The sequence below is a fragment of the Plantactinospora sp. ZYX-F-223 genome, from assembly GCF_039649625.1.
Lineage (GTDB): Bacteria > Actinomycetota > Actinomycetes > Mycobacteriales > Micromonosporaceae > Plantactinospora.
This window is the reverse complement of the sequence record NZ_JBDJAV010000030.1, coordinates 1-57,671: the sequence shown is the minus strand read 5'-3', so window position 1 is coordinate 57,671 and position 57,671 is coordinate 1. Positions and strand designations below refer to the sequence as shown.

The window sequence follows — 57,671 nt, the reverse complement described above, 5'->3', positions numbered from 1 at the left end:
GGGTCGGTGCGGAACTCGTCGGCGATCCGGGGGAAGGCCGGTAGGTACATGTCGATGCCCATCGGCGGCACGAAGGCCAGCAGCACGAGGGCGGGGAGCAGCAGCCGGCGCGGCCGGGCGGGCGGACCGGCGGGCGGCTCGGGCGGCGAGGGCGGGGTGGACTCGTCGGTCCGGGAGGGGGCGGAAGTCACCACGGCAAGTTACTATAGTTATATAAGTATGTCTAGCGTTATCCTCGTGAAGTGAAACGAGTGACCATGGCGGACGAGACGGTGCTCCGGCAGGCGAGGACACTCGTACCGGTTCTGTACCAACTGAGCCGGGTGATGCGGCTACAGGGCGTCGACGCGGCCGGGCTGGGCCAATTGCCGCCGTCCGAGCTGGAGGTGCTCCGGTACGTCGCCGACGCCCCCGGCGTCTCGGTGAGCACCCTCGCCCGCGACCTCGGCCTGCACGCCAGCAACGTCAGCGCGACCGTCCGCGCCCTGGTGGCCCGCAACCTGGTACGCCGCGAGCCCGACCCGAACGACCGGCGGGCCGTACGGCTGCACGCGACCGTGGACGCGGCGCACGGCTCGGCCCGGATCGAGGACGCCTGGGCCCGGATCTTCGCCGACGCCATGGCCGAGATCAGCGACGAGCAGCGGGCCGAGCTGGCCAGCGCCGCTCCGGCACTCGGCGCGCTCGCCGAACGCCTGCGGGCCCGCCGCGCCACCGAACGCGGCTGATCCGTTACCTGATCGCCGCAGCTCCCGGCCTTGACCCGGGACACCGGAGCCTCGACCCGGCACACCGGACAGTCAGTTCTGACCGGATAGCGGCTGACGCCTGGCTGCTCAGGGTGTTTGCATGTGCGCCGAGGGCGACGAGCGGGCGTCGCTCCAGGGGAGGTTCGAAGCATGTTCGCTGCGTTCGGACGGTCGCTGTGGCGGTGGCGCTGGCCGGTACTGGTCGGCTGGCTGGGACTGGTGCTGGCCGGAGCCACCCTCGGCGGGCAAGTCTTCGACCGGCTGGTCGACACCGACAACCTCCGCCCGGACGCCGAGTCGCAGCGGGCCGACCGCCGGGTCGCCGAACTCCTCCCCGAGGGCCCGATCGTGGTCGCGATCGTCCGGGACCGGGACCCGTACGACCCGGCACTGGTGGCCTGCGTCAACCGGGTACGCGCCGAGGTGCAGGCCGTACCGGGGGTCAGGGAGGTCGAGGACCTCTACAGCGCGGCGGGTGGCCGGATCGGCGCCGACAACCGCAGCACCCTGGTCCGGGTCGAGTTGGCCGACGGGCTGCCGACCGCCGAGCGGGAGGCGGCCGAGGACCGGGTGGCCGCCCTGCTGCGCGGCATCGACGCGCCGCAGGTGCTGGTCGGCGGCGAGGAGTTGGCCGAGCGGGCCTTCGCCGAGCAGGCGATCGACGACGCGGCCGTCGGTGAGTCGATCGCGCTCGGCGTACTCCTGGTGGCGCTGGTGGTGATCCTCGGCGGCCTGCTCGCCGGGGTGCTTCCGCTGCTCGCCGCGCTCGCCGCCGTCGCGGTGACCCTGCTCGGCCTCTACGGCCTGACCGCCGTCACCGGGGTCGGCGAGTTCACCGTCAACGTGGTCACGCTGCTCGGCATCGGCCTGACCGTGGACTACGCGCTGCTGCTGATCGCCCGGTTCCGCGAGGAACGCGGCGACGGGCGGGGGAGCGAGGACGGGCCGGGAAGCGGCGACGGGCCGGGGAATGACGACGGGCCGGGGAGCGGCGATCCCGCCGAGGCGCTGGCCCGGACGATGGCGACCGCCGGCCGTACCGTGCTGATCTCCGGCCTGGCGGTCGCGGCCGCGATGGTCGGCCTCTGCGCCTTCGCCTCACCACTGCTCGCCGCGATGGCGCTCGGCGGCGCGCTCGCGGTGGCGCTGGCCACCCTCGCCGGCCTGACCCTGCTGCCGGCGCTGCTCGCCGTCGCGCACCGGCACATCCCGGCCCCCGGCGCCCGGACCTGGGTGCGCCGGGTCCTGGCCGGCGCCGCGAGCCCGGCCCGCCGGATCGTCCCGGCCCGACCCGCCACCACCCCCCGATCGGGTACGCCCGGCGCCGACCCCGGCCTGCTCGGCCGGCTCGCCGGGCACGCACAGCGCAAGCCCGGCCCGGTGGCGTTCGGCGTCTCCGCCGGCCTGCTGCTGCTCGCCCTACCGTTCCTGGCCGGCGCCAACCTGGCCAACTCCGACGCCCGGGCGCTGCCCCGGTCGATGGAGGCCCGGCAGGTGCACGACGTGCTGCTGCGCGACTTCGAGGCGGGCCGGGCCGCTCCGGTCACCGTCGTCGTCGAGGCGGATCCGGCCAGCGCCGAGGTGCGGGACCTGATGAACCAGCTCAACACCCTGCCCCAGGTGATCCGGATGCAGCCCCGCCCCGACGTGCCGGGCCCGGCGGTGGTGATCGACCTGACGCCGAGGGGCGCGACCGGCGGCCCCGAGTCCCGTGAGCTGGTACGCGCGGTGCGCGCCCTCGACCAGCCACTGCCGCTGCTGGTCGGCGGGCCCGCCGCCGAGCTGGTCGACTACCGGTCCTCGGTCACGCAACGGCTGCCGTACGCCGTACTCGTGCTGCTGCTGGTCACCACCGGGCTGCTCTTCGTACTCACCGGCTCGCTGGTCATCCCGGTCAAGGCGCTGGTGATGAACGTGCTGACCCTGCTCGCCACCCTCGGCGTACTGGTGGTGGTCTTCCAGTGGGGCGTGGGTGCCGCCCTGATCGGGGTGGAGTCCTGGGGGGCGATCGACCTCACCACCCCGGTCCTGCTCTTCGTCTTCGTCTTCGGACTGTCGATGGACTACGAGGTCTTCCTGCTGGCCCGGATCCGTGAGGAGTGGCGTCGCTGGTCGGGTCTGCGTACCCCGGCGGCCCGCACCCGGGCCGGGCAGCGGGCGGTGCTGGCCGGGATCACCCGGACCGGTCCGGTGGTGACCTCGGCGGCGGTCTGCATCACCATCGTCTTCCTGGGTTTCCTGCTCGGCGACCTGACCGCGGTCAAGGAGATCGGCTTCGGCATGGCGGTGGCCGTACTGCTCGACGTCACGGTGGTCCGCGGGCTGCTGATGCCGGCGTTGATGAGCCTGCTCGGCGAGTGGAACTGGTGGGCGCCGACCCCGCTGCGCCGGCTGCATCAGCGGTTCTCCGGCGACCGGGACCTGCCGGTCGGTACGCCGGTTCCGCCCGTTCCGGTGCCGGTTTCCGCCGAACCGTGAGGGCTTGGTTACCGGCCGGAACCGGTCATCGGTGATCTGTCGGATATCTATGTCCTCTTCCGTCGGTAGCGCGACGTATCTCTGCCGAGCCCCTACCGGGCTGCGTAGTCTTCCTGCCCATGACTCCGGATCATGGCTCCGACCGGGTTCCGGGTGGCTTTGCCGAGGTGCTCCGCCGGTGCCGGCGGGCGGCCGGACTGACCCAGGCCGAACTCGCTGAACGGGCCGCCGTCGGGATCCGTACGGTCCGTGACCTCGAACGGGGCCGGGCCTCCCGTCCACAGCGGACGACCGTGGAACTGCTCGCCGCCGCGCTCGGTCTGGCCGAGCAGGACCGGTCCGACTTCGTCGCGCTGGCCCGGGGCCAGGCCGGGCCGATGCCGGAGGTGGGCGGTCTCGCGTCCGCGGCGTCCCGGCGGCTGCCGACGCGCGGCTTCGGGCTGCCGGATCCGGGTGAGCTGATCGGTCGGGACCGGGATGTGGCCGACCTGGCCGCGATGCTGACCGAGCAGCCCCGGGTGGCGCGCGGGGTGGTCAGCCTGGTCGGCCTTGCCGGAGTCGGCAAGACCGGGCTGGCCCTCAAGGTCGCCCGGGAGGTGGCCGACGACTTTCCCGGTGGTACCAGCGGGATCGTCATGATCGAGGGTTCCACCGAGGGTGACGTGCTGTCGGTCGTCGCCACGGTCTTCGGCGTCGGCCGGGCCAGTGACCTCGCCGGCCGGTTCTCGGACGCGCCGTCGCTGCTGCTGGTGGACGCCGTCGAACGCGCCCCCGGAGCGGCCGCCGAGGCGCTCGACCGGCTCGCCGAGATCGCGCCGACGCTGCGGGTGCTGACCACCGGACGGCACCCGGTCGGGCTCTCCGGGGAACGGGTCCGCCCGGTCACCCCGCTGGAGGTGCCGCCCGCCGACGTACCGGCCGACCTCGCGGTGGTGGCCGGCTATCCGGCCGTCGCGCTGCTGCTCGCCCGGCTGCGCCAGATCGGCCGCGAGCCACCGCAACCCGACGAGGTGGCCGCGCTGGTCGAGCTGGTACGCCGGCTCGGCGGGCTGCCGCTGGCCATCGAACTGGCCGCGGCGCACGGCCGGGTACTCAACCTCAACGAGCTGCTCGACCGGTACGGCAACCGCCTGCTCGACCTCGGCACGGCACCGGTGGGCCGGGCGGCGGCGGTGACCCTGCGGGACGCGGTGGCGGCCAGCTACCGGCTGCTCGACGCCGACGAGCGGGCCGCCCTGCGCCGCCTCTCGGTAATGCGCAACCGCTGGTCGGTGGAGCTGGCCGAGGCGATGCTCGCCCCCGACCCGTTCCCGGCCGACGGTGCGAGCCCGCCCGGCGACCTGCGGTTCACCGATGGCGATGCGCCGCCCGGGGACGGGAGTGCCGGCGACGAGCCGGCCGGACCGGTCGATCCCGTCCGGTCGCTGGACCGGCTGCTGGCACACGGGCTGATCGGCGCCCGGGGCACCGGACCGCTCCGGTTCCGGGTACTGGACGTGGTGCGGGACTTCGCCGCCGAACGGGCCACCGCCAACGGCGAACTCGCCGCGATCCGCCGACGGCACGCGTCGGTCTTCGCCGGGCTGGCCGCCCGGGTCGCGCCGGACCTGGCGGGTGCCCGGTTCGTCGAGGCGGTCGGCCGGCTCGACGAGGTGGCCGGCGACCTGTGGACCGCACTGGCGTACTCGGCGAACGACGATCCGCACACCGCGCTGCGGCTGGCCGGGAACCTCGCCCGATGGTGGCGGTACCGGGGGCGGGACGTGGCGGGTCGGCAGTGGCTGCGCCGGCTGCTGGACGACCCGCGTACCGGTGACGCCGATCCGGCGGCCCGGGCCTGGGCCCAGGTCGGCGTCGCACAGCTCGCCCAGGAGCACGGTGCCGGGCCGCAGGAACTGCCGTCCGCCGAGGCGGCGGTGGCGGCGTTCCAACGGCTGTCCGACGTACCGGGAGAGCTGGCGGCCCGGAACGTGCTCTGTGGACTGTGGACCGCGATCGGCGGCCACGACGAGGCGCGGCAGCACGGCGAGGCGGCGCTGGAGCTGGCCACCCGTACCGGCCGGATCCGGGACATGGCGGTGGCGCAGAACAATCTGACCTGGCACGAGATCCGGGTCGGCGACCTCGCCGCCGCCCGGCGCCGGCTGGCGGCGGTGGACCGGCTCGCCGGAGAGTGCGGCGAGGAGCGGCTCCGGGTGCTGGCCCGGGCCAACCTGGCCGAGGTGGCCCGGCTGGAGGGCCGGTACCCGGACGCGGTCCGGCACGGTCGCCGGGCGGTGTCGGCGCTGGCCGACCTCGGCGACCCCGGGCACCGCCGGCGGGTGCTCGGCACGGTCGGCCTGGCGCTCGCCGAGGACGGGCGGATCGACGAGGCGACGGCGGTACTCGCCGAGTTGCGTGCCCGGAAGGTGGGCGACGGCGCGGGCCCGGTCGAGCTGGAGCCCGGGCGTGCCCGGACCGACGAGATCCCTCCCCGGGACGACGGGATCTGCGCCCTGATCGAGGCGAGCCTGGCGATGCAGCGGGGCGACCGGGAGTGGGCGGCCGAGTGGTACGCGGCGGCCGTGCGGGCCTGTGAAGGGTCCCGTGACCTGCGGGACGTTGCCGAGGCACTGGTCGGCCTGGTGGCGAGTACCGACGATCCGGGTGCCCGGACCGCGGCGGTCAAGCGTCTTGCTCAGGTGTGCCGGGAGGGCGGGATCGTCCTGCTGCCGCGGGAGCGGGCGCTGATCGGTGCGGCGGACCTGGACCGGACCGACACGGACGAGGACCGGGCCGAGAGCTGACCGACCCGTCGGCTTCTCTGCCACCTCGGGGTGTCGGCACCGCTGTCACTTCCGGGCGTCGGCTCTCACCCTGGGGCGCGTCGGCTCTCACCTTGGGGCCGTGGCGCGAGCGGGACAGCCCCCCGACAGAGCCCTCACTGATCCCCGCCCGCGCCACGTCCCCAGAGCCCCCCGGCTGCCTGAAGATTAACCAGCATCAGACGCCCGTTTTTTCTGATTGATGGGTGACATGGCGATATGTGCGTGACTTCTGCCGGTCTTTCTGCCGGTGGTCTTTCGGGGTGTCCGGATCCCGTCCTGAGGTGGTAATCAGGATCCGTGGCGAATGTCGGCACTCCGTGTGCGGAGATCAACAGGCAGTGGTCGCTCCGGCGCTGGCGCTGCTGCTGCCGGCGGTGGCGCCGGGATGGACCGCGTCCCGGACGATCCGCAACGAGTCGAGCAGGCTCTCCAGCCTGGCCGGTTCGAGCTGACCGATGAACCAGTCCTGGATCAGCTCGATGTGGCCGGGCAGCGTCTCCACGAGTCGCGCCATGCCGGACTCCGTCACCACCGCGTACGCGCTGCGCCGGTCGGAGGGGCAGGCGCGGCGGCAGAGCAGGCCGTCCCGTTCCATCCGGTCGACGACCCGGGTCACGCCGCTGGTGGAGAGCGAGGTCTGCGCGGCGAGGTCGGTCATCCGGAGTTGGTGCTCGGGCGAGCGGGCCAGCCGCATCAGGACCTCGAACTCCACCGTCGACAGCCCGTGCTCCTCGAACTGGGCGGCAAATCTGGCGGCGAGCCCGGCGTACACCTCCATGACCAGGCCCACGGCCGTGATCCGGGCGTCGTCGTACAGGTTCTTGGTCACACCGGCATCGTAGCAGTCGTTGACACCGGGAATATTGCTGTGTCTATAGTTGCTCGGTCAGTCATTGGTCACACAACCTATCTCCTGGGAAGGCACATCATGACCAGCAGCGCCGAGTCCGCCACCACCCGTACGTGGGAAGGGCTGACGATCCCCACCGCCGGCACCTACCTGCTCGACCAGGCGCACAAGCGCGTCGGGTTCGTGGCCCGGCACATGATGGTGAGCAAGGTCCGCGGCCAGTTCCGCGAGGCGGAGGCGACGATCACCGTCGCGGAGAACCCGCTGGAGTCCGCGGTGACCGCGACCATCCAGGCCGGCAGCATCGACACCGGCGCCGACGACCGGGACAACCACCTGCGCAGCGGCGACTTCCTGGAGGCGGAGAAGTACCCGACCCTGGAGTTCCGCAGCACCGGCGTCAAGTCGCACAGCGGCAACGAGTTCGTGCTCACCGGTGATCTCACGATCAAGGGCGTCACCAAGCAGGTCGACCTGGAGGTCGAGTTCGAGGGCGCCGGCCGCAGCCCGTTCGGCCAGGACATCTTCGGCTTCACCGCGACCACCGAGATCGACCGCGAGGAGTTCGGGCTGACCTGGAACGTCGCGCTGGAGACCGGCGGCGTACTGGTCGGCAAGAAGATCAAGATTGAGATCGAGGGCGAGGCCATCCGCCAGGCCTGACCCCCGCCGCCCGACCACACCGTCGGGATTGACACCAGGATGCCCCGGTCACCGCTGCGATGGTGACCGGGGCGCCTCGTTGGGTAATGCGCCCGATGGAAAACGAAGCTCGTTCGTGTGCGATGGTGGACGCAGCGCCGCTGTTCGCTCACGCTGGGCCGGCGGGCGCCGTGGCTGTCGTCACGTGTGCGCGGCGCTCCTACGGTAAGGATTCGTACGCGCCTCCGCTGGACAAGGCCCTGCGGAACTGCGCAGACAGCGCTCGCGGCGGGAGGGTCGATGGGCCAGGACGTGTCAGAGGTCCCCTTCACCCGGGAGGACCGGATCCGATACCGGCAGAAGGTACGCCGGTGTCTGGACGTCTTCGCGCTCATGCTCGACGACTTCGGCTTCGACGCCGACCGGCCGACCACCGGCCTGGAGATCGAACTGAACCTGGTGGACGCGAACGCCGAACCGGCGATGCGCAACGCGGAGGTGCTGGACAACCTCGCCGACCCGAGCTTCCAGACCGAGCTGGGCCAGTTCAACCTCGAACTCAACGCCCGACCCCGGCTGATCGAGGGAGCCGGCTTCGCCGACTACGAGCAGGATCTGCGGGCCAGTCTCGGCCGGGCGGAGGAGCTGGCGGTCAAGTCCGACGCCACCATCATCCTGATCGGCATCCTGCCCACGCTCACCCCCCGGCACCTGGTCCGCGACAACCTCTCCACCAACGAGCGCTACCAGGTGCTCAACGACCAGATCGTCGCTGCCCGGGGCGAGGACATCGAGCTGGACATCCGGGGCGTCGAGCGGTTGCAGACGCATACCGACTCGATCGTCTCCGAGGCCGCCTGCACCAGTCTCCAGTTCCACCTCCAGGTGGCGCCGGACAGTTTCGCCGACTACTGGAACGCCTCGCAGGCGATCGCCGGGGTACAGGTCGCGCTCGGCGCCAACTCTCCGTTCCTGCACGGCCGGCAGCTCTGGGCCGAGACCCGGGTCGCCCTCTTCGAGCAGGCCACCGACACCCGGCCCGACGAACTCAAGGCCCAGGGCGTACGCCCCCGGGTCTGGTTCGGCGAGCGGTGGATCACCTCGATCTTCGACCTCTTCGAGGAGAACGTCCGCTACTTCCCGCCGCTGCTGCCGATCTGCGACGACGAGGACCCGGTCGAGGTGCTGCACAACGGCGGCATTCCCCGCCTTCCCGAGTTGCGGCTGCACAACGGCACCGTCTACCGGTGGAACCGGCCGGTCTACGACATCATGAACGGCCGTCCCCACCTGCGGGTGGAGAACCGGGTACTCCCGGCCGGGCCGACCGTGGTCGACATGCTGGCGAACGCCGCCTTCTACTTCGGACTGGCCCGGGACCTGGCCGAGGGCGACCGGCCGATCTGGAGCCAACTGACGTTCAGCGCGGCCGAGGAGAACTTCCACGCGGCCGCGCGGCGGGGCATCGACGCCGCCGTCTCGTGGCCCCGGCTCGGCGAGGTGAAGGTGACCGAGCTGGTGCTGGACGTACTGCTGCCGAGGGCGGCCGCCGGGCTGGACCGGTTCGGGGTCGGCGCGGAGCATCGGGACCGGCTGCTCGGCATCATCGAGCAGCGCTGCCGTACCGGCCGCAACGGCGCGGTGTGGCAGGTGGAGGCGATGCAGGCGGCCCAACGCGGCCGGGGGATGGACCGGTCCGAGGCCCTGCACCACATGCTGCGCCGGTACGGCGAACTCCAGCGGACCGACGAGCCCGTGCACACCTGGCCGGTCGACTGACCCGGGTCAGCGGGAGCGGCGACCGAACCTGCCCAGCCTGCCCTTGGCACCGCCCTCGGTGACCTCGGCGGACTCCTCCGACCCTGCCGCCCCACCGGCGACACCGCCCGGCTCGGCGGCGACCGGAGCGGGTTCGCCGCCGGACCCGGCGTCCTGGGAGCCGGCGGGGGCGGCGCTTGACGGTACCCGGTTGGTGTCGGCCTGGTCGGCGCCGCGCCGTGCCCTGCGGCCGGGCTGACCGGGCACCCGGGCCGATCGGCCGGCACCGCCCGACGGGCCGGCCCCGGGGGCGTCGGTGCGATCGGTCTGCTCATCCGGGTCGGCGTCGGCGGACGGGGCGGTGGCGTCGCTCGACCGGGTCTTCCGGCCAGCCTCGCCGGTCCGCGTCTCCCCGGTCGGCGGTGACGCCGGGCTGCCGTCGGTGGGCGGTGGCGCGTCCGGCCCGGTCCCGGACGGGCGCGGTTCGGAGCGGGAGTCGAGGGAGTCCGCCTGCCGGGCCATCGTCTCCGAGCGCTGTGCCAGCGCCGCGACCAGCGCGGACCCGGCGAGACCGGCGACCACCGCGTACGGTGCCAGCAAATGTGCCGACACCTGCTCGGGACGGATGCCCACCAGCCGGGGCGCGGCGACGAAGTAGGCGACCGCCACCAGCAGCGGCCCGCTGATGCCCGAGATCGCGGCACCGACCCGGGTCGCCGGCCGGCGGGCCGCCGAGCGGGCGGCGAGCGCCCCGATCAGCAGCGCGGAACCGAGCGAGAGGGCGGCACCGGGCCAGTAGAAGTACTCGCGGAACCAGAAGCGTTCGCCGTCGGAGGTCAACTGCCAGACTCCGAGCTGCGCGGCGGCCAGCCCGCGCCCGGAGAGTACGCCGTCGACGACCGAGATCACCGCGAGCGCCCAGAGCCAGCAGACCGTACCGAGCACGTTGCTGGCGACGGCCGGCGACGAGATCGCCCAGATCGCCGCCACCAGCCCGAGCAGGATGCCGAGGATGGCGTAGCCGGCCGCGACGGTCTGCGGAGCGGAGGTGTCGGCCCGCACCACCGCCCGGGCGGGTACGGCGACCAGCACCACGGTGACCAGCGCGCCGATCCCACTGGAGACGGCGAGCGAGGCCCGCCACAGGAAGGTGGCCAGGGTCGGCGGCGGATCCCCGGCGCGCCCGGCGGAGCCTCGGCCACCAGCGCCGAGCCGGTGCGCGCAGACCGCCCCGGCAACGGTCGAGGTGGCGGCTATCCAGGCGGCCCAGGTGAGGCTGGCGACCCAGGCCGCCTCGCTGCTGCCGCCGCTCGACGGCAGCCAGGCGATGATGCCGAGCCCGTAGCCGAAGCCCAGTTGAGCGGCGCCGGCGCCGGCGGCAACGCCGACCGCCGTCGCGACGGATCCTCCCCAGCCTCGTGCGGCCATGCGGGGCAGCGTAGCGTCCATCCGACGCCGGGGGCGAGCCGTGAACCGGGGGCAGCCGTCCTGACACGAACCGTGGCCGGTTGCGTTCCGAGGGCCGGGCCACCGATGCTGTCGGGCAGCACACTTCCAGCGGGCGGACGGAAACGGCGTGGCTTACGTACGCCGGATGGTGAGGCAGGGTCGGCATGACGGATGAGGCTGTAGCGGGACACCCGGAGCTGGGCGGCGGTCCCTCGAACCGGACCGGCCTGTTCGCGGGCGCGGCGGTCGGGCTGGTCATCTGTGCTGTCGTCGGCGCCATCGGCGGCTACCTGCTGGCCGGCGGCGGCGACCGGGAGGGGCCGTACGATGCCGGATCCACCACCCCGACGGCGCAGACGACGAGCAAGCCACCACGGAGTACGCCGAGCCGGACCCCCAGCCGCCGGGCGAGCAGCACGCCGCCGCCGATCGGCCAGATGATCCTGCCCGACCTGGTCGGCGAGGACTTCCAGAAAGCCCGGGCGGAGTTGCGCGAGCTCGGCCTCGGGGTGCAGTTCATCTTCGGCAGTGCGGGCGACGACCCCAGTGTCGCCAGTACCAACCCGAGGGGTGGCACCGCGGTGAAGCGGGGCATCACCGTCCGGGTCACCGTGGTGGGTGAGGCACCCGAGGTGGTGGTACCCGCGCTGGTGGGCGAGTCCTGCAAGCAGGCGGCGCGGCGACTGGTCGACGACGGCCTCTATCCGAACTATCCGACCGGGGACCGGGGCGAGGTGCGCCACCAGGATCCCCCCGGCGGCACAGTGCTGCGCTGGAACCAGCGGGTCGGGCTGCACTGTTCCGACGGTCCGGCACCCGGCGGAACGCCGACGCCGTAGCCCGGGTACGCAGCGTCGAACGGGCGGACACGCCCGGACTCGCGACGATGGTGGGCAGCACGTCTGGTCGGATAGGTTTGACGTGGTTCGCCCGGTCCACCCGATGGCGAGAGGACGTGGCATGGCCGACGATCCGCGGCAGCCTCCGGACGACCGGGGTGTGGACGGCGACCGTGGCGCACCCGAAGGCCGGCCGCAGGCCGACGCCCCGAGCCCACCGCCCAGCGGTGCCGGCCCGGACGATGCCACCCGGGTCGGCGAGCCGATCGGGCAGCCCGGCGCGGCGGACGCCACCCGAACCGGCGATACCGTCCGGCAGCCCGGCGCGGCGGATGCCACCGCGCCGATCCCGCCCCGCGAGCCGGCCTGGTCCGGCCGGGCCGGAGTGCCGCCCCGGGGCTCGGCCCCGCCCCGCCAGCCGCAGCCCGACTGGAGCTACGACCCGGAGCCGGACGACCGGCGCTGGTGGATGCCGATCCTGGTCGGGACGGTGGCGGTGATCCTGCTCGGCGTCCTGGTCGTCGCCGGCTGGGCGATCGTCGACTCGGCCCGGCGCGACACCCCCCGCTCACCCTCCCCGGTACTGACCACCCCGGCGGCGCCGACCGCGCCCACGACCGGCCCGCCGACCACCGCCGCGAGCACGCCGAGCGCCACCCCGAGCGTCACCACCGGAGCGCCGGTACTGCTGCCTCCGCTCGTCGGACTGTCCCAGCAGGAGGCGGTGGCGGAGCTCGGCCGGCTGGGGTTGGTGGCCCTGATCGAGCCCCGGATCTCCGCCCGGCCGCCGGGGACCGTACTGGACACGGAGCCGTCGACCGGTACGGAGGTCGAGCCGGGCAGCGAGGTCATCCTCGTGGTCGCCGAACCGCCGACCTCGCTGCCGACCACCCCACCCGGTCCCACCGGCCCGACCGGGCCCACCCCGGACGGCTGAGCCGCACCCGGTCCCACCGGTCCGACCCGATCCAGCGGGGAGGGCCGAGCGCTCGGCATCACGACAAGGCGGGAGCGACCGAGCCCCGGTCCGGGCGGCGGGCAAGGTCAGCACGGTCGGGGGCTTGCACACGGGCCGGACCGGTTACCAGTAGCGGCGCCTGGCACCGACCATGACCAGCCCGACGGCCGAGATCACCAGGCCGAACAGGCCGGAGTACGCCAGTGAACGCTGATAGCCCGGCGGCGGTCCGTCGGTGGACGGTGGTGGCCCGGCCCGCTGTTCCTCGGCGCGGTCCGGTTGCGGGTCCGGGTCGGTCGGAGCCCGGTAGGCAGGCTGGTCGTCGTCCGAGGCGGTGGCCGGGTCGGCGGTGCCGACGGCATCCGGTGTCTCCCGGCCGCCCTGGGCCGGCAGCCGCTGCCAGGGCCCGATCCGCCGGCCCGGCCAGCCCCGTTCGGTGTCGGCGGGGGGTGCGGTGGTGGCCGCCCCGCCGTGCCCGGAGGGGTCGACGGGTCCCGGATCGGTGTCGGTACGCCCCGACTCGGCTGGCGGCGTCGGGTTGGCGGCCGGGTGTCGTACCGAGGGTGGGCGGCTGGTGCCGGTGCCGCTCGCGCAGCCGGGCAGGCCGACGGTGATCAGGATCAGCAGCACGCTGACCCGCATGCTCCGACACGTCGTCCGGTGTCGGTCGGAGGTCTCAACTGCCATCGGCGGCTCCCAGGTTCGGGGCCCTCGACGACGCGCGGGTGGTGAACGCGTGGGGTGGATACGCCCAGTCTAGGACGGTGACCGGGGCGCCAACCGGCCTTCGGCGGAGATGCGCCTCAGCCGACCCGGACCCGCGCGGCGAACGCGCTGGAGTTGGTCCGGGCGGGCCGCAGAGCCTGCGGGTAGTTGTGCCGCCCGGCGTTGGTCTGGAGCTGACGCAGCCCGTTGACCTGCACGAATATTGACCGTCGTTCGACGGCGTCGCCGCTCGGGTTGAGCTCGTAGCCGTCCAGCCAGACCCAGCCGTGGTAGGTCGGCCAGTCGTGCACCCGGATCACCCGGAAGTAGATGGGCTCGGCGAACTGGACGCTCGCCGCGCGGGTCACGTGCAGCACATCACCGGAGCGGGGAAGGGGCACGGCAGCTCCTGTCCGACTGGCGCCGGGCGGGCCGGCGGAAGTGGCGGGCGGGGGTCTGGTGGGTGGTCCTGCGGCGGTTGGTCGGAGGTCGCATCAGCGGCCGGTCGGCGTGGGGCGTTGGCCGGGGCGATGCGTCGTTGCCATCACATCGCCCCGGCCAACACCTGTCGACTCCGGGACGCGCCAGCCGCCGTAGCGGCCCTGGCATACAGCGGCGGGGGCTCTTACCCCGGAGCGGGGCTTCTCGCCGTACCGCCGGCACGACCGTCTCCACGGTCAGGCGAGAATGGGGGAGCATTGCGTCGCCTGACCAGAGGGGAACGCTGCGTAGCCCGAGCCATACGGACAGGGTGCAGCAAGAACATGATCAATGCAAGTTGCAGTTTGCCCTTTGCTCCGGGATGGCGATAGTGGGCCGTACGGCGCTTGATGCGCCGCGCGTGGAACCGGCAGACTGGACCCGGTTTCGGCCCCTGTGGCCGACAGGGTCATCGCTCCATCCGCCGCGAATGATCCCCCGCCGATGGCGGTCGAAGGCGCGGCGGCAATCCGACTCCCTAATTGATCGTCCGGAGGTGACCCGGTGACCGAGCGCCGGAGCCCGACCATCCGCCGCCGTCGACTCGGCGCCGAGCTGCGCCAGCGCCGGGAGAAGGCCGGAGTCACGATCGAGGCCGTCGCCGAGTTGCTGGAGTGCTCCGCGTCCAAGGTGTCCCGGATCGAGACCGGGCACACCACGGCCACCGTCCGGGACGTCCGCGACATGCTCGGCATCTACGGCGTGACGGGCGCCGAGTGCGACGAGCTGATCCAGATCGCTCGGGAGGCCCGGCAGAAGGGCTGGTGGCATCCGTACAGCCCGGTGCTCGCCGGGGCGTACGTCGGGCTGGAGGCGGCGGCCGCCTCGATCCGGGCGTACGAGCAGCAGACCGTGCCCGGACTGTTGCAGACCGAGGAGTACGCCCAGGCGATGATCCGGTCCGCCCGGCCGGACTGGGTCGCCGAAGAAGTCAACCAGCGGGTCCGTGTCCGGTTGGGTCGTCAGTCGTTACTTGACCCGGACGATCCGATCGATCTGTGGGTGGTGCTCGATGAGGCGGTGATCAGCCGGCCGGTGGGCGGCGACGCGGTCATGCGGGCCCAGTTGGAGCGGCTGGTAGAGGCCGCTGACCTACCGAACGTCACGCTCCAGGTCCTGCCGTTCGACGCCGGTGCGCACGCCGGCATGGACGGCACTTTCACCATCCTCGGCTTCCCCGAACCGGGCGATCCAGACGTGGTGTACGCCGAAAATGCCACGGGTGGGCTTTTTCTGGAGAAGCGGGATGAACTACAGAAATACATATTCATCTTCGATCATATCCGAGCGGCAGCCCTACGCCCGGAGGAGTCCGTCGCGCTGATTTCGAAGTTGGCAGAGGAGCCATTGTGGAAGTGGAGACAAAGGGGTACCGCGTCGACCTGAGCGGGGCAGCCTGGCACAAGAGTTCGCGTAGCGGACCCAACTGTGACAACTGCGTCGAGGTGGCCTTCGCGGGCGGCGCGATCGCGGTACGTGATTCGAAAAACCCGACCGGGCCCGCCCTGATCTTCACGCCCGACGAGTGGGACGCGTTCGTCGGCGGTGCCAAGGACGGCGAATTCGACCTGACCTGACGGTCACGAGAACCAGCGACCAACGAACCTTCTTCAACCTCTCCTCGCGGTCCGCCGTGGCCGTAGGTGCAGGTCGGGGCGCACGCGCCGCGCCGTTCAGGTGGAAAGAGGTTCAATCCAGCGCGGTCACCCGGTCAGCGCCGAAGCTGCCCGGATGGCCGCGCTGGCTGCGTCGGCGGCCTCGGTGCACGCGTCGAAGCCGCCGAACGCGTCGGCGCCGCCGGGTGGCGTCCGACGGCTCCGGCGCGGGGCGCGGGTCGGATCCCGAACGCTCCGGCTGGCCGTCGCCGCTGACCGGTCGGGTCGTTGTACCAGACGGCGGGAGTCGGCATGAGCGGCCGCCGCAGGGGGTTCGCAAACCGAGCGAGGCAGGCGAGACGGATGACTATCGGGTCGGAGAATCTGGGCAACGGTTCCGCCAAGCCGGAACGGTTCGGCGGCAAGTACCGGGGTGCCCGCCGGGACACCAGCACCACCGTGGAGGAAGCGTCGGTCGACACCGACCTCGGGTCGCCGGAGGGTGCCCCGGCGGAGCGGGCCGCCGACCTGGGTGGCGGCCTGACGTCGGCGAGCCCGCCGGAGCGTACGCCGACGCTGCCGTCGCTGGACATGGGTGGACTGACCGAGCCGGTCTTCCCGCCGGCCGGCTGGCCGGACGTGCACACCGAGCCGCTCGTCGACCATCCGCTGCTGCGCGGACTGCTGCTGGAGTTGCCGCCGAAGGGTAGTGTCCCCGGCTCGGTCTGGCTCGACCGCTGGTTCGAGGCCGCTCGGGCGATCCTCGAACTGCTATACGTGCAGGACGCCAGCCGTACGCGATGAGCGCGACCGTACGGTGACCGCCCGCTCCACCAGGCGGCTGTGCCGCAGCGCGTGCCGTACCCCGATGGTGCCGACCGCGAGCACCGCCGCGGTGAGCACCACTCCGATCATGCCCGGACTCGTCAGCGGCACCAGACCGGTGGCGGTGACCAGCGCCGGCAGCATGACCAGGCCGGTCACCTGCACCGGCAGGGCGATCATCGGATGAGCGGCAGCGGCCCGTAGCGCCGGTGGGGCCGGGGTCTCCGGCGCTCGCGCGAAGGCGCCCGCGCCGCCCCAGAGCTGCCGCAGCCGGCGTACCGTCACCGCCGCGACGACCACCGCGGGCACCGCCGGCAGCGCCAGCCCGACCGCGGTCCGGTCGGCGAGCGTCGGCTCCGCCTCCACCAGACCGGCCAGCAACACCCCGGCCAGCCCGGCCAGGCCGGACCCGACCAGTGCGAGCAGCAGTCCGGTTCGCCGGCGTAGTGGTCGCGCGGCCCGTAGCTGCGGCAACCCCTCGACGACGAGACCGGCCGCGATCCAGACGGCGGCGATCGCGAGCAGGATGGCGAGGTCGGTATCCATGCCAACAGCCTTGCCCGATTTCCGGCCGGGCGAATCCGGGCCCGCCCCCACCGATTCCCGGAGAAGGCACCCGTAAGGGGTGCGGAGTCGGCGTCCGACGCAGTGACAGTCATCTTTCCAGACAGATAGAACGTTCGGGATCTACTGTTCCGCAACGGTTCTGACTAATGTCAGCTCGATCGGTCGTGCTGACCCGTCACTCAACGGGACGGGCTGTCGTGCACCGATCGGAGGGGAGGAGGGGAGATGAGTCTCCCTCGTAGGTCCGTTGTCGTCGGAGTGTCCACTCTGGCCATGATCGCCGCCGCGGCCGTGCCGGCAGCCGCGGCTCCACCGGAAGCACCGGTCCGGGGTGTCGGCGCCGCCAACGCCGTCGCCGACAGCTACATCGTGGTGTTCAAGGACACCGCGGTCGCCCGGGCCAACGTGTCGACGACGGCCCGGGGCCTGATCGGCAAGCATGGCGGCAAGGTGGGCCGCACCTACAGCGCCGCGCTGCGGGGCTTCGAGATCAGCGCCTCCGCACAGGCCGCGCGGCGGATCGCCGCCGACCCGAGCGTGGCGTACGTCGAGCAGAACAAGACGTACCAGATCAGCGGCACCCAGCCGAACCCCCCGTCCTGGGGCCTCGATCGGATCGACCAGCGGAACCGGCCGCTGGACAGCTCGTACACGTACCCGAACACGGCGTCGAACGTGAACGCGTACGTCATCGACACCGGCATCCGGTTCAGCCACAACGACTTCGGCGGCCGGGCGGTGAGCGGGTTCGACGCGGTCGACGGCGGCGCGGCCGACGACTGCAACGGGCACGGCACGCACGTCGCCGGCACGGTCGGCGGTACGTCGTACGGGGTGGCCAAGGCGGCCCGGATCTACGGCGTACGGGTGCTGAACTGCTCGGGCCAGGGCACCACCGCACAGGTGGTCGCCGGGATGGACTGGGTGACCGCGAACGCGGTACGCCCGGCGGTGGCCAACATGAGCCTCGGCGGCGCGGCGGACAGCGCGATCGACACCGCGGTCAACAACTCCATCAACGCCGGCATCACCTATGTGGTGGCGGCCGGCAACGGCAACGCGCTCGGCGTGCGGCAGAACGCCTGCAACTACTCCCCGGCCCGGGTGCCGAACGCCATCACGGTCGGCGCTACCCAGAACAACGACGCGGCGGCGAGCTTCTCCAACTTCGGCACCTGCGTCGACATCCTGGCGCCGGGCGTCGGCATCACCTCCGCCTGGTCCACCGGCGACACCGCCACCAACACCATCAGCGGTACCTCGATGGCGTCGCCGCACGTGGCCGGTGCGGCGGCGATGGTGCTCTCCGCCAACCCGACCTGGTCGCCGCAGCAGGTCCGCGACTACCTGGTCAACAACTCCACGCCCGACGTGGTGACCAACCCGGGCACCGGTACCCCCAACCGGCTGCTCTACGTGGTCAACGAGGGCACCCCGGCGAACGACTTCTCGGTCTCGGTCTCGCCGGGCGCCGGGTCGACCGCGCCGGGCGGCTCGGTGACGGCCACCGTCGGCACCGCCACCACGGCCGGCTCCGCGCAGTCGGTGACGCTTTCGGCGAGCGGCCTGCCGAGCGGCGCCACCGCCACGTTCAGCCCGGCCACGGTCAGCTCGGGCGGTTCGTCCACGCTGACCGTCGCCACCAACAGCAGCACCCCGCCCGGGACGTACCCGCTGACCATCACCGGCACCGGGGCGTCGGCCGCCCGGAGCGCCACCTACACGCTGACGGTGACCGGCACCAGCAGCGGCTGCGCGGCCAGCAACACGACCGACGTGGCCATCCCGGACACCAACGCCAACGTGAGCAGCGGGATCACGCTCTCCGGCTGCAACCGGAACGCCTCCAACCCCTCCACGGTGGCGGTGGAGATCGTGCACACCTACCGGGGTGACCTGGTCATCGACCTGATCGCCCCGGACGGCAGCGCATACCGGCTGAAGAACAGCAGCATCTTCGACGGTGCCGACAACCTGAACGCGACGTACGCCGTCAACCTCTCCTCCGAGCCGGGCAACGGCCTCTGGCGGTTGCAGGTGCGGGACGTCTACTCCGGGGACACCGGCTACATCAACGCCTGGACCCTGACCCTGTAGTGCGTTGACGCGACAGCGAACGGGCCCCTTCCCCAGGCTGGGAAGGGGCCCGCTTCGTCGACGGACTACAGGGTACGCAGGTGGAAGCCGCCGTCCACGTCGATCACCTGACCGGTGCTGAACGGCAGCAGGTCGGTGGCGACCGCCACGACGGCCCGGCCGACGTCGTCCGGCTGCCCCCAGCGCCGGATCGGGGTCAGGCCCTGGTTGAAGATCAGGTCGTCGTACCGGGCCTTGACCGGGCCGGTCATGTCGGTCTCGATCACGCCGGGCCGGATCTCGTAGACGTTGATCCCGTGCTCGGCCAGCCGGGCGGCGTAGAGCTGGGCGGTCATCGCCAGCCCGGCCTTGGTGACGCAGTAGTCGCCCCGGTTGACGCTGGCCGTGTAGGCACTGATCGACGAGATCACCACGATCTTCGGGCGTTCGACCAGGCCGGCGGCCTGCTGCGCGATCATGGTGTTGGCGACGAGCTGGATCAGGAAGTACGGCCCCTTGAGATTGATGTCGACCAGCCGGTCGAAGGACTCCTCCCCGGCCTCCAGCAGGTCCGCCCGGACGCTCGGTGCCACCCCGGCGTTGCTGACCAGCAGGTCGATCCGGCCGAACGCGGTCGTCGTCTCGTCGACCAGGTGCCGCCGGTCCCCGGCCTGGGAGACGTCGGCCCTGACCAGGTGCGCCCGGCCGCCCCGGGCCGCCACCTCCTTACCGACCTGTGCCGCCGCGTCGGCGTTGCTGGCGTAGTTGACCACCACGTCGTAGCCGGCGCCGGCCAGCGCCAGCACCACGCCGCGACCGATGCCCCGCGACCCGCCGGTCACCACCGCCACCGGGCGGCCGGTCACGGGGTCACCCCAACGGTCGGGCCGAAGAAGGTGTAGTACGGCTCGTCCCGGGCGATCCGCTGGAGATAAAGGGCCAGCTCGCGGGCGTGGTAGTCGCCCCACATGCTCGACTCGCCGTTCGGCACCCGCTGCCCGGCCGGTACGTGGTCCCAACCGTTCGGCCGGTGGTAGACCGAGTGCAGCAACAGGCCCTGGTGCCGCGCGTCGGTGCTCAGGTACGGCTCGCCGAAGAGCGTGTCGGCGACGGTCAGCCCGGCCTGCCAGTACTTCCGACCCTCCTCGGTCCGGCCGGCCCGGTCGAGATAGCGGCCCAGCCGGAGCAACCCCTGCGCGCCGATCGCCGCCGCCGAGGAGTCCACCGGCTCGTGCGCGTTGTACGGGTCCGCCGGCCGGTCCAGGTAGTCGCCGAGGCGGACCAGCCCGGGCGCCCCGGTGTCCCAGTACGGCACGCCGTCGGTGGGGGTGTGCGTCAGGTAGAAGTCGCAGGTGGCGGTGGCGGCGCGCAGCATCGTCGCCTCGACGGCGGCCCGGCCGCCGTACGGGGCCAGCTCCTCGTCGGCCAGGATCGCGAGGAACTCCACCTGCTCCGGGAAGCCGAGCATCGCCCAGGCCAGCCCCCGGGTCCAGGTGCTGAACGGCGAGTACCCCTGCTGGGTGCTGGGGCAGCGGTAGCTGCCGTCGTTCACGTTGAAGATCGACTCGTGCGCGGTCCGCCCGGGGATGTCGTAGCTGTCCCGGCCCTCGCCGTAGTAGACGTTCCACCGGGCGGTGTTGCCGGCGTGCTCGACCAGCCGGCGCAGCAGCGAGATCCGCTCGTCCCGCTCGCCCATCAGCACGTGCCCGAGCAGGTGCGACACGGCGAGGGCCCGGCAGGACCGGATGGTGTCGACGAAGAGCGACTGCGGCCCGTTGAACGAGTAGACGTAGCCGGTGCCGTCCGCCGTGGTACGCCAGCGGGCGGCCTGCACCGCACCGGTCAGCTTGAGCGCCAGCTCGTAGAAGTCCCGCTCGGCGCGGTCGGCCGGGATCCGCCCCTCGTTCATCAGCCGCCACAGGTTCCCGTACGTGCTGACGTTGTTGAACCCGTGGTCGTGTACGCCGATGTGGCTGACGTGGCTGGCCATCACCGCCACGGTCTGCTCCCGCCCGGAGTCGAGGAACCGCCGCTCGCCGGTGGCGTCGAACTGGAGCAGCGCGGCGCCGTACTGGAAGCCCTGGGTCCACTCGGTCCAGCCCCGCGCGGTGTACTGCCCGTCCACGGTGAAGACCGGCGAGGCGGCGCCGGGCGGGCAGGTCTTCTCGATCGAGTCGATTTTCTGGGCGGAGACCTCCCAGAGTCGGTCGATCTTGGGTAGCAGCGCGGACGGGGTCAGGCCCTGGTCGATCCTCATCATCGGCCCAGCATAGGAAAGCGCTATCCCAAGCGACAGGGGCACTCGTGCCCGGACCCCGTCCCCCACCGGTTGCCGCACATCCGCCGGTTCTGGTCCACCTACTCCCGTACCCCGGCGAGTTGGGCGGCCGGAGTTCGCAGCGCCAGCACGGCCGGCACCAGGCTGGCCAGCACGGCGGCGAGCAGGCACCCGGCCGCGATCAACGTGATCGGCAACCACGGCACGCTGATCTGCGGCTGCGCCACCAACTCGGCCAACCGGGCCCGCAGCCCGGCCAGCATCGCGGCGGCCACCAGCGCGGCGAGCGCCGTACCGGCCAGCCCGACCAGCATCGCCTCCAGGCCGATCATCCGCAGTACCTGTCCGGGCGTCGCGCCGGTCAACCGGAGCACCGCCAGCTCCCGACGCCGGTCGTTGGTCGCCATCACCAGCGTGTTCGCGATCGCGATGCCGGTGTAGAGCAGCGCCATCCCGAGTACCGCCAGCAGGGCGACCCGGTTCTGCTCGTACTGCACGGCGTCCCCCACCACCAGGTGCTCGGCGGTCGGCAGCACCCGCCCGCCACCGGCGACGGCTGCCGCGTCGAGCGCCGCCGGATCGCCGCCGTCCAGGTAGACCACGTCGGCGCCGCCGCCGGGCTGGTGCGCCCGGCCCAGCTCCCAGGGCAGCAGCAGGGTCCGGTCCAGGTCGACCGAGTCGGTGAGTACGGCCACCACCCGCAGCCGTACCTCGGTCGTGTCGGCGAGCCACACCTGGACCCGGTCGCCGACCCGCCAGCCCATCGACCGGCTCACCGCCACCGTGTCCGTACCGGTCAGCCCGTCGACCGAGCCCGCCACGACCGGCAGTCGCAGCACCCGGTCCAGCCCCGCCCCGACGTACCGGGCGGAGTACTCCTCGGCGTAGTCGTCGCTGCGCACGTACACCTCGCCCGGCCGGCTCGGGACGGCGGCGCGCACCCCGGCGACCCGGCCGAGCGCCGCGACCGTCGGATCGGCCAGCCCGACCGGGCCGCTCGCGATCGCCACGGCGCCGGCGGTGACCCGCTCCCGGGCGGAACGCTGCTCGGCCTGCCAGAGCGTCGCGGTCAGCGGCAGGGTGGTGGCCGCGATGCCGACGGTGACCAGGATCGGGGCGGCGGTGGCGGAGGTCCGGCGCAGCGCGCTCAGCGCACTCGACCTGACGAGCATGCCGGTCTGCCCCCGCAGCGGAGCGCCGAGCAGCGGCACGAGCACCCGGATCAGCACCGGTGCGAGCAGCCCGGCGGCGGCCAGGGCCAACTGGGCGACCAGCATGACCATGGCCAGGCCGTCCGAGACCCCGATCTCCGGCAGGGCGGTGAGCAGCAGCACCGCGCCGCCGAGGAAGAGCAGCCCGAACAGCCAGCGCCCCCAGCCCATCACCCGGGTGTCGACCGACGCCTCGCGCAGCGCCTCGACCGGGCGTACCCGGGCCGCCCGCCGGGCGGCGACCCCGGCGCCGAGCAGTGCGACCAGCAGACCGACCCCGGACGCGGCGAGCAGCGGCCAGAGGATGAACCGGGCCGTGAAGTCCTCCGGCGCGAAGCCGGACCGGGCCAGCCAGTGCGCGTACGGCGGCGCGGTGACCAGGCTGAGCGCGCTGCCGGCCAGCCCGGCCAGCACCCCGACGAGTACCGCCTCGCCGAGCACCAGCCGGCGGATCTGCCGGGGGGTGGCTCCGGTGGTACGCAGCAGGGCGAACTCGCGCCGGCGCTGGGCGACCGCGAACGAGAAGGTACCCGCGACCACGAAGACCGAGACGAAGGTGGCCACCCCGGCGGTGGTACCCAGCAGGGACGCCGCGATGGCCAGCTCGTCGCCGTCCGGATCCGGCTCGGCGGCGCGCCGCTCGTCGCCGGTGAGCACCCGGAACCCGGGCGCGGCGGCGCGGACCCGCTCCGCCAGCGTGCCGGCGGAGACGCCGTCGCCGGCCCGGAGCGCCACCGCGGTGATCCGGTCGCCGGCCAGCGCGGCGGCGGCCGGGTCGGTGAGGAAGGCGACCGTCGGCCCGTCCTCGTCCGGTGTGCCGGAGACCGGCGCCAGCACCCCGCTGACGGTGAACGTCCGTGGCCCGTCCGGGGTCTGTACCGGGATTCGATCACCCGGCCGGTGCCCGCCCGGCGAGGTCGACACCACCTCGCCGTCCACCGTGGGCGGCCGGCCCGACAGCGGGCCGTACCCGCCCAGCGCGGCAGCCGACCACGGTCGGGCGATCCCGGCCGTACCGGCCAGGTCCACCGGGACCTGACGGTCGGGTACCGCCGAGGCGACCCCCGGTACGGCGCCCAGCCGGGCCACCAGCTCGGCCGGTACCGGCCGCGAGTACGCCGTATCCGTGGTCGAGGTGTACCGCTCGTCGCCGGTACCCGTGCTGACGCTTACCGACTTCGGCCCGGTCACCACCACGTCGGCGTTCCGGTACCACGTCGGGGCCCGATCCGTGCCGCCGACGCTGGCCGCCAGGGCGAGCCCGGTGGTGGCCAGCAGGCAGACGCCGAGACAGAGCGCGACGAAGGTGCCGACGAACGCCGTCCAGCGGCTCCGGAACGTCTGGCCGGCGAGCGTCAGCACGGCGCGACCCGCTCCGGCCCGACCGCTCCGAGCCGATCCCATCCGGGCCGATCCCATCCGGGCCGATCCCATCCGAGCCGGTCCGGTGCGAGCCGGTCCGCGCCGAGTGGGGCCGGTGTGAGCCGGACCGGCTCCGGGGCGGTGGCCTCGGGTACGGCCGGCTCCAGGGCGGTCATCCGCTCCGCCACCGCCGACGCGGTCGGTTGGCGCAGTTCGTCGGCCACCCGACCGTCGGCGAGGAAGACCACCCGGTCGGCGTACCCGGCCGCCACCGGATCGTGGGTGACCATCACGATCGTCTGCCCGGCCCGGTCCACCTGCCCGCGCAGCAGCCGCAGCACCTCGCGTCCGGCCGTCGAGTCCAGCGCGCCGGTCGGCTCGTCCGCGAAGAGCACCCGGGGACGGGTGATCAGCGCGCGGGCGATCGCGACCCGCTGCTGCTGGCCTCCGGAGAGCTGGGCCGGCCGGTGCCGGGCCCGTCCGGCCAGCCCCACCGCGGCGAGCGCGGCCCGGACGTCACCCCGGCGCGGCCGGCGCCCGGCCAGCCGCAGCGGCAGTGCCACGTTCTGCTCGGCGGTGAGCGCGGAAAGCAGGTTGAAGGACTGGAAGACGAAACCGATGGTGTCCCGGCGCAGCAGCGTCAGCTTCGTCTCGGAGAGCCCACCGAGGTCGACGTCGCCGACGGTCACGCTGCCGGCGGTCGGCCGGTCCAGGCCGGCCGCACACTGCAACAGCGTGCTCTTGCCGGAACCCGACGGACCCATCACCGCCGTAAACGTGCCGCTGGCGAAACCGAGGGTTACCCGGTCCAGCGCGGTGACCGCGCTGTCGCCCGAGCCGTACCGTCTGCTGACCTCCGCCAGCCGCACCGCGTCCATGGCAGTGAGTCAATCGGACCGGGCACCGGCGAAACACTCCCGGCGACCGGCCTCTCCCGGGTAGGGGCAGCCCTACCCGGACCCGGACGGGCGGGTCAGACCGCGAAGGTGGCCGGGCGGTCGTTCGCCGGAGCCGGCGGGGTGGCCTTCCAGATGCCGAGCCGCTGCGCGGTCAGCCGGGCCACGTACGCCGGGTTGAGCACCATGTAGCGGTGGAACAGGCGCTTCGGCTCCAGGCCGAACCGCCACAACCACTCCAGGCCGACCCGCTGCATCCACGGTGGCGGCTTGCGGAGCAGGCCGGCGTGGTAGTCGAAGGCCGCACCGACCGCCATCAGCGGCATGTCGAGCAGCGGCCGCATCGCGTACGCGAAGATCTCCTGCCGGGGGCAGCCGAGCCCGACCAGCACGAGCCGGGCCCCGGAGGAGCGGATCCGGTCGGCGATCTCGGCGTCCTCGCCCGGCCGGGCCGGCCGGAACTTCGACGACTCCACCCCGGCGATCTTCAGGGCCGGGAACATCCGCTCCAGCTCCGGGATCAGCCGGGCGAGCGTGGCGTCGGTGGAGCCGTAGAGATAGACCGGCATGCCCTCGTCGGCGAACCTGGCCAGCACGCTCAGCGTCAGGTCGGGGCCGTAGACCCGTTCGGCCAGCGCGGCGCGGTGCAACAGGTTGAGCGCCCACCGCACGGGCTGCCCGTCCGGGGTGACCACGTCGAAGGCGTTGAGCCGGGCGTTGTGCGCCGGATCGAGCACCCCGGTCATCACCCCGTGCACGGCCAGCGCGGTCAGCGCCATCGGCCGGCGCTCCCGACCGGCGGCCACCACCTGCTCGGTCGCGGCCTCGTAGTCGACCGCGTCGACCAGGACACCGAGCACGTTCCGCTTACCCCGCGAGATCACGCCTTCTCCCCGCCCTGCGGCACCCACTTGTCGACGTTGGCGGCGTAGATCTCCTGGAGGATCATCGGCACGTCGTAGATCTGCTTCCAGTGCGGGTAGTCGCGCTGGAAGGCGGCGTTGGAGCCGATCCACCACTGGTGGTCGCCGACCCGGTTGGCCTCGTGGTATTCCGTGACCATCTCCTGCCCGGTGATCTGCTCGGCCAGCGCGAACGCCTCCAGGTGCGAGCAGTTCGAGTGCCGCCCGCCGCCGAGGTTGTAGACCGCGGCCGAGCGGGGCTCCCGGAAGAACGCCTCGAAGGCGGCGACCACATCGTGGCTGTGGATCGCGTCCCGGACCATCTTGCCCTTGTATCCGAAGATCTTGTACGTCCGGCGCTCCATGTTGCAGCGCATCACGTACGCCAGGAAGCCGTGCAGCTCGGTGGCGGAGTGCGCCGGACCGGTCAGCGTGCCGCCCCGGAAGCACGCGGTCTTCATGCCGAAGTAGCGACCGTACTCCTGCACCATCACGTCCGCGGCGACCTTGGAGGCGCCGAAGACCGAGTGCAGCGAGGCGTCGATCGACATGTCCTCCTTGATGCCGTCGAAGTACGGGTGGTCCGCCGCGAGTTCCCAGCGGGTCTCCTGCTCGACCAGCGGGAGGCTGTTCGGCCGGTCGCCGTAGACCTTGTTGGTGGAGCAGTGGATCACCGGCGCGTCGATGCAGTGCTCGCGGACGTTCTGCAGGACGTTCAGCGTGCCGCCCGCGTTCACGTCGAAGTCGGTGTACGGGTCGCGCAGGGCCCAGTCGTGCGAGGGCTGTGCGGCGGTGTGGATCACCACGCCGATGTCCCGGCCGTACCGCCGGAAGATCTCGGCCAGCGCGTCCCGGTCGCGGATGTCCACGTCGTGGTGCGTGTACGCGTCGCCGAGGTCACTGGTGAGCCGCAGCACGTTCCACGCGGTGGACGCCTCCGGGCCGAAGAACCGCCGGCGCATGTCGTTGTCGATTCCGACCACGTCCAGGCCGAGCCCGGCGAAGTGCCGGACCGCCTCGGATCCGATCAGGCCGCCGGATCCGGTCACCAACGCGACTGTCACACGTCACTCCTGGTTCGCCCTCGGGTCGGAAACCACCGGAGCATAGCGCGGTGGCGCCTTTGCCCCGATATGAACGAGGGGCCCCGTGTCACCACGGAGCCCCTCGAAGCGGTGGGGAAGGGGGGAGTTGAACCCCCACGCCCTTTCGGGCACACGGACCTGAACCGTGCGCGTCTGCCATTCCGCCACTTCCCCTTGCGAGGCGTGACCCGCGTCGCCCCGTGCCCTCTCGACGAAAGGGCTCGGACCAACCCGGCTCATCCCCCGAGCGCGCCACAGGACAATAACAATCATGTCCGGAGCCCGCTCTTCGGCATGTGCCGGGACATACTACGCTGTCCCTACTGCCGCTGCGGGCGTTACTGCCCGCAGCGGATGGAAGAGTAGCACGACCAACCCCGGCCGCTGAGGAGAGGCCGGCTGCAGGCGGCCGAGCGGCGTGCGAGCCGCACGTGCGGCGGCCGGATACCATCATGTCCTCGGAACCCGAGGAGGAGCCGGTGAGCGTGCTGCAACGCTTTGAGAAGCGTCTGGAGGGCCTGGTCGAGGGGGCCTTCGCAAAGGTGTTCAAAGGGGTCGTGCACCCTGTCGAGATCCTCAACGCGATGCAGCGGGAGGCAGAGGCGCACAAGGCGATCCTCGCCGGTGGGCGCACCCTGGTACCCAACCGCTACGTGATCGATCTCTCACCGTACGACCACAGTCGGCTGGCGCCGTACGCCGCCGCGCTGGCCCAGGAGTTGGCCCAGTCGCAGGCGGAGTTCATCGGCGAGCAGGCGTGGACGGTCTACGGCGACGTCATCGTCGAGATCGAGCGCGGGGACGGTCTCGACACGGGGATGTTCCGGGTCACCGCCGAGGTCTACACCGGCGGCGACGTCGCCCCGGTGCACCAGTCGCCATACGACCAGCAGCCGGGTGGCTACCCGCCGTACGACCAGGGCGGCGGCTACGGCCCACCGCCGGGACACGGCGCCGGTGGTCGCAACATCCGGCTCGTCTCCGGCGACGGCCGCACCTATCCGTTGCAGATGGGTTCGACCGTGATCGGCCGGGGTGACCAGGCGAACCTGCGGCTGCCGGACGTCGGCATCTCCCGCCGGCACGCCCGGCTCGACTTCGACGGTGCCCAGGTGGTGCTGACCGATCTCGGGTCGACCAACGGCACCATGGTCAACGGGCAGCGGGTCTCGGCCGTGGCGCTCAACCCGGGCGACATGATCCAGCTCGGCACCACCACCCTGACCTTCCGCGTGGACGGCTAACCACCTTGCCCCCATTTGTTATCACCGTTGCCCGGATCGGCTTCATCGTCCTGCTGTGGATCTTCGTCTTCACGGTGGTCGGGGTGATCCGTCGGGACCTCTTCGCCGGCGCGAGGTCCAGTCGCCTCGTCGCCGCGCCGCGCGGGGTGGGGGCCGCGCTGGGACAGAACAAACCGGCGAAGGTCAAACGGGGCCGGGCGGCGCACCAGCTGGTCGTCACCGGCGGCCAACTCGCCGGTACGCGGATCACGCTCGGCGAAGCACAGATCACCATCGGCCGGGCGGAGGACTCCACGCTGGTGATCACCGACGACTACGCCTCGGCCCGGCACGCCCGGCTCGTGCCCCGATCCGGGCAGTGGTTCGTCGAAGATCTCGGCTCGACTAACGGGACCTACCTCGATCGCGCTAAGGTCACCGGACCTACCCCCGTCCCCCTCGGCGTGCCGATCCGGATCGGCCGCACTTCTCTCGAATTACGGCCATGACTCTGACCCTGCGTTACGCGGCGCACAGCGACCGCGGGCTGATCCGAGACGGCAATCAGGATTCCGTCTATGCCGGGCCACGGCTTCTCGCCGTGGCCGACGGCATGGGTGGGATGGCCGCCGGTGACGTCGCCAGCAACATCGTCATCGGTGCCATGGCCCCGCTCGACGAGGACGTCCCGGGTGACGCCCTCGTCGACGCGCTGCGTTCGGCCGTGGACACCGCCAACCAACAGTTGCGCGACACCGTGGACGCCAATCCGCATCTCGAGGGGATGGGCACCACGCTCACCGCTCTGCTCTTCTCGGGCAGCAAGATCGGCATGGTGCACATCGGTGACTCCCGTGCCTATCTGCTCCGCGAGGGCGAGTTCGCCCAGATCACCAAGGACGACACGTACGTCCAGATGCTGGTCGACGAGGGCCGGATCAGCCTGGAGGAGGCGAGCAGCCACCCGCAGCGGTCGCTGCTCACCCGGGCGCTGGACGGTCGCGACATCGACCCCGAATACTCCGTACGCCAGGTCCGCACCGGTGACCGCTACCTGATCTGCAGCGACGGGCTCTCCGGCGTGGTGAGCGCGGAGACCATCGCGGACACCATGCGCAACCTCAAGGACCCCCAGGCCTGCGTCGAGCGGCTGGTGCAGCTCGCCCTCCGGGGCGGCGGTCCGGACAACATCACCGTGATCATCGCGGACGCCAGCGACCAGGACATCCTGGAGGCGGCCCCGATAGTCGGCGGCGCGGCCTCCCGGGACCGGGGCATGGCGACCTCGGCCGACGACTCGACGCCGGCCGCCCGGGCCTCGGCGCTCTCCCCGCCGCGTCCGGCCAGCCCGGAGCCGGCCGAGCCCGAACCGGCCGGCGACGACGAGTCGATGCGTCCGCACCGGCATCCGCTGCGTACCGCCGTAATCGTGGTGGCGCTGCTCGGAGTGGTCGGCGCGGGACTCTGGTTCGGCTGGGACTACACCCAGCGGCAATATTATGTCGGTGCCACCGACGACGGTCAGCTCGCGGTCTTCCAGGGCATTCCGGGCCGGATCGCCGGGCTCGACCTGTCGAACGTGCACGCGACCAGCCCGACGAAGCTGGACGACCTGACCGACGCCGCCCAGGAGCAGGTGAAGCAGGGCATCCAGGCCGACGACGAGCCGGACGCGGTACGCCGGCTCGCCGAGCTGACCAACGAGGACCCGGGCAACCCCAACCTGAAGCCGCTCTGCCAGCCGAGCGCCACGCCCGGCCCGACCCCCACGCCGAGCGCCACCACGCCGACCCCGTCCGCGCCCACTCCTACCCCCGGCCAGACCGTGCGGGCGACCGCCACTCCGGCGGACACGCCCGACGCGCCACCGTCCGACCCGATCCCGCCGGTCACCGACCCTGCGGGATGCCGGTCGATCGAGTGAGCGTCAGCTCCGACGATCCGAGGGAATTCACGTGACCGCCCCGCCTGGATCGGCATCGACGCCCGCACCAACGGGCGAGCTGCCACGTGTCCGATTCGCCGCCAGGTCCAGGCGGAATGCCGAGTTGGCGCTGCTGCTGCTGGCCATGGTCGTGGTGGCGGCGTACGCGGCGACGGCCGAGGCGAACCTGCTCGACACGGTGACGTTCGACTTCTGGGTGCCGATCGCGTCGATCACCGCCGTCTTCCTGGCGATCCACGTGGTGATCCGGTTCCTGGCGCCGTACGCCGATCCGGTGCTGGTGCCGGCGGTCGCCCTGGTCAACGGCCTCGGCGTGGCCTTCCTGCGCCGGCTGGACCTGGGCCGGACCACTCCCGAGGAGCGCGCCGACCTCACCATGTTCTCCGGCACCGGTGGGCGGCAGCTCGCCTGGACGCTGCTCTCGGTGGCGCTCGCCGCCGGGCTGCTGGTGCTGATCCGCGACCACCGGGCGATCTCCCGGTACGCCTACACCCTGGTCCTGGCCGGCATCGTTCTGGTGATCACCCCGGCGCTGCTACCCGCCAAGTATTCGCAGGTGAACCCGCAGTCGGACGCCAAGCTGTGGATCAGCGTCGGCGGGTTCACGATCCAGCCGGGTGAGTTCGCCAAGCTGGCCCTGCTGGTCTTCTTCGCCTACTACCTGGTGCGCAAGCGCGAGGTGCTCTCGCTGGCCAGCCGGCGTTTCCTCGGCATCGACTTCCCGCGCGGCCGGGACCTCGGCCCGGTCATCGTGGTCTGGCTGATCAGTCTCGGGGTGCTGGTCTTCCAGAAGGACCTCGGCACCTCGCTGCTCTACTTCGGCATGTTCGTGGTCACCCTCTACATCGCCACCGAACGGGTCAGTTGGCTGATCATCGGCCTGCTGCTCTTCTTCGGCGGTGCCGTGCTCGCCTGGTATCTCGGCAGCACCGTCGGGGGCCCGTTCGCCAGCTTCTACACCCGGGTGGACATCTGGCTCGACCCGTACGGCGACCCGTACGGCAGTGGTTGGCAGACCCTCCAGGGGCTGCTCGGGCTGGGTACCGGTGGGCTCTTCGGGACCGGCCCCGGCGCCGGGCAGCCGACCGAGATTCCCGAGGTGCACACGGACTTCGTCTTCGCCGGGCTGGGCGAGGAGATCGGGCTGTTCGGGCTCTCCGCGCTGCTGGTGGTCTACCTGCTGATCATCGAGCGGGGGCTGCGGGCCGCGCTGGCCGTCCGCGACTCGTTCGGCAAGCTGCTCGCCGGGGGCCTCTCCTTCACGGTCTGCCTCCAGCTCTTCGTGATCATCGGTGGGGTCAGCGGTCTCATCCCGCTCACCGGCCAGACCACGCCGTTCCTCTCCGCCGGTGGTTCGTCGCTGATGGCGAACTGGCTGCTGGTCGCGGCCCTGCTCCGGATCTCCGACGCCGCGCGCCGGCCGGTCGACTCCGCTTCCCCGGCCCGGCCCAGCGGGACACCCGCCGGGCCGCCGGCACAATTGCACGGCGCCACAACGGAGGTGATCAGGCCATGAACGCACCGTTGCGCAAGATCGGCGTCGTCGTGATGGTCCTGTTCGGCCTGCTCTTCGTCAACCTCAACTACGTGCAGGCGTACAAGGCCGACGAATATCGCAACAGCGACTACAACGGCCGGGTCCAGGTCGCCGAGTACGAGCGCAAGCGCGGGATCATCGAGGCCGGCGGAACGCCCCTGGCGACCAGCAAGGAGACCAGCGGCAAACTCAAGTTCCTCCGCACCTACCCCAAGGGCGAGGTGTACGCGCACGCGCTCGGGTACAAGCCGGTCAACCTGGCCGACACCGGCATCGAGAAGAGCGAGAACGACTTCCTCGCCGGCACCAGCGACCAGCTCTTCGGCGACCGGGTGCGGGACCTCTTCACCGGCAACCAGACCGCCGGCGGGAACATCCTGCTCACCCTCTCCCCCCGGGCCCAGGAAACCGCCTACCGTGAGCTGGCCAACAACCGCAACGACGTGACCAAGGGTGCGGCGGTGGCGCTCGACCCCACCACCGGGGCGATCCAGGCACTCGTCTCGATGCCGAGCTTCGACCCGAACCCGCTGGCCGACCACGACACCAAGCAGGCCCAGGCGGCGTACGACCAGCTCGACGCGGCCAAGGACGGCCCGCTGAAGAACCGGGCGCTCTCCGAAACCTTCCCGCCGGGCTCCACCTTCAAGGTCATCACCTCGGCCGCCGCGCTGGAGAACGGGTACGACCCCGGCCAGCGGATCCCGGCCGGTCCGAACTACCTCGCGCCGACCGCCGGCCAGCCGATCCGCAACGCGGCGCCGAGCATCTGCCCGGAGGCCCAGGTGACGCTGACCCAGGCGTTGACCGAGTCCTGCAACACCGGGTTCGCCCAGCTCGGGGTCAAGCTCGGTGCCGACAAGCTCAAGGACGAGGCCCGCCAGTTCGGGTTCGAGGACGACGAGCTGACCGTGGGTCGGCTCAACGGATCGGGCCAGAAGGTGGCGGCCAGCCGTACCGGCGAGATGGCCACCCCGGACGGCAACGACGACCCGCCGCAGGTGGCCATGTCCTCGATCGGGCAGAACGACGTCCGGATGACCCCGTTGCAGGGCGCGCTGATCGCGGCCACGGTGGCCAACGACGGGCGGCAGATGCGGCCCTACCTCGTGCAGCAGCAGCTCGGCCCGGACCGCACCACCGACTACTACACCGCGGTCCCCAAGGAGCTGCGCGAGCCGGTCAGCGCCGACGTCGCCAAGCAGCTCCAGGACATGATGGTCAGCGTGGTGCAGAACGGCACCGGCAGGAACGCGAGGATCAACGACTACCGGGTCGGCGGCAAGACCGGTACCGCCGAGACCGGTGGAAACAGCGACGACCACGGCTGGTTCATCGGGTTCGCGATCAACGACGCCGGCAAGCCGGTCTCCGCGGTCTGCGTCTTCCTGGAGGCCGCCGGGCCGGGTGGCAGCGCCGAGGCGGCGCGGATCAGCCAGCTGATCATGCGGGCGGTCATCACCGACCGGGGAGGCCGCTGAGATGCTGAAGCCCGGAGTGCTGCTCGGTAACCGGTACCGCCTTGACGAGCGGATCGCCGGCGGCGGCATGGGCGACGTGTGGCGGGGCACCGACGAGGTGCTCGGCCGTACGGTGGCGGTCAAGATCCTGCTGCCGGCGCTGCTGGACGAGCCGGGCTTCGCCGAGCGCTTCCGGGGTGAGGCCCGGACCATGGCCACCATCAACCACCCCGGGGTGGTGGACGTCTACGACTACGGCAGCGACCAGCAGATCGCCTTCCTGGTCATGGAGTACGTCGAGGGCGACGCGCTGTCCCGGACGCTGAGCCGGGTCGGCCGGCTCACCCCGGCCCGCACCATGGCACTGGTCGCGCAGGCCGCCGACGCGTTGCAGGCGGCGCACGACAAGGGCATCGTGCACCGGGACGTGAAGCCGGGAAACCTGCTGGTCCGGCCGAACGGCACGCTGGTGCTCACCGACTTCGGCATCGCCCGCTCGGCCCTGGTCGGCCAGCTCACCGCCGCCGGCTCGGTGCTCGGCACGGCGTCGTACATCTCGCCGGAGCAGGCGGCCGGCGAGGTCGCCACCGCCTGCTCCGACGTGTACGCGCTCGGGGTGGTCGCGTACCAGTGTCTCGCCGGCCGGCGGCCGTTCGAGGGCAACAGCGCGATCGAGATCGCCATGAAGCACGTCCGGGACACTCCCCGGCAGCTTCCCGGCGACATCCCGCCGGCGATCCGGGCGATCGTCGAGCGGTCGATGGCGAAGGACCCGAAGGCCCGCTGGCAGAGCGCCGCCGAGCTGGCGGCGGTGTCCCGGCAGGCCGCCGCCACGATCGGGATGGCCAACCAGCCCGGCCGGCCGGTCGCCTCGCTGCCGGTGCCGCCGCAGCGCCCCGCACCGCAGCCACCCGCGCCCGCGATGCCGCCCCGGCCGACCTCGGTCCCGCCCGCGCCCCGGGTGCCACCCGGCGCCGCGCGGGTGGCATCGCCCGCACCGCACTCGCCGGCCGTCGGGCCGGTGGCGCGGCCGCCGGCCGGCGCGGCGCCGGTCGGACCCGGCGGTTACAACCGGGGTGCGGCTGCGGTGCCGCAGCCGGTCCGGCCCCGGCCGGAGGCCGCATACTCGTATCCGGGGCGTCCGGCTTCACCGCCGCCGTCGCCCGGGAACCGCTCGTTGCTGATCGCGCTCTTCGTCGTGCTTGGCCTGTTGGTACTGATCTGCTCGGGCGTGATTGCCTTCAAGTTGACAGAGAACCGAAACCAGAACAGCAGCATGCCAGCGCCCCAGGCGGCGACAACGGAATTGCGGTCGGAAGCCGGACGCGACGCACCACCCGGTGCGCCGTACCGTCTGGTGCAGCGGACCGTGGGCCCCGACGGGGTGACCAGATGAGCGAAGGACGACAGACGAGATGACGGCGCAGGCCCGCCTGCTGGGTGGCAGGTACCAGGTCGGCGAGCTGCTCGGTTACGGCGGCATGGCCGAGGTGCACCGTGGGCGCGACCTCCGGCTCGGCCGCGACGTCGCGATCAAGATGCTTCGTACCGATCTGGCCCGTGACGACACCTTCCAGATGCGTTTCCGGCGAGAGGCGCAGAACGCCGCGTCGCTGAACCACCCGGCAATCGTCGCCGTCTACGACACCGGCGAGGAGATCGCGCCGACCGGCGAGACGCTGCCGTTCATCGTCATGGAGTTCGTCAACGGCCGGACGCTCAAGGAGGTACTCGCCGCCGAGGGTCGGCTGATGCCCCGGCGGGCCCTGGAGATCACCGCCGACGTCTGCGCGGCGCTGGAGTTCAGCCACCGGCACGGCATCATCCACCGGGACATCAAGCCCGGCAACGTGATGATGACCCAGACCGGCCAGGTCAAGGTGATGGACTTCGGCATCGCCCGCGCGCTGGCCAGCGGTGCCACCACGATGACGCAGACCAGCGCGGTGATCGGTACGGCCCAGTACCTCTCCCCGGAGCAGGCCCGGGGCGAGGCGGTGGACGCCCGGTCGGACGTCTACGCCGCCGGTTGTGTCCTGTTCGAGCTGCTCTGCGGCCATCCGCCGTTCGTGGGCGACAGCCCGGTCAGCGTCGCCTACCAGCACGTACGGGAAGATCCGCCGTCGCCGAGTGATCTGAACCCGGACGTCACCCCGCCGATCGACGCGATCGTGCTCAAGGCGCTGTCGAAGAACCCGCTCAACCGCTACCAGAGCGCGGCGGAGATGCGGGCCGACCTGCTCCGCGCGGCGGCCGGCCGGCCGGTGATGGCCACCCCGGTGCTGCGCGAGGACGAGACGATGGCGATGTCGCACACCGCCACCACTCGGCCGATCCAGACCGGCGGGGGCCGGCCGATGCCGCCGGCCCGGGTCGGCGACGCCCGGCGCCGCAAGGCGTCCGCCTGGGTGATCGCCACGCTGAGCGGTCTCGGGGTGCTCGCGGTGATCGCCCTGGTCGCCGCCCTGATGCTCAACAACAACAACAACGGCGGCGGCACGCCGGCCGACGTCGAGGTGCCGGACGTGGTCGGCAGCACCCAGGAGGCCGCCGAGAACACGCTGCGCCAGGCCGAGCTGACCCCCAAGCTCGGCGCGGCGGACACCAGCGACGACTGCGAGGTGGGGGAGGTCACCTCGCAGAGCCGGCAGCCGAACTCCAAGGTCGACCCGGGCACCGAGGTCGAGATCCGGGTCTGTGCCGGCCCCGGCACCGTGACGATCCCGGCGAACCTGGTGGGCGGGCGGTTCGAGGCGGTCGAAGGCCAGCTCAAGGGCCTCGGACTGACCGTGCAACGCAAGGACGTGAACAGCACCGAACCGAAGGGCATCGTCACCAAGGTCGATCCCGACGAGGGTGAGAAGGTCGCCCCGCGCAGCACCGTGACCGTCGAGGTCTCCCGGGGCAACGTCGTCGAGGTGCCTCGGGTCCTCGGGCTCCAGGAGGACGAGGCCCGGGATCGGCTGAGGGAGGCCGGCTTCGAGGTAAAGGTCGTCGACGGTGAGCCGGTGCCGCCCGCCGAGGCCGGCGAGGTGACCGGGCAGAACCCGCCCGGCGGGTCGAAGAGGGCGACCAGCACAACCGTGACGATCACCGTGAGCGTGCCGGAAGAGGAAGACGACCCGACCCCGCCCACCCCCACGCCCTCGCCCACCACCGGGACGGGCAACGGCGGCGGCGGGGGTGGGCTGTTCCCACCGGTGAACCCGTCGGCGACCCGCCCGGAATCACGCTGATCGCACCTGTGCGGCCCGGTCAGACCGCGCCGGGAGTGGCGCGGGTCAGACCGTGACGAAGGCGGCCCGGCGCCGGGCGTCGACCTCGGCAGCCAGCGCGGGAGCCCGGTCCAGTGCGGCGGGCAGGCCGCAACCGGCGAGCCAGTTGGCCAGCATCAGGTGGCCACCCTCGGTCAGCACCGACTCGGGGTGGAACTGCACGCCCTCGATCGGCAGGTCACGGTGCCGGATCGCCATCACCACGCCCGACTCGGTCCAGCCGGTGACCTCGATCTCCGCCGGCAGGGTCTCGGGCAGTACGGCGAGCGAGTGGTACCGGGTCGCGGTGAACGGGTCCGGCAGCCCGGCCAGTACGCCCACGTCCCGGTGCCGCACCTCGGACGTCTTGCCGTGCAGCAACTCGGGTGCCCGCTCGACGGTCGCCCCGAAGGCGGCGCCGATGGCCTGGTGGCCGAGGCAGACGCCGAGGATCGGCAGCCTGCCGGCGTACTCGCGGATCACGTCGAGGCAGACACCGGCCCGGTCCGGGGTACCGGGGCCGGGAGAGAGCAGCACCCCGGCCACGTCGAGCCGGCCCACCTCGGCGAGGTCGATCTCGTCGTTGCGGCGTACCTCGCAGTCGGCGCCGAGCTGGCCCAGATATTGCACGAGGTTGAAGACGAACGAGTCGTAGTTGTCGATCACGAGGACGCGCATCGGCCTACCTGCTCGGGCTCGGGGGCGGGGTGTTGTTCCGGGTGGTGTCGTACGGCAACTCGTGCCCGTCGCCGGACGGCTCACCGCCGACCCCCGGATCCTCGCCGTCCACCCCCGGCTCGCCGGCCGGATCACCGGGAACGCCGTCGTCCTGGGTCACCTGGACGTCGTCGAATGGCAGCAGCGGTTCGGCCCACGGAAAGACGACGTACCAGAGCAGGGCGAGCAGGCTCGCGGTGATCAGCAGCGAGCCGATCAGCTTGCCCGGAACTCCGAACGGCAGCTTGCGCCAGATCCACGCGTACATCGCCGGTCAGCCGTCCAACTCGGGTGGCCGGGGCGAGCCGACCGCCTTCAGCTCGGTACGGATCAGTTCGGCGTGCACGATCAACCGCTGGTAGTTGTCGAACTTCGGGTTGCAGGTGGTCAGGGTCAACATCGCCTTCGTCGCCTTCGCACCCGGTTTGCCGGGGACCGGGGCGACCACCTCGACCTGGGACGGCCGGACGATCCGGGTCTGTGACACGTGGTAGACGAACCAGGCGTCCTTGGACTCCACCACGATCGCGTCGCCGTCGTCGAGTTCGTCCAGCCGCCAGAAGGTGGCCCGGTTCCGGTGACCGGCGACCGAGAAGTTGCCGACCTGGCCGGGCAGGGCGCTGGTCGGATAGTGGCCGGGGGCGTACCGGATATCCTTCTGGGTGACGCCCTCGACGACCACCCAGTGCTTGTCCAGCTTCGGGATGTAGAGGCCGGCGATCGGCTTGCCCGGCACCGGCTTGATCGGCTTCGGGGTACCGGTGGGAGTCGGGCCGACCGTCGGGTCGGGCTCGTCCCACTGCTGGGCCAACTGCTGGCCCAGGTCGTCCTGGTGCGCGTTGACGATGGTCGACTTGCCCCAGACCTCGTACGCCGCGAAGAGCAGGACGACCAGGCCGAAGGTGATCAGCACCTCGCCGGTGGCCCGGATGCCGGTCCGGATCCGGGAGCCGATCGACGGCCGGGTCAGCTCGGAGTAGACGCTCTTGTAGCCCTCGCCGGTCTGCTCCGGCCGGAGCCGGACGACCCGCTCACCGCGCCGGGGACGCTGGTCGGCGTCCGCCCCGCCGTCCCCGCCGTCGTCGGTCGCCGGTCGGGGCGGGATCGCGCCGATCAGCGCGGTGGACTCGATGTCCTCCTGGCGGGGCGCGGCTGCGGGCCGGACCTGCGGCAAGGCGGTGGTGGCGCCGTCGGCTCCGGAGCCGCGGTGCGGCATGGGCGGGATCGGCGCGGTGGTCTCCGGGTCCCGCGACGGCGCGACGGCCGGGATGAGCGTCGTCGGGCTGTCGGCGCGACCGGTCCTGTGGACCTGCCCGGCCGCACCGGTCCCCGCGACGTGGCCGGTCCCCGCGACGTGGCCGGTCCCTGCGACGTGGCCGGTCCCTGCGACGTGGCCGGTCCCTGCGACGTGGCCGGTCCCTGCGACGTGGCCGGTCCCCGCGGTTCCGGGGACGTGACCGGTCACGTGAGCCTGGCCGGTCCCGTCGAGTTGCGCGGGTGCGCCGCCGAGCCGGTCGGGCGTACCGCCGGGGGTCGGCCGGGCGGCGCCAGCGGAAGCCGCCGGCGGCGCCCAGGGGTCGGGGACGGCCGGCGCGGGGGCCCGGCGGCCGAGGTCGGCATCCGGGGACGGTTCCCAATGGCCGGGGTCGGCGGCCGGGGACGGCTCCCAGGCGCCCGGTCGGACCGCTGGTGCCGGCTCCCGGCGGTCGGGGCCTGGTCCCGGCGGCCAGCGCTCCGAATCGGCTGTCCCGTCCCGCCGGCTGGCGGGCGGCGCTGACTCCCGGCGGTCGGCCGGAGGGTGGGCGATCCGGAACTCGGGCTCGACCGGCGAGTACGGCTGCGGGCGGTAGCTCTCGACCGGACCCCGGCGCTCGCCCGGGTGACCGTGCTCTCCCGGACGCGGCTCCGGCGGACCGGACGGGGCGCGCCCGACCGGATCGGCGCTCGGATAGCGGCCGGAGTCGCCGACGGGCGGTCCGATGGTGCCGTGCGCGGGCAGGTCCATGGTGTCGTGCGCGGCCGGCGGTGGCGGCTCGGGCGCACGCGGTGCCCGGCCCGGCGGCGGTGCCACGACGTGGTCAACGGTGATCCGCAGGCGGCGGCCGCCCGGCTCCGCCGGCTCCGGGCGGGGCGGACGCGCTGCCCGGTCGGTCTCCGGTGGCTCGTCGGCCTCCGGCAGCCGGGGAATGTACATGGTCGGGTCGTCGCCGTCCGGCGCGCGGTGCCGACCGTTGCGGGCGGAGTTCGGGTCGCCGGTCACCGGGCTCACCCAGGAACCTTGGCCGACCGGAGTCCGCCGGGACCGTCGTACGCGGGAACCGTCACGCTAGGCTCCACTGCCTCGTGGTATCCGAGGTGGTAATGGGTGACCGCGTCCTTGAACAACCGGACCCCCTCGGACGCGGCGAGTGCTCGCTGTAGTGCGGCGGGATTGCCGATGGCGGTGATTCGGAACGGTGGTGAATACACCCGGCCGTGCAGGAGCAGAGTGTTCCCCACGCAGCGTACCGCGCTGGTGGAGAGGACACGGACACCCATGATGGTCATGGCCTCGGCACCTCCGGCCCAGAGCGCGTTGACCACGGCCTGCACGTCGCCCTGGTGCACCACGAGATCGTCGTTGCGGGCGTCGGTCGGCAACTTGCCGTCGCTCTGCTGCGGCGCGTCATCGAGTTCGACGGAGATCCCCGGGCCGGTCAGCGCGGTGAACCCGGCCGCTTCCCGGCTGCCCGTGGCCCGGTCCCGCTGGGCCGCCACCCGGCCGTCGGAGCCGCCGAGCGCCTCGGTCTGGCTCTCCACGTCGTCGCGGAGCGCGGCGGCCCGCTCCTGGCCCGAGGCCACCTGCTCGCGGCGGTCCTCGATGAGCTGGGCGAGCTCCGGGCGACGGTCCTCGCGCAGCGAGGTGCCGCCGGCGGTGGTGGCCGTGGTGGTGAAGAGCAGCCCGGCGGCGAGCGCGATCAGGGGTACGCCTACCGACCACCCGGGGCGGCGCTCGGCCGACCGCCGGGGCAGCAGCCCCACGGCGGCGCGGCGGAGCACCTTCCGCCAGGACGCGACGCCGGAGGTGTACTCCATCGAGCCTTCCCCCTCACGATCATGCCAATATGCTAATTATGTCCTAATCGCGGGAATTACCGAGGCGATCCGGGCGTTCAACCGTCCGTACCCAGATGCCCGGGTCCGTGGCCTGAACGGGTTCTCGCGACTACGCTAGCTGTCGAACATTATTGGCCATGGACCGTCGCCCTTGCGTCCGGTTGTCAGGCCGGACGAGGATCACCACCCCCTCAGGAGAGCGCCGTGCCCAAGTCTCAGGTACGTAAGAAGAAGGTGTACACCCCGCCGACGGACGTCCGTCCCACGTCCACGGCGGCGACCCGCAAGCCTAGCCCGGTCTGGCTGCCAGCCACGGCGGTCGGGTTGATCGTCTTCGGCATCGGCTGGCTGGTGGTCTTCTACCTGTCCGACATGGAATACCCCGTCGCCACCTGGCGGTACTGGAACCTCGCCATCGGCTTCGGTGCGATGGTCGGCTCGCTCGGCCTGCTCTCCCGCTGGCGCTGACCGCGGCCCGGGTTTCCCGCTCCGGCGGTCCCGACCCGTGGTCGACCGCCCGGTCGAGCCGGGGCGACGGTGCCGGCCGGTCCGCCCGGCGGCCCCACCCGGGCCGGCGCGTACCTCGCACCGCCCAGCTCGGCTGTGACGACCGTCGCTGCGAGGATAGTCACGTTACCAACGAGTAACCTCGCCGCGTAGGCTGCGTACATCGCCGCCGCCGGTCGACAGACCGCCGGCCGGGCGGCGGACGAGGGCAGGCAGCAGGACGGGGAGGGCCAACAGGCATGGGCAGCGTCCAGATCGTCACCACGATCCTCGCCGCCGGCATCACCGCGGTCGCGGTGTGGCTGGCGACCCGCGCGGTGCTGCGGATGACCGCGGTGATCCGGCTCGGCCAGCCCGACCCGGGGCGGTTCACCGACCGGGGCGTCCGGGCCCGGAACATGCTGGTCGAGACGCTCGGCCACACCCGGATGCTGCGCTGGAGCGTGGTGGGCGCCGCGCACTGGTTCGTGATGGTCGCCTTCGTCGTCCTGTCGCTGCTTGTGCTGGAGGCGTACTTCGAGGTGGTCAGCCCGACCGGCGGACTGCCGCTGGTCGGGCACTGGGTCGGCTATGGCCTGGTCACCGAGCTGATCGGGATCCTCGGGGTGGTCGGGATCCTGGTGCTGATCGGCATCCGGCTCGGCAACCGGCCGGGCAACCCGACCCGCCGGTCCCGGTTCACCGGCTCGACCATGTGGCAGGGCTACTTCGTCGAGGCCGTGGTGCTGGCCGTACTGGTCTGCGGGTTCCTGATCCGGGGCTTCAAGGTCGCCACCGACCACTTCGAGTTCCCGGCCTGGGCCACCCCGGTCAGCCACGCGATCGGCGCGCTGCTGCCGGCCTGGGACGCGGGCACCAGCGTCACCGCCCTGGTGAAGATCGCGATCTCGATGACCTGGGTCATCGTCATCTCGCTGAACGTGACCATGGGTGTCGCCTGGCACCGGTTTGCCGCCTTCCCCAACATCTTCTTCAAGCGCGACCCCGGCCGGGCCGGCTCCGGGCTCGGCGCGCTGCGCCCGATGACCAGCAACGGCAAGCCGCTCGACTTCGAGGAGGCCGACCCGGAAAAGGACCAGTTCGGGGTGGCCCAGGTCGAGCAGTTCACCTGGAAGGGCCTGCTGGACTTCACCACCTGCACGGAGTGCGGGCGGTGCCAGTCGCAGTGCCCGGCCTGGAACACCGGCAAGCCGCTCTCGCCGAAGCTGCTGGTGCTGTCGCTGCGCGACCACGCGTACGCCAAGGCGCCGTACCTGCTGGCCGGCGGCGGCAAGGACCTGACCGGTGAGGAGAAGGCGACCGAGGCCCAGTTGGCGCACGTCGACGTGCTGGCGCTGGCCGAGGCGAACCGGCCGCTGATCGGCGGTGCCGAGGAACTCGGGGTGATCGACCCGGACGTGCTCTGGTCCTGCACCACCTGCGGGGCCTGTGTCGAGCAGTGCCCGGTCGACATCGAGCACGTCGACCACATCGTGGACATGCGCCGCTACCAGGTGCTGATCGAGTCGAGCTTCCCGTCCGAGGCCGGCGTGATGCTGCGCAACCTGGAGAACAAGGGCAACCCGTGGGGAGCCCCGCCGAACACCCGGGAAGACTGGACCAAGGGGCTCGACTTCGAGGTGCCCCGGGTCGGCGAGGTCGAGGACTTCGAATATCTGTTCTGGGTCGGCTGCGCCGGGGCCTTCGAGGACCGGGCCAAGAAGACCACCCGAGCGGTGGCCACCCTGCTGCACTCCGCCGGGGTGAACTTCGCCATCCTCGGCGAGGGCGAGACCTGCTCCGGCGACCCGGCCCGGCGGATCGGCAACGAGTTCGTCTTCCAGATGCTCGCCCAGCAGAACGTGGAGACCCTGAACGAGGCGTTCGGCGACCGTGAGCCGGCGAAGCGCAAGATCGTCGCCACCTGTCCGCACTGCTTCAACACCCTCGGCAACGAGTACGGCGAACTCGGCGGCCAGTTCGAGGTCGTGCACCACACCCAGTTGCTGGCCCACCTGGTCGCCGAGGGCCGGCTCACCCCGGTCCAGCCGGTGGACGGCGGGCTGACCTACCACGACCCGTGCTACCTGGGCCGGCACAACCGGATCTTCACCCCGCCGCGCGAGGTGCTCGGCGCGGCCGCGGCCGACGGGATCACCGAGATGCCGCGCAACCAGGAGCGCTCCTTCTGCTGCGGCGCGGGCGGTGCCCGGATGTGGATGGAGGAGCGGATCGGCAAGCGGATCAACGTCGACCGGGTCGAGGAGGCGATGTCGACCGGCGCGAAGACGGTCGCGGTCGGTTGCCCGTTCTGCTCGACGATGCTGAACGACGGGGTCAACGGCAAGGAGGCCGGCGACCAGGTCGAGGTGGTCGACGTCGCCACCGTGCTGCTCCGCTCGGTCAAACCGGCCGCCCCGACCGCCGCCGCCGACCCGGAACCGGCCGGCACCGCCGGCTGAGCGCACCGGCCGGGCGCGGTCCCCAGCGCCGTACCTGTGGAAAACCACACCGGTAGCCTCCAGAGGTGTCAGCAGGGCCGGAGAACGTGACCGACGGCGCCGCTCCGGCGGCCCGGCGGGACGCCGGCCGCGCCCTGCCCGGCCTGCTCCGCCGCTCGCTGCGGCTCGGCGCCGGACTGCTGATCGGTGCGGTGACCGCGGCGGTGGAGCTGACGTACCTGCTCGGGCTCGGGTCGATCCTGCTGGTGCTCTGGGTACGGGCCGAGTCCCGCCGGACGGCGGCGGAGCGGATAGTCGAGCGGATCGAGACCGGCGCCCGCCAGTTGGCCGAGGTCGAACGGTGGCGGCTGGCGACGTTCCTGGAGAGCGAGAACGCGGCCGACTACACCGGTAGCCGGGCCGTGCGCTATCTCGCCGTGCGCTGGGCGGTCGGCATGCTCGGCGGCTCCGTACTGCTGCTCTTCGGCTGGGGCGTGCTCTCCGGCGGGGTCTGGATCTGGGAGGCGGTACACGGCGAGAGCACCCTGCTGACCTTCCTGGCGCAGCTCGTACTCGGGCTGGTCGGCCTCTTCCTGGTGGTGCAGGGCGCGACCGGCGTGGTTGCGCTCGACCGTCGGGTGGCCCGGCGGTTCCTCGGCCCGAGCGGCCGGGAGGTGCTCGAACGCCGGATCACCGAGCTGGCCACCAGCCGGGCCGGGGTGGTGGCGGCGGTCGACGCGGAGCGGCGGCGAATCGAGCGGGACCTGCACGACGGCGTACAGCAGCGGCTGGTCGCGCTCGGCATGCTGGTCGGCCGGGCCCGCCGTACCGCCGACCCGGCCAAGGCGGCGGACCTGCTGCGCCAGGCGCACGAGGAGTCCGGCCGGGTCCTCGACGACCTCCGCGAGGTGGCCTGGCGGGTCTATCCGACTGCGCTGGACAACCTGGGGCTGGCCGACGCGCTGGCCCGGGTCGCCGAGCACGCCGGGCTGCCGGTCCGGATCGACCACCGGCTGATTGGGCGGCCGGCGCGGGCGGTCGAGACGGCCGCGTACTTCGTGGTCTCGGAGGCGGTGACGAACGCCGCCAAGCACGCCCGGGCCAGCCGGGTCGATGTCGAGGTCGCGGTCCGGGACGGCCGGCTGGTCGTGACGGTCGTCGACGACGGCGTCGGCGGTGCCGACCCGGCTGGCGTCGGGCTGTCCGGGCTGGCCCGCCGGGTCGCCGCCCTGGACGGCCGCTTCCGGGTGGAGAGCCCGGCCGGCGGCCCCACCACCGTCGTCGCGGAGCTGCCATGCGAGTGATGTTGGCCGAGGACTCGATCCTGCTCCGCGAGGGGCTGGTCCGGCTGCTGGCCGAGGAGGGACACCAGGTAACCGCCGCCGTCGGCGACGCGGACGCGCTGGTCGCGGCCATCGCGGCGGACCCGCCGGACGCGGTGGTGGTGGACGTGCGGATGCCGCCGACCCACACCGACGAGGGGCTGCGCGCCGCGCTGGAGATCCGCCGCCGCTGGCCCGCCGTCGGGGTCCTGGTGCTCTCCCAGTACGTCGAGAAGCGTTACGCCGTCGAGCTGCTGACCAGCCAGAGCGGCGGGGTCGGGTACCTGCTGAAGGACCGGGTGGCCCAGGTCGGCGAGTTCCTCGACGCGCTGGCCCGGGTGGGCGATGGTGGCGCCGCCTTCGACCCGGAGGTGGTACGCCAACTGCTGGCCCGGACCAGTCACACCGACCCGCTGAGCCGGTTGACCGTACGGGAGCGGGCGGTGCTGGACCACATGGCGCAGGGGCACACCAACGCCACCATCGCGGCGCAGCTACACGTCTCGCAGAGCGCGGTCGAGAAGCACGTGAACGCCATCTTCGACAAGCTCGACCTGGCGCACGTCACCGGGTACAGCCGGCGGGTGCTCGCGGTACTCCGCTATCTGGGCGGCTGACCGGGGCCGGACCGGGCCGCCGCGGTGGACGGCCCGGAACCGGCGGGTCACATCCGGTGGCGGCTGCGCGGCCGGTCGCGGCGGGCCAGCCGGGAGAGCACGAACCAGCCGACCGCGATCACCACCACCGCGATCACCACCTTCTGGAACAGGCTGGCGTACTCCTCGACCCGGTGCCAGTTCTCGCCGAGCAGATAGCCGGCCAGCACGAAGACGGTGTTCCAGATCAGGCTGCCGAGGGCGGTGCAGAGCAGGAAGGTGCCCAGCCGCATCCGTTCGATGCCGGCCGGGATGGAGATCAGGCTGCGGAAGATCGGGATCATCCGGCCGAAGAAGACCGTCTTGACCCCGTGCCGGACGAACCACGCCTCGGTACGGTCCACGTCGGCGAGCTTGACCAGCGGAAGCCGGGCGGCGATCGCCCGGGTACGCTCCCGGCCGAGTAGCGCTCCGACGCAGTAGAGCGCCAGCGCGCCGACCACCGAACCGAGGGTGGTCCAGAAGATCGCCGACCAGAGGCTCATCTCGCCCCGGCTGGCGGCGAAGCCGGCGAGCGGCAGGATGATCTCGCTGGGCAGCGGCGGGAAGAGGTTCTCCAGCGCCACCGCCAGGCCCGCTCCGGGGGCACCGAGCGTGTCCATCAGGTCGGTCGCCCACTCGGCGATCCCGCTCAGCGGGGTGGGTTCGGCGGCCAGCGGAGCCGTATCATCGATCATGAATTCGACGCTAGCCGGTGCCACCTGTCCAAACCCTGTGGACCGGCGCCCGATCGACTGCCGGGCACCACAGTCACGCACTGCGGTGAACCACACACGGCGCTCGTTCGTACCTGTCGATGCCGGACCGCCGTCGGCGGTCCCGAACCAGGCGATGGCGGGCCGGCGACGGCCCCAGGACCGCGAGGAGGCGGGCGCCGCGTGGCGGAAAGCGCACCACACCGGATGGCGGCGGAGTCGAGTGGACGGCACCGGAAGGCCGGGCCGGTCGACCGGCGCGACCGGTCGGGACGCCGGCTCCGGGTGATCTCCACGGTGGGGCTCGGGGTCGGGCTGCTGTTCCTGGCCGTCCCGTTCGGCGCGGAGACGCTCCGGACGATGGGCTGGGGTGGCGGCACCGAGCCGGGGGTCGGCGTACCGGCGGCGGTGGCCAGCCCGCCGGCACCGGATCCGACCCCGGCGGCCTACCCGACCCCGGACGACGTCCTGCCGACCGGTACGCCCGGAACGACCCCGACGCCGACCTCCAGCCCGACCTCCCGGGCGACCGGCGCTCCCGCGCCGACCCCACCCGCACCGTCGAGCTCGTCGCGGCCACCGCTTCAGGGCGCGGCGGCACCGACGCCACCCGCGACCACCAGCCCACCGCCCCCGCCGGCCGCCCCGCCGCCGCCCCCGCAGCCCGTGCTGCTCGGCCCGGACGGCCGGGACGAGCTGGCCCGGATGATGGACCGCTACTGCGACGAGCACGTCGGCGGGGCGAGCTGGGCGGACACCCGTGACGACGGCGGCTGGGAGTGCGAGCGGCTGCTGCTGCCCTCCCGCACCGTCGACATGGACCGGGCCTGCCGGGACACCTACGGCGACGGCGCGTTCGCGGAGAACCCGGAGGGCCGGGACCCGTTCGGCTGGCGCTGCCTGCGGCGCTGAGCAACCCGTGCGGAAGCCTCGCCGGCCGCCCCGGGCACGCCGGCCCACTCACCGTGGCCACCGGGCAGCCGCCGCCTGGTCGGGCCGGTACTGTGCTCGATAATCGCGGGCCGGACGCAACCACGGTCGAGGTGAACGGATCATCGACGCCCTACTCCTCACCACCCTGTTGCCGCTGGTCGGCTTCGTCCTGCTGACCGCCGGCAACGCCTTCTTCGTCGCGGCGGAGTTCGCCCTGGTCACCGTCGACCGGGCGGAACTCGACCGGCGGGTGGCCGGCGGCGACCGGCGGGCCGGCACGGTCCGCAAGGCGCTGCGGGAACTCTCCTTCCAGCTCTCCGGCGCGCAGCTCGGCATCACCATCACCGCCCTGCTCACCGGCTATCTCGCCGAGCCGGCGCTGGCGAAGCTCTTCGCCCCGCTGCTGCGCCCGGTCGCCGGGGACGCCACCGGGCGGGTCACCCCGCTGCTCGCGCTGGCCCTGGCGACGCTGCTGTCGATGCTCTTCGGCGAGCTGGTGCCGAAGAACGCCGCGCTGGCCCGGCCGATGCCGACCGCGCTGGCCACCGCCGGGCCGATGCGGACCTTCTCCCGGATCTTCGGCTGGCTGATCCGGGGCCTGAACAACTCGGCGAACTGGCTGGTCCGCCGGCTCGGCGTCGAACCGCAGGAGGAGTTGGCCAGCGCCCGCTCCCCCGAGGAACTCGGCCTGCTGGCGGCGATCTCGGCGCGGGCCGGGGCGCTGCCCCGGGAGACCGCGATGCTGCTGCAACGGACTATCCGGTTCGGCGACAAGCGGGCCGCCGAGGCGATGACGCCCCGGGTAGACGTGGTCGCGCTGCGGGCCACCGCCTCCGTCGCCGAGCTGCTGGCGCTGGCCCAGCAGACCGGCCGGACCCGCTTCCCCGTCTACGAGGAGACCGTCGACCTGGTCACCGGGGTGGCCGGGGTCGTCGACGCGCTGGGCGTACCACCCCACCGCCGGTCCCGCACCACGGTGGCCGCGGTGGCCCGCGAGCCGGTGTACGTGCCGGAGAGCCTGGACCTGGACGGCGTACTCGCGGCGCTCCGCTCGGCCGGCGCGGACCTGGCGATCGTGGTCGACGAGTACGGCGGCACCGACGGGGTGGTGACCGTCGAGGACCTGGTCGAGGAGCTGGTCGGGGAGATCGCCGACGAGTTCGACCCGGTCGCCGAGGAGTTCGACCCGGTCGCCGAGGAGTTCGCCCCGGACGCCGCGCCGGAGACCCCGGTCGAGTTGACGGTGCCGGGCGGGGAACGCACCGTGCTGGTCGACGGGGTGCTGCGCGAGGACGAGCTGGTCGAGCAGGTCGGCTTCCGGCTGCCCGAGGGCCCGTACGAGACGTTGGCCGGGTTTCTGCTGGCCCGGCTCGGCCACATCCCGGTGGCCGGTGAGACCGTCGAGGAGCAGGGCTTCGAGTTCACCGTGGTCGAGGTGGTCCGGCACCGGATCGAGCAGGTCCGGGTGGTCCGGCCCGAGGAGGCCGCCGGGTGAACCTGCTGATCACCCTCGGACTGCTGCTCGGCAACGCCTTCTTCGTGGGCAGCGAGTTCGCGCTGATCGCCTCCCGGCGTACCGTGATCGAGCCGCTCGCGGCCGGGTCGCAGCGGGCCCGGTGGGCGCTGTCGGCGATGAACCAGATCCCGCTGATGATCGCGGGCGCCCAGCTCGGCATCACCATCTGCTCGCTCGGGCTCGGCGCCATCGCCGAGCCGGCCCTGGCGCACCTGCTGGAGGAGCCGTTCCACGACCTCGGGCTGCCGGACCGCGCGGTACATCCGATCGCCTTCGTGATCGCGCTCGGCGTGGTGGTCTTCCTGCACACCGTGATCGGCGAGATGGTGCCGAAGAACATCACCCTGGCCGGGCCGGAGCCGTCCGCGCTCTGGCTCGGGCCGGCGATGCTGGCGTTCTGCCTGGCGACCAAGCCGCTGCTGCTGGCGATGAAGTGGACGTCGGCGCGGATCCTGCGGCTGTGGCGGATCGAGGCGACCGACGCGGTGAAGACGGTCTTCACCGCCGAGGAACTGGCCGGGCTGGTCTCGCAGGCGCGGACAGAGGGGTTGCTCGGTTCCGAGGAGCATGCCCGGATCACCGGCGCGCTGGCGCTGAACCGGCGTACCGCCGCGGACGCGCTGCGGCCCTGGGCGGCGGTCACCACCGTGGCCGAGGACGTCTCTCCGGCCTCCCTGGAGGTGCTGGCGACCCGCACCGGCCGGTCCCGGTTCCCGGTGGTGCAGCGGGCCACCCGCCGGGTGCTGGGCTTCGTGCACGTCAAGGACGTCCTCGGGTACTCCGGTGCGGCCCGCCGGGCGCCGGTCCCGACGGAGCTGCTCCGGCCGCTGGCCGTGGTGCCGCCGGACCGGAGCCTGGCCGACCTGCTGCTGTCGATGCGCCGGGAGCGCCGGCACATGGTGCTGGTCAGCGACGGGCGGGTGCCGATGGGGGTGGTCACCCTGGACGACGTGCTCACCGCCGTCGTCGGGACGGCCACGGACCCCACCGGCACCGGTGCGCAACCCGCGCCGGCCGCCGGCCAGGTCTAGTGCGGCGCGCCGATCGGCGACGGCAGCAGGTGTACGTCGTCGGCGTTGACGAACATGATCCGGTGACCGAACTGGATCTGGACGTACCTCAGGTCGCCCCGGACCACCGTCCAGTCACCGGGTGACGAGCCGTCGAAGGTGGTGGCCCGGTAGTACTCGCTGGGCAGCACGTTGCCGACGGCGTACCGCTGCCCGGCGGCGAGGGTGTACTGCAACGGCGTGACCGCCTGCACCGGCACGCCGGCCGGATAGGCGTCCGGCTCCGGGTACGCCCTGCCGTACACCGGGATCGTCGCCCGGCCCGGCTTCGGCGTCGCGACCAGCCCGAGCGCCCACTTCGCGGTCGGGTTGCCCCTCGGGTTGTGGAACCACGCCTTCTGCCCGAGATACCAGATCGCCGTCCAGTCGCCCTGCCGGCCGGCGAGCGCGTAGGTCTGCCCGGCCGAGGCCCGGGCACCGTGGTCGGAGATGTGCATGGTGTTCGGGGTGCCGTCCGGGCGCAGCGCGATGTCGTTCACCAGCGGCGCGTCGGCGGCTGGCGCGGTACGCAGGATCACCGACGACGATCCCCGGGCCGGGCACGGCACCCCGGCGGTCTCGCAGCCGGTGAAGGCCGGCCGGTTGGTGGCGAAGTCCGGGTCGATGGTGACCAGGCCGGCGGCCGGGATGCCGACGCCCCGGAACGGCGCCTTGAGCAGGTCGAAGTAGTGCGACCAGTCCCAGTACGGGCCCGGGTCCCAGTGCATGCCGCGCACGTTCGCCGGCAGGATGCCCGGGACGTTGTCGTGCCCGATGACGTGGTCGCGGTCCAGCGGGATGTCGTACCGGTCGGCGAGGTAGCGGACGAGTTTGGCCGAGGTCCGGTACATCGCCTCGGTGTACCAGGTGCCCTGGGCGGCGAAGCCCTCGTGTTCGAGGCCGATCGCCTTGGCGTTGACGTACCAGTTGCCGGCGTGCCAGGCCACGTCCTTGCCCTTCACGTGCTGCGCGATGTGCCCGTCCGCCGAGCGGAGCGTGTACTGCCAGCTCACGTAGGTCGGGTCCTGCACCAGCCGCAGCGTGGTGTCGTAGCTGCCCTCGGTGTCGTGGATGACGATGTACTCGATCTTCTGCCGGCCCGGCCGGTCGGAGAGGTCGTGGTTGCCGTAGTCGCCGTCCCCGAACGCCTGGTAGGGGGCCGGGATCCACTCGCAGGAGATGTCGCGCGGGCACTCCAGCCCGTCCGGGCGGGGCGTGCCGGGCAGGCCGAGCCGGTCCAACCAGGAGCGCTGCGGTGCGATCCCGGGGCGGCCGGGCAGGGTGATCCGATGGCCGTCGTCGGTGGTCCGGGTGGCGCCCTCGGCGAGGGTCCGGTACACCTCGTCGGCGAAGGCCGCCGCGGCGTCCGCGCGGTCGCTGCCGGCGTACCGGGCCACCGCGCCGTACCAGGCCGCCGGGTCGCTGGCCGGGCCTGTCGGCGCGGCCAGCGCCTGCTGGTACGACGCCAGCAGCGCCGCCCCGCCCCGGATGTTCGCCGCCGGTTCGGCGCGGAGTAGGTGTTCGTCGACCCCGGTCAGCGCGGCGGCGGCGTCCAGGGTCTGCCCGCCGGGCGGTGCGTCGCCGGTCCGGTCGGCGTACGGGCCGGCCGGTCCGGTCACCGGTCGGGCGGGTCGGGCGTCGTCACCGCGCCGGTCCTCGCCGTGCTCGGGGTGTTCCGGCTCGGCGGCCAGCCCGGCGACGTCGGTCAGGTGCATCGGGCCGTACCCGCCGCTGGTGCTCGGCGTGCCGGCGTTCGTGTCCCAGCGAGATTCCAGATAGGAGACGCCGAGCAGCACGCTCTCGGGTACGCCGAACTCGGCCGCCGCGGCGGCGTACTCCTGTTGCCGGGTGTCGGGGGATGTGACGGTGGCTGGCGCGGGGCTGGCCGGCAGCAGCGCGGCGGCGCCGACGACCGCGGCCCCGATCGCGATTCTCCTGCTCAGCGGGTGTCTGGTGGGAAGCATCGAACCTCCATGAGCCGGGGGTGGGCCTGAAGATCACCCTCCACCCGGGACCGGTGCCCGTCAATACCTGCCGACAAAGCTCGTCGCTATGCAGAAAACTTTCACCGACACGCAGCGTGTTCGGCGTGTCCCAGTGGCTCCCACCGTCAGCGACCGGTCCGATACCTAACGAATCGACTCAGATCACGGGGTTGCGTTTGGATAACACCCTTCTCTAGTGTTGGGGACCGTCGAGCCGACGGCAGGCCGCCTAGCCGGGCGGCGACGTCTCGACACCGCCGAATCGTCACACTCAGCGAACCGGGGACCCGAGCTTCATGGGGTGAATCCGCGTCTCACGCGGTAGGGCGACAATCTTCCCGCCCGAACCCGTCAGCTAACCCGGTAGGCGGGCTACGGAAGAAGGAGTACGGACCCCGGTGGCTCCCCCTGCCCCGTCGCGGTCGCCATCCCTCCGGTCGGCATCCACCGACGCCGGGAACGCGAAACCGCGCCCTCGAAGGTCCATTCTCGCCATCGCGCTCACCGCACTGGCCAGCGCCGCGGTGTTGCTCACCGGCACGACGCCGGCGCTCGCCGAACCGTCGGTGGCCGAGATCGAGCAGCAGATCGACACCGCCTGGCGCAAGCTGGAGCCGGTCGTCGAGAAGCACAACGCCACCCGGCAGGACCTGGCCGCGAAGAAGAAGCAGGCCGCCGCCCTGCAGAAGAAGATCGCCCCGCTCCAGTCGCAGATCGACGCCGCGATGAACCGGGTGAGCGACTTCGCGGTGCAGGCGTACAAGGGTGACAAGGCCTCGGCGGTCAACGCTCTGCTCACCTCGAAGTCGCCGACCGCGCTGGTCGGCCAGCTCTCGGTGCTCGACCAGTTCGCGCGGCAGCAGCAGCGCGAGGTGCAGGCGGTCGTCGACCTCAAGGACAAGTACGCCTCCCAGAAGGCTCCGCTGGACCGGCTGGTCAGCCAGTTGACCAAGACCGAGAAAGAGCTGGCGGCGAAGAAGAAGGAGATCGACGCCGAGGTCGAGCGGTTGCAGAAGCTGCGGATCCAGGCGTACGGGAACGGCTCGGCCGGCCCGCTGCGGCCCGCACCCTGCCCGGCCACCTACCCCGGAGGTGCGGCCGGCAAGGCGGTCAAGTTCGCCTGTGCCCAGATCGGCAAGCCGTACAAGTGGGGTGCCGAAGGCCCCGGCTCGTACGACTGCTCTGGCCTGACCCTGGCGGCCTGGAACCAGGGCGGCGTATCGCTGCCGCACAACGCCCGGGCGCAGCGCAGCCAGACGGCCAGCATCAGCCGCTCCGCGCTACGCCCCGGTGACCTGGTCTTCTACTACGCCGACCTCAGCCACGTCGGCATGTACGTCGGCGACGGCTGGATCGTGCACGCCTCCCGGGCCGGCGAACCGATCAAGATGAAGCGGATGGACGACGGCGAGATCCACAGCTTCGGCAGACCCGGCTGACGCCTGTCGGACCGAGTCAACGGCAGAACCCCCGTCGCGCAGCTCAGCTGCGGCGGGGGTTCTTGCCGTTCGGTCCTGGTTCGCGTTCCAGCTTCCGGTCGGGCCCGGTCCGGGCCGTTCGGTGCCGGCGTGCTGCCGCTGTCGACCGCAGCGTCAGCGGGTGGGCCAGGTGCGCCAGTTCTGCCAGGAGCGGCTCGGGGTGGGGCCGCGCTGCCCCTGGTAGCGCGAGCCGTAGACGGCCGACCCGTACGGGTGGGCGGACGGCGACGAGAGCCGGAAGATGCAGAGCTGACCGATCTTCATCCCGGGCCAGAGCCGGATCGGCAGGTTGGCCACGTTCGACAGCTCCAGCGTGACGTGCCCGGAGAAGCCGGGGTCGATGAAGCCCGCGGTCGAGTGGGTGAGCAGGCCGAGCCGGCCTAGACTCGATTTTCCTTCGAGTCTTCCCGCCAACTGGTCGCCGAGGGAGATCACCTCCAGCGTGGAGGCGAGCACGAACTCACCCGGGTGCAGCACGAACGGCTCGCCGTCCGGCACGTCGACCAGCGAGGTCAGGTCGTCCTGCTGCACCGCCGGGTCGATGTGCGTGTAGAGGTGGTTGTTGAAGACCCGGAAGAGCCGGTCCAGGCGTACGTCGATGCTCGACGGCTGCACCAGCGCGGGCTCGAACGGCTCGAGCGCGAGCGTGCCCGCCTTGATCTCGATCACTAGGTCGTGGTCGGAGAGCAGCACCGGATCACCTTAGCGAGTCGTGCGAAGTCGACGGGCCGCGACCTCGCCGATGGGTGGGATCGGGGTAGGTGATCGAACATGTGTTCGATAGAATGTACCCATGGCATCCTGGTCCGAATTCGCCTCTGACGAGCCCCGACTCGCCGACGCGATCCGCGTCCTCATCCAGCAGTACGGCCCGGGTCTCGGCTACCTGGCGACCGTGCGCGCCGACGGTGGGCCGCGCGTGCACCCGGTGTCCCCGGTCATCACCGACGAGGGACTCTTCTGTTTCGTCGTCGACTCTCCGAAGCGGCGCGACCTCGAACGGGACGGGCGCTACGCGCTGCACTCGTTCCCTCCCGAGGACAGCGACGACGAGGCGTACGTCGCCGGCCGGGCCCGACCGGTGACCGACCAGGCGCGGGTGGACCAGCTCGCCGGCAACCTGCGGGCCGCACCGCAGGTCGACTGGCGGCTCTTCGAGTTCACCGTCGACGTGGCGATGGTCGCCCGGCACGGCAGCAACGGCGCCACGCCGCTCGCCGCCGGAGACCGGTCCGAGCGTCCCGCCGTGCAGGTCTGGCTCGACCCGGCCGGCGCGGCCGGCGGTCCCGAGGGCAGTGCCGCCGCCGCGCCAAAGCGACGCGGCCGGCGCCGGGCCGTCGAAGAGGCGCCGGTCCCGGCGTCCTGACCTACGGCTCGCGGAACGCCTTCCACGCCCTGAGCATCCGGAGCGCCTGCCCAAAGGTGAACTCGTACATGCAGGCGTCGACCGAGTAGTCCATGAAGTTGTGGATCGGGTCGAGGCCCGGCCTCGTCGTGCAGGTGTCCCGTCGCTGCGGGCAGCCGAAGCCCGGCTCCGCCTCGGCGGGCGTGTCGAAGACGTGATCGCCTCGACCCGCGCAGCCCTCCTGGAAGGTGTGGTAGAGGTTCAGCCAGTGTCCGATCTCGTGGGTGGCGGTGTCGCCCGCGTTGTACGGCGCCGCCGTGCCGCCCGGCAGCGACTCGGCGAGTACCACCACCCCGTCGTGCGGGTCGAATTCGCGCTTCGGAAAGGACGCCCAGCCGAGCAGTTCGTCGTCCAGTAGTCCGGTGTAGACGTTCAGGGTGTGCTTGCCGCCGACCCGCAGCGCACGCTTCATCTGCGCCTCCGCCGGGCTCTCCGGCACGATCGGATACCAGGCCGGGTTCACCACCCGGTTCACCTTCCTCAGCCTGAAGTGGAACGGCGTCCAGGCCCCACCGGTACGCCCGCCGAACGAGTCGTTCAACACCTTCAGTTGGGCGTTGATCAGTGACAGTGGGATGTCCCCGTCGGCCCGGGTCCGCCGCTCGCTGATCACGTGGAACACCACGTTGACGGTGATCCTGAGCCTCGCCGATATGCCAAGCGGTGCCACCCCGACCCGTTGTGCGTACGCCGAGTCCACCGCACGATCCAGTTCGGCGGCCTCGGTCGGAGTCAGCTCGTTCGGCTCGGTGGTGTGCGCCGCTCCGGGCCGCACTTTCCCATTTGGATGAGCCTCGGTCGTCTCGACGCAGCCCGGTCCGCCGGACCCTCCGGCCGAGCCCGGGGGTGCCGCCACGACCGGACCGGGTCCGAGCAGCAGGACGAGAAAGATGCTCGCCATGCCGGTCATGCCGGAACGCGACGACGGTCGCAGTCCACGAAACGCCATTGCCAACACCCTTTGCATCCGGAGAGTGGCTCTGTGATGACGCGGAGCCATAGTTGCAGGTGGGGCGGACGTTACTCGCCGTGGCCGTAGTTGCAAACGAGGCGGCACGGCGTGGTTCGCGACCGATCCGAGCGAGTGGCAGCGCGCTCGCCGCCGTACCCGGGGGGAGGGTGAGTGCATGATCGGACCCGACCAGGTACAGTGGGGTCCGCTCGCGGGTGTAGTTCAATGGCAGAACATCAGCTTCCCAAGCTGACAGTGCGGGTTCGATTCCCGTCACCCGCTCCAACCCGAAGGCCCTGGTCAGGACGTCAGTCCCAGCCAGGGCCTTCGATGTTCCAAGATTCGTGGTCATGTCGCGTGCCATTGGCGTGCCATTAGCCCCGGTACACCAGGGCGCCGGCCGCACCGTCATCCGGGTCGCCGGGCCGCGTGCCATCTGCCTTGCGTGCCTTCTTCTTGGCCTTCTTGCCGTCGGTCTTCTTGTCCGCCTTCCGGTCGCCCTTCTTCGTCTTCTTTCGCTCGGCCATCTCCTCGCCGCGCACGGCGGCGTCCAGCGCGGCGGCGATGGCTCGGTCGGCTTCCGCCGTCGCATGCTGGTAGATCAGCGCGGCTTGTGGTGAGTCGTGGCCCATCCGGGCCATCAGATCCCGGGTGCTGGCCCCGGTCTGCGCGGCGAGGGTGTTCCCGGTGTGCCGCAGGTCGTGGAAGTGGAGATTCGGCTGACCGACCTTCGCAACCGCCGCCTTCCAGTTGGCGAGCTTGTTGAAGTTGCCCCGCCAAATCGGCCGTCCGTTCTCGGTGGTGAACACGAACGTCTCGGGGTTGTCGTCGACGTCGGCGGCGAGGTGATCCGCGATTGCCGAAACCACGGCCGGCGGCAGGCTGACGGTACGTCAGCCAGCTCGGAACTTCGGCGGACCGAGCACCAGGCCGACGCCGCGCTGTTCGGTGAACGCCTGGCGTACGCGTACGCGTACCGTCCCCGTCTTGGTGTCGATGTCCTGCTGTTGTACCGCTGCCACCTCACCCCAGCGCAGGCAGCCGAAGGTCGGCGTTCGGCCGCCTTCTCCTGGTCGGCGCCCGTGATCCGGCACGGGTTCTTGGGCAGGATCTCGTCTTCGCGTACGGCGGTCATCAGCACCGCCCGGAGCAGCCGGTACGCCTTCGCCGCCATGCTTTCCGAGACGCCGTTGCCGAGCAGTTGCGCCCGCCACTCCCGGATCAGCGGCGTGTCCAGCCGGCCCAGCTCGACCCCGCCGAGGTAGGGCGCGATGTGCTTGCCGAGCAGCCAGCCGTAGAGGTGAATGGTGCGCGGCCGGAGGTTCGGGCGTTGCTCGATCCAGCGCGCCGCGTAGTCGCCGAGCTTGATCGTGGATCGCTCAGGGTCGGTCCACTCCCGCCGGGCAATCTGCGACTCGACCAGGGTCAGGTAGCGCTCTGCCTACGCCGCTGGCAGACAGCTTCAATGAACCTCGGCCAAATGACCACGTCCTGCAGCTACAGTCTTTGGGTCTAACAGTGACGGCAACAGAAGAGACGGTGCGAGCGCGGCGGGGCGCGCATGGGGTTGCGTCCATGGGAGTGGTGTACGACATGCCTGGTCACGGGCGTGTCGTGGAGTAGAAGACGGCCATCGTGAAGATCCTTTGAGACGGCTAAGTCAAGATCAAAGGAGAGCACCACGATGGCCGTACCCGAGCCTACCGACCCTGCCGGCTTCCTTCGTGAGCACCTCGCGTCGGCGTCACCGGACCTGCTACGAGACATGGTGAAGACGTTCGCGGAGGCGTTGATGTCCGCCGAGGCGGACGCGATCTGCGGCGTCCCGTACGGACAACGCAGCGACGAGCGTGTCAACTCCCGCAACGGCTACCGGAGCCGGGAGTGGGACACCCGGGCCGGAACGATGGAGCTGGCGATCCCGAAGCTACGCCAGGGTTCGTACTTCCCGGACTGGCTGCTGCAACACCGCCGCCGGGCCGAACAGGCACTCGTCTCGGTCGTGGCCACCTCCTACCTACTCGGCGTCTCGACCCGCCGGGTCGAGAAGCTGGTCGAGCAACTCGGGGTCAAGCAGCTGTCGAAGTCGCAGGTGTCGGAGATGGCGGCGCACCTGGACGCTCAGGTGGAGGCGTTTCGTAACCGGCCCCTCGACAGCGGCCACTACACCTTCGTCTGGGCCGACGCCCTCACGATGAAGGTCCGCGAGGCCGGACGGACGGTGAACCTACACGCCCTGATCGCGGTCGGCGTCAACGCCGACGGCGGCCGGGAGGTCCTCGGCCTGGACATCGCATCCGACGAGGACGGCGCCGGCTGGCTCGCCTTCCTGCGCTCGCTGACCGCTCGGGGCCTGTCCGGGGTCAAACTCGTCATCTCCGATGCCCACCGCGGCCTCGTCGCCGCGATCGGCGCCGCCCTCCCAGGCGCCGGATGGCAACGCTGCCGCACCCACTACCTACGCAACCTGCTGACCAAGGTCCCCAAAACAGCACAGCCATGGGTCGCCACCCTGGTCCGCACCATCTTCGACCAGCCCGACGCCGACTCGGTCCGCGACCAGTACACCCGAGTGGTCGAAACGATCGAACAGCGATTCCCCACCGCCGCAGACCACCTCGACACCGCCCGGGACGACCTCCTCGCGTTCACCGCCTACCCACGAGAAATCTGGCGGCAGATCTGGTCGAACAACCCACAGGAACGGTTGAACAAGGAGATCCGCCGCCGCACCGACGTCGTCGGCATCTTCCCCAACCGGGCCGCGATCATCCGCCTCGTCGGCGCCGTACTGGCCGAGCAAACCGACGAGTGGACCGAAACCCGCCGCTACATGGGCCTGGAACTACTCAACCGCGCCCGCCTGACCAGAATCGACACCGACGGAACCGACGACACCGGATCGGGGTGCTCGCGTACGCGGCGAGCAGCGCTCCTTTGCCGCCGTCGCGGTCCTGCCAGCAGGCGGCCAGGACCCAGACGGTGACCAGCAGCCCGAGGGTATCGGTC

General features: G+C 72.0%; 49 protein-coding genes, 2 tRNA genes, 2 pseudogenes and 1 riboswitch (1 of these 54 running past the window's edge). Of the genes and pseudogenes, 29 read left to right on the top strand and 24 right to left on the bottom strand.

The window, feature by feature from the left end; all coding sequences use genetic code 11:
* Positions 1–191, bottom strand: the 5' portion of a protein-coding gene (locus AAH979_RS27725; protein ID WP_346261064.1) for a multidrug effflux MFS transporter. Its footprint begins 1,114 nt before the window's first position; 191 of the gene's 1,305 nt are visible here — the first part of the coding sequence; its start codon is at positions 189–191; its stop codon lies beyond the left edge, outside the window.
* A gap of 51 nt (positions 192–242) precedes the next feature.
* On the opposite strand from AAH979_RS27725, the gene AAH979_RS27720 reads away from it, so the two are divergent.
* The 3 genes from AAH979_RS27720 to AAH979_RS27710 all read left to right on the top strand — a co-directional run bounded on the left by AAH979_RS27720 (position 243) and on the right by AAH979_RS27710 (position 6,013).
* A complete protein-coding gene (locus AAH979_RS27720; protein ID WP_346261063.1) occupies positions 243–728 on the top strand; it encodes a MarR family transcriptional regulator in 486 nt (161 codons plus the stop codon).
* Positions 729–899: 171 nt separating this feature from the next.
* Positions 900–3,227: an MMPL family transporter gene (locus AAH979_RS27715; RefSeq protein ID WP_346261062.1), complete on the top strand. Its 2,328-nt coding sequence runs from the start codon at positions 900–902 to the stop codon at positions 3,225–3,227.
* 119 nt (positions 3,228–3,346) lie between these two features.
* Positions 3,347–6,013, top strand: a complete 2,667-nt coding sequence (locus AAH979_RS27710) for a helix-turn-helix domain-containing protein (protein WP_346261061.1) — start codon at positions 3,347–3,349, stop codon at positions 6,011–6,013.
* A 349-nt stretch (positions 6,014–6,362) separates the two neighbouring features.
* On the opposite strand, the gene AAH979_RS27705 is transcribed toward AAH979_RS27710, so the two are convergent.
* The gene (locus AAH979_RS27705; RefSeq protein WP_346261060.1) at positions 6,363–6,863 is read right to left on the bottom strand and encodes a MarR family transcriptional regulator; all 501 of its coding nucleotides are present in this window, start codon (positions 6,861–6,863) and stop codon (positions 6,363–6,365) included.
* 99 nt (positions 6,864–6,962) lie between these two features.
* Between AAH979_RS27705 and AAH979_RS27700 the strand changes: the two genes are divergently transcribed.
* On the top strand, positions 6,963–7,547 hold the full coding sequence (locus AAH979_RS27700; protein WP_346261059.1) for a YceI family protein: 585 nt from the start codon (positions 6,963–6,965) through the stop codon (positions 7,545–7,547).
* Between the two features lie 279 nt (positions 7,548–7,826).
* Positions 7,827–9,305, top strand: coding sequence for a glutamate-cysteine ligase family protein (locus tag AAH979_RS27695; protein WP_346261058.1), 1,479 nt, complete (start codon positions 7,827–7,829; stop codon positions 9,303–9,305).
* A gap of 6 nt (positions 9,306–9,311) precedes the next feature.
* Here the strand turns inward: AAH979_RS27695 and AAH979_RS27690 are convergent, their stop codons facing one another.
* Positions 9,312–10,712: a hypothetical protein gene (locus AAH979_RS27690; RefSeq protein WP_346261057.1), complete on the bottom strand. Its 1,401-nt coding sequence runs from the start codon at positions 10,710–10,712 to the stop codon at positions 9,312–9,314.
* A gap of 185 nt (positions 10,713–10,897) precedes the next feature.
* On the opposite strand from AAH979_RS27690, the gene AAH979_RS27685 reads away from it, so the two are divergent.
* The gene (locus tag AAH979_RS27685) at positions 10,898–11,572 is read left to right on the top strand and encodes a PASTA domain-containing protein (protein WP_346261056.1); all 675 of its coding nucleotides are present in this window, start codon (positions 10,898–10,900) and stop codon (positions 11,570–11,572) included.
* Between the two features lie 121 nt (positions 11,573–11,693).
* On the top strand, positions 11,694–12,509 hold the full coding sequence (locus AAH979_RS27680; protein WP_346261055.1) for a PASTA domain-containing protein: 816 nt from the start codon (positions 11,694–11,696) through the stop codon (positions 12,507–12,509).
* A gap of 144 nt (positions 12,510–12,653) precedes the next feature.
* Here AAH979_RS27680 and AAH979_RS27675 read toward each other — a convergent pair whose 3' ends face one another.
* Complete coding sequence (locus AAH979_RS27675) at positions 12,654–13,172, bottom strand: hypothetical protein (RefSeq protein ID WP_346261054.1); 519 nt, start codon at positions 13,170–13,172, stop codon at positions 12,654–12,656.
* 161 nt (positions 13,173–13,333) lie between these two features.
* Complete coding sequence (locus AAH979_RS27670) at positions 13,334–13,636, bottom strand: hypothetical protein (RefSeq protein ID WP_346261053.1); 303 nt, start codon at positions 13,634–13,636, stop codon at positions 13,334–13,336.
* Between the two features lie 583 nt (positions 13,637–14,219).
* Here AAH979_RS27670 and AAH979_RS27665 point away from each other — a divergent pair.
* From AAH979_RS27665 to AAH979_RS27655, 3 genes are all read left to right on the top strand, one after another.
* Positions 14,220–15,101 carry a helix-turn-helix transcriptional regulator gene (locus AAH979_RS27665; protein WP_346261052.1) on the top strand — a complete coding sequence of 294 codons (882 nt, stop codon included), beginning with the start codon at positions 14,220–14,222 and terminating at the stop codon, positions 15,099–15,101.
* On the top strand, positions 15,071–15,292 hold the full coding sequence (locus AAH979_RS27660) for a DUF397 domain-containing protein (protein WP_278065204.1): 222 nt from the start codon (positions 15,071–15,073) through the stop codon (positions 15,290–15,292). Before AAH979_RS27665 ends, AAH979_RS27660 begins: the two co-directional genes overlap by 31 nt.
* Positions 15,293–15,673: 381 nt before the next feature.
* Positions 15,674–16,114, top strand: a complete 441-nt coding sequence (locus AAH979_RS27655) for a hypothetical protein (protein ID WP_346261051.1) — start codon at positions 15,674–15,676, stop codon at positions 16,112–16,114.
* On the opposite strand, the gene AAH979_RS27650 is transcribed toward AAH979_RS27655, so the two are convergent.
* The gene (locus AAH979_RS27650; RefSeq protein ID WP_346261050.1) at positions 16,082–16,681 is read right to left on the bottom strand and encodes a hypothetical protein; all 600 of its coding nucleotides are present in this window, start codon (positions 16,679–16,681) and stop codon (positions 16,082–16,084) included. The two genes, AAH979_RS27655 and AAH979_RS27650, sit on opposite strands and share 33 nt — an antisense overlap.
* A gap of 246 nt (positions 16,682–16,927) precedes the next feature.
* Between AAH979_RS27650 and AAH979_RS27645 the strand changes: the two genes are divergently transcribed.
* Positions 16,928–18,799 carry a S8 family serine peptidase gene (locus tag AAH979_RS27645; RefSeq protein ID WP_346261049.1) on the top strand — a complete coding sequence of 624 codons (1,872 nt, stop codon included), beginning with the start codon at positions 16,928–16,930 and terminating at the stop codon, positions 18,797–18,799.
* A gap of 65 nt (positions 18,800–18,864) precedes the next feature.
* On the opposite strand, the gene AAH979_RS27640 is transcribed toward AAH979_RS27645, so the two are convergent.
* From AAH979_RS27640 to AAH979_RS27610, 7 genes and pseudogenes are all read right to left on the bottom strand, one after another.
* Positions 18,865–19,644, bottom strand: coding sequence for a 3-ketoacyl-ACP reductase (locus AAH979_RS27640; RefSeq protein ID WP_346261048.1), 780 nt, complete (start codon positions 19,642–19,644; stop codon positions 18,865–18,867).
* Positions 19,641–21,038, bottom strand: coding sequence for a hypothetical protein (locus AAH979_RS27635; protein ID WP_346261047.1), 1,398 nt, complete (start codon positions 21,036–21,038; stop codon positions 19,641–19,643). Before AAH979_RS27635 ends, AAH979_RS27640 begins: the two co-directional genes overlap by 4 nt.
* A gap of 98 nt (positions 21,039–21,136) precedes the next feature.
* Positions 21,137–23,629 carry an ABC transporter permease gene (locus AAH979_RS27630; protein ID WP_346261046.1) on the bottom strand — a complete coding sequence of 831 codons (2,493 nt, stop codon included), beginning with the start codon at positions 23,627–23,629 and terminating at the stop codon, positions 21,137–21,139.
* A 161-nt stretch (positions 23,630–23,790) separates the two neighbouring features.
* Positions 23,791–24,507: pseudogene (locus AAH979_RS27625) on the bottom strand (ABC transporter ATP-binding protein); the annotation flags it as partial.
* Between the two features lie 95 nt (positions 24,508–24,602).
* Positions 24,603–25,409, bottom strand: coding sequence for a WecB/TagA/CpsF family glycosyltransferase (locus AAH979_RS27620; protein WP_346261045.1), 807 nt, complete (start codon positions 25,407–25,409; stop codon positions 24,603–24,605).
* Complete coding sequence (locus tag AAH979_RS27615; protein ID WP_346261044.1) at positions 25,406–26,491, bottom strand: NAD-dependent epimerase/dehydratase family protein; 1,086 nt, start codon at positions 26,489–26,491, stop codon at positions 25,406–25,408. The genes AAH979_RS27620 and AAH979_RS27615 overlap by 4 nt, the downstream gene beginning before the upstream one ends.
* A gap of 112 nt (positions 26,492–26,603) precedes the next feature.
* Positions 26,604–26,686 (bottom strand) — tRNA-Leu (locus AAH979_RS27610).
* Positions 26,687–26,964: 278 nt separating this feature from the next.
* Here AAH979_RS27610 and AAH979_RS27605 point away from each other — a divergent pair.
* The 7 genes from AAH979_RS27605 (at position 26,965) to pknB (ending at position 35,913) form a co-directional block, all read left to right on the top strand.
* Positions 26,965–27,756, top strand: a complete 792-nt coding sequence (locus AAH979_RS27605) for a DUF3662 and FHA domain-containing protein (RefSeq protein WP_318398479.1) — start codon at positions 26,965–26,967, stop codon at positions 27,754–27,756.
* 5 nt (positions 27,757–27,761) lie between these two features.
* Positions 27,762–28,244, top strand: coding sequence for an FHA domain-containing protein (locus tag AAH979_RS27600; protein WP_107263173.1), 483 nt, complete (start codon positions 27,762–27,764; stop codon positions 28,242–28,244).
* Entirely contained in the window at positions 28,241–29,659 is a 1,419-nt protein-coding gene (locus AAH979_RS27595) for a PP2C family serine/threonine-protein phosphatase (RefSeq protein WP_346261043.1), read from the top strand. The genes AAH979_RS27600 and AAH979_RS27595 overlap by 4 nt, the downstream gene beginning before the upstream one ends.
* Positions 29,660–29,804: 145 nt before the next feature.
* The gene (locus AAH979_RS27590) at positions 29,805–31,196 is read left to right on the top strand and encodes an FtsW/RodA/SpoVE family cell cycle protein (RefSeq protein ID WP_346261112.1); all 1,392 of its coding nucleotides are present in this window, start codon (positions 29,805–29,807) and stop codon (positions 31,194–31,196) included.
* Positions 31,193–32,698, top strand: coding sequence for a penicillin-binding transpeptidase domain-containing protein (locus AAH979_RS27585; RefSeq protein ID WP_346261042.1), 1,506 nt, complete (start codon positions 31,193–31,195; stop codon positions 32,696–32,698). Before AAH979_RS27590 ends, AAH979_RS27585 begins: the two co-directional genes overlap by 4 nt.
* Before the next feature lies 1 nt (position 32,699).
* The gene (locus tag AAH979_RS27580) at positions 32,700–34,073 is read left to right on the top strand and encodes a protein kinase (protein ID WP_346261041.1); all 1,374 of its coding nucleotides are present in this window, start codon (positions 32,700–32,702) and stop codon (positions 34,071–34,073) included.
* A gap of 19 nt (positions 34,074–34,092) precedes the next feature.
* Entirely contained in the window at positions 34,093–35,913 is a 1,821-nt protein-coding gene (gene pknB / locus AAH979_RS27575) for a Stk1 family PASTA domain-containing Ser/Thr kinase (protein ID WP_346261040.1), read from the top strand.
* 45 nt (positions 35,914–35,958) lie between these two features.
* Here the strand turns inward: pknB and AAH979_RS27570 are convergent, their stop codons facing one another.
* From AAH979_RS27570 to AAH979_RS27555, 4 genes are read right to left on the bottom strand one after another with little or no spacing between them, the layout of a single operon-like run.
* Positions 35,959–36,609, bottom strand: a complete 651-nt coding sequence (locus tag AAH979_RS27570) for an aminodeoxychorismate/anthranilate synthase component II (RefSeq protein ID WP_346261039.1) — start codon at positions 36,607–36,609, stop codon at positions 35,959–35,961.
* Positions 36,610–36,613: 4 nt separating this feature from the next.
* On the bottom strand, positions 36,614–36,916 hold the full coding sequence (locus AAH979_RS27565; protein ID WP_346261038.1) for a hypothetical protein: 303 nt from the start codon (positions 36,914–36,916) through the stop codon (positions 36,614–36,616).
* Between the two features lie 6 nt (positions 36,917–36,922).
* A complete protein-coding gene (locus AAH979_RS27560) occupies positions 36,923–38,917 on the bottom strand; it encodes a class E sortase (protein ID WP_346261037.1) in 1,995 nt (664 codons plus the stop codon).
* The gene (locus AAH979_RS27555) at positions 38,914–39,723 is read right to left on the bottom strand and encodes a DUF881 domain-containing protein (protein ID WP_346261036.1); all 810 of its coding nucleotides are present in this window, start codon (positions 39,721–39,723) and stop codon (positions 38,914–38,916) included. The genes AAH979_RS27560 and AAH979_RS27555 overlap by 4 nt, the downstream gene beginning before the upstream one ends.
* 225 nt (positions 39,724–39,948) lie before the next feature.
* On the opposite strand from AAH979_RS27555, the gene AAH979_RS27550 reads away from it, so the two are divergent.
* From AAH979_RS27550 to AAH979_RS27535, 4 genes are all read left to right on the top strand, one after another.
* A complete protein-coding gene (locus tag AAH979_RS27550; protein WP_101368904.1) occupies positions 39,949–40,212 on the top strand; it encodes a cell division protein CrgA in 264 nt (87 codons plus the stop codon).
* 278 nt (positions 40,213–40,490) lie between these two features.
* Positions 40,491–42,692 (top strand): (Fe-S)-binding protein, encoded by a 2,202-nt coding sequence (locus AAH979_RS27545; protein ID WP_346261035.1) that lies wholly within the window; start codon positions 40,491–40,493, stop codon positions 42,690–42,692.
* Positions 42,693–42,757: 65 nt separating this feature from the next.
* A complete protein-coding gene (locus AAH979_RS27540; protein WP_346261034.1) occupies positions 42,758–43,975 on the top strand; it encodes a histidine kinase in 1,218 nt (405 codons plus the stop codon).
* Positions 43,966–44,610, top strand: a complete 645-nt coding sequence (locus AAH979_RS27535) for a response regulator transcription factor (protein WP_346261033.1) — start codon at positions 43,966–43,968, stop codon at positions 44,608–44,610. Before AAH979_RS27540 ends, AAH979_RS27535 begins: the two co-directional genes overlap by 10 nt.
* A gap of 47 nt (positions 44,611–44,657) precedes the next feature.
* On the opposite strand, the gene AAH979_RS27530 is transcribed toward AAH979_RS27535, so the two are convergent.
* Positions 44,658–45,251 carry a DedA family protein gene (locus AAH979_RS27530; protein WP_346261111.1) on the bottom strand — a complete coding sequence of 198 codons (594 nt, stop codon included), beginning with the start codon at positions 45,249–45,251 and terminating at the stop codon, positions 44,658–44,660.
* Positions 45,252–45,527: 276 nt separating this feature from the next.
* On the opposite strand from AAH979_RS27530, the gene AAH979_RS27525 reads away from it, so the two are divergent.
* The 3 genes from AAH979_RS27525 to AAH979_RS27515 all read left to right on the top strand — a co-directional run bounded on the left by AAH979_RS27525 (position 45,528) and on the right by AAH979_RS27515 (position 48,824).
* On the top strand, positions 45,528–46,256 hold the full coding sequence (locus AAH979_RS27525; RefSeq protein WP_346261032.1) for a hypothetical protein: 729 nt from the start codon (positions 45,528–45,530) through the stop codon (positions 46,254–46,256).
* A 169-nt stretch (positions 46,257–46,425) separates the two neighbouring features.
* Complete coding sequence (locus tag AAH979_RS27520) at positions 46,426–47,772, top strand: hemolysin family protein (protein WP_346261031.1); 1,347 nt, start codon at positions 46,426–46,428, stop codon at positions 47,770–47,772.
* The gene (locus AAH979_RS27515) at positions 47,769–48,824 is read left to right on the top strand and encodes a hemolysin family protein (protein WP_346261030.1); all 1,056 of its coding nucleotides are present in this window, start codon (positions 47,769–47,771) and stop codon (positions 48,822–48,824) included. The genes AAH979_RS27520 and AAH979_RS27515 overlap by 4 nt, the downstream gene beginning before the upstream one ends.
* Here the strand turns inward: AAH979_RS27515 and AAH979_RS27510 are convergent.
* Positions 48,821–50,806, bottom strand: coding sequence for a peptidoglycan recognition family protein (locus AAH979_RS27510; protein WP_346261029.1), 1,986 nt, complete (start codon positions 50,804–50,806; stop codon positions 48,821–48,823). The genes AAH979_RS27515 and AAH979_RS27510 overlap by 4 nt on opposite strands.
* Before the next feature lie 266 nt (positions 50,807–51,072).
* Positions 51,073–51,213, top strand: a riboswitch (cyclic di-AMP (ydaO/yuaA leader).
* Between the two features lie 12 nt (positions 51,214–51,225).
* On the opposite strand from AAH979_RS27510, the gene AAH979_RS27505 reads away from it, so the two are divergent.
* A complete protein-coding gene (locus AAH979_RS27505; RefSeq protein ID WP_346261028.1) occupies positions 51,226–52,266 on the top strand; it encodes a C40 family peptidase in 1,041 nt (346 codons plus the stop codon).
* A 153-nt stretch (positions 52,267–52,419) separates the two neighbouring features.
* On the opposite strand, the gene dcd is transcribed toward AAH979_RS27505, so the two are convergent.
* Positions 52,420–52,998, bottom strand: coding sequence for a dCTP deaminase (gene dcd, locus AAH979_RS27500; protein WP_346261027.1), 579 nt, complete (start codon positions 52,996–52,998; stop codon positions 52,420–52,422).
* A gap of 100 nt (positions 52,999–53,098) precedes the next feature.
* On the opposite strand from dcd, the gene AAH979_RS27495 reads away from it, so the two are divergent.
* A complete protein-coding gene (locus AAH979_RS27495; RefSeq protein WP_346261026.1) occupies positions 53,099–53,671 on the top strand; it encodes a pyridoxamine 5'-phosphate oxidase family protein in 573 nt (190 codons plus the stop codon).
* A 1-nt stretch (position 53,672) separates the two neighbouring features.
* Here the strand turns inward: AAH979_RS27495 and AAH979_RS27490 are convergent, their stop codons facing one another.
* On the bottom strand, positions 53,673–54,659 hold the full coding sequence (locus AAH979_RS27490; protein ID WP_346261025.1) for a zinc metalloprotease: 987 nt from the start codon (positions 54,657–54,659) through the stop codon (positions 53,673–53,675).
* A 214-nt stretch (positions 54,660–54,873) separates the two neighbouring features.
* Here AAH979_RS27490 and AAH979_RS27485 point away from each other — a divergent pair.
* Positions 54,874–54,947: transfer RNA gene (locus AAH979_RS27485), tRNA-Gly, on the top strand.
* 89 nt (positions 54,948–55,036) lie between these two features.
* Here the strand turns inward: AAH979_RS27485 and AAH979_RS27480 are convergent.
* The 3 genes and pseudogenes from AAH979_RS27480 to AAH979_RS27470 all read right to left on the bottom strand — a co-directional run.
* Complete coding sequence (locus tag AAH979_RS27480) at positions 55,037–55,531, bottom strand: tyrosine-type recombinase/integrase (protein ID WP_346261024.1); 495 nt, start codon at positions 55,529–55,531, stop codon at positions 55,037–55,039.
* A gap of 24 nt (positions 55,532–55,555) precedes the next feature.
* The gene (locus tag AAH979_RS27475) at positions 55,556–55,684 is read right to left on the bottom strand and encodes a hypothetical protein (RefSeq protein WP_346261023.1); all 129 of its coding nucleotides are present in this window, start codon (positions 55,682–55,684) and stop codon (positions 55,556–55,558) included.
* Between the two features lie 236 nt (positions 55,685–55,920).
* Positions 55,921–55,968: pseudogene (locus tag AAH979_RS27470) on the bottom strand (hypothetical protein); the annotation flags it as partial.
* Positions 55,969–56,346: 378 nt separating this feature from the next.
* On the opposite strand from AAH979_RS27470, the gene AAH979_RS27465 reads away from it, so the two are divergent.
* Positions 56,347–57,648 (top strand): IS256 family transposase, encoded by a 1,302-nt coding sequence (locus AAH979_RS27465; RefSeq protein ID WP_346261022.1) that lies wholly within the window; start codon positions 56,347–56,349, stop codon positions 57,646–57,648.
* Positions 57,649–57,671: the final 23 nt, after the last annotated feature.

Bases quoted from the DNA above. Each gene is read 5' to 3' on its own strand.
- AAH979_RS27715 (WP_346261062.1), top strand. From the start codon at position 900: ATGTTCGCTGCGTTCGGACGGTCGCTGTGGCGGTGGCGCTGGCCGGTA.
- AAH979_RS27710 (WP_346261061.1), top strand. From the start codon at position 3,347: ATGACTCCGGATCATGGCTCCGACCGGGTTCCGGGTGGCTTTGCCGAG.
- AAH979_RS27700 (WP_346261059.1), top strand. From the start codon at position 6,963: ATGACCAGCAGCGCCGAGTCCGCCACCACCCGTACGTGGGAAGGGCTG.
- AAH979_RS27695 (WP_346261058.1), top strand. From the start codon at position 7,827: ATGGGCCAGGACGTGTCAGAGGTCCCCTTCACCCGGGAGGACCGGATC.
- AAH979_RS27690 (WP_346261057.1), bottom strand. From the start codon at position 10,712: ATGGCCGCACGAGGCTGGGGAGGATCCGTCGCGACGGCGGTCGGCGTT.
- AAH979_RS27685 (WP_346261056.1), top strand. From the start codon at position 10,898: ATGACGGATGAGGCTGTAGCGGGACACCCGGAGCTGGGCGGCGGTCCC.
- AAH979_RS27680 (WP_346261055.1), top strand. From the start codon at position 11,694: ATGGCCGACGATCCGCGGCAGCCTCCGGACGACCGGGGTGTGGACGGC.
- AAH979_RS27675 (WP_346261054.1), bottom strand. From the start codon at position 13,172: ATGCGGGTCAGCGTGCTGCTGATCCTGATCACCGTCGGCCTGCCCGGC.
- AAH979_RS27655 (WP_346261051.1), top strand. From the start codon at position 15,674: ATGACTATCGGGTCGGAGAATCTGGGCAACGGTTCCGCCAAGCCGGAA.
- AAH979_RS27650 (WP_346261050.1), bottom strand. From the start codon at position 16,681: ATGGATACCGACCTCGCCATCCTGCTCGCGATCGCCGCCGTCTGGATC.
- AAH979_RS27645 (WP_346261049.1), top strand. From the start codon at position 16,928: ATGAGTCTCCCTCGTAGGTCCGTTGTCGTCGGAGTGTCCACTCTGGCC.
- AAH979_RS27635 (WP_346261047.1), bottom strand. From the start codon at position 21,038: ATGATGAGGATCGACCAGGGCCTGACCCCGTCCGCGCTGCTACCCAAG.
- AAH979_RS27605 (WP_318398479.1), top strand. From the start codon at position 26,965: ATGTCCTCGGAACCCGAGGAGGAGCCGGTGAGCGTGCTGCAACGCTTT.
- AAH979_RS27595 (WP_346261043.1), top strand. From the start codon at position 28,241: ATGACTCTGACCCTGCGTTACGCGGCGCACAGCGACCGCGGGCTGATC.
- AAH979_RS27590 (WP_346261112.1), top strand. From the start codon at position 29,805: ATGGTCGTGGTGGCGGCGTACGCGGCGACGGCCGAGGCGAACCTGCTC.
- AAH979_RS27585 (WP_346261042.1), top strand. From the start codon at position 31,193: ATGAACGCACCGTTGCGCAAGATCGGCGTCGTCGTGATGGTCCTGTTC.
- AAH979_RS27580 (WP_346261041.1), top strand. From the start codon at position 32,700: ATGCTGAAGCCCGGAGTGCTGCTCGGTAACCGGTACCGCCTTGACGAG.
- pknB (WP_346261040.1), top strand. From the start codon at position 34,093: ATGACGGCGCAGGCCCGCCTGCTGGGTGGCAGGTACCAGGTCGGCGAG.
- AAH979_RS27570 (WP_346261039.1), bottom strand. From the start codon at position 36,609: ATGCGCGTCCTCGTGATCGACAACTACGACTCGTTCGTCTTCAACCTC.
- AAH979_RS27565 (WP_346261038.1), bottom strand. From the start codon at position 36,916: ATGTACGCGTGGATCTGGCGCAAGCTGCCGTTCGGAGTTCCGGGCAAG.
- AAH979_RS27555 (WP_346261036.1), bottom strand. From the start codon at position 39,723: ATGGAGTACACCTCCGGCGTCGCGTCCTGGCGGAAGGTGCTCCGCCGC.
- AAH979_RS27545 (WP_346261035.1), top strand. From the start codon at position 40,491: ATGGGCAGCGTCCAGATCGTCACCACGATCCTCGCCGCCGGCATCACC.
- AAH979_RS27535 (WP_346261033.1), top strand. From the start codon at position 43,966: ATGCGAGTGATGTTGGCCGAGGACTCGATCCTGCTCCGCGAGGGGCTG.
- AAH979_RS27530 (WP_346261111.1), bottom strand. From the start codon at position 45,251: ATGGACACGCTCGGTGCCCCCGGAGCGGGCCTGGCGGTGGCGCTGGAG.
- AAH979_RS27510 (WP_346261029.1), bottom strand. From the start codon at position 50,806: ATGCTTCCCACCAGACACCCGCTGAGCAGGAGAATCGCGATCGGGGCC.
- AAH979_RS27495 (WP_346261026.1), top strand. From the start codon at position 53,099: ATGGCATCCTGGTCCGAATTCGCCTCTGACGAGCCCCGACTCGCCGAC.
- AAH979_RS27490 (WP_346261025.1), bottom strand. From the start codon at position 54,659: ATGGCGTTTCGTGGACTGCGACCGTCGTCGCGTTCCGGCATGACCGGC.
- AAH979_RS27465 (WP_346261022.1), top strand. From the start codon at position 56,347: ATGGCCGTACCCGAGCCTACCGACCCTGCCGGCTTCCTTCGTGAGCAC.